This window comes from Cyanobium sp. PCC 7001 (assembly GCF_000155635.1).
Classification (GTDB): Bacteria; Cyanobacteriota; Cyanobacteriia; order PCC-6307; family Cyanobiaceae; genus NIES-981.
This window is the reverse complement of record NZ_DS990556.1, coordinates 554,780-610,075: the sequence shown is the minus strand read 5'-3', so window position 1 is coordinate 610,075 and position 55,296 is coordinate 554,780. Positions and strand designations below refer to the sequence as shown.

The 55,296-nt window shown below is 68.8% G+C and carries 55 protein-coding genes; 35 read left to right on the top strand and 20 right to left on the bottom strand.

Annotated elements, in window-relative coordinates; all coding sequences use genetic code 11:
• Nucleotides 1-33: 33 nt before the first annotated feature.
• From CPCC7001_RS02980 to psb28, 3 genes are read right to left on the bottom strand one after another with little or no spacing between them, the layout of a single operon-like run.
• On the bottom strand, nt 34-1,038 hold the full coding sequence (locus tag CPCC7001_RS02980) for an AI-2E family transporter (RefSeq protein ID WP_043369425.1): 1,005 nt from the start codon (nt 1,036-1,038) through the stop codon (nt 34-36).
• A 57-nt stretch (nt 1,039-1,095) separates the two neighbouring features.
• Nucleotides 1,096-2,157 (bottom strand): AI-2E family transporter, encoded by a 1,062-nt coding sequence (locus CPCC7001_RS02975; protein ID WP_006911600.1) that lies wholly within the window; start codon nt 2,155-2,157, stop codon nt 1,096-1,098.
• A 4-nt stretch (nt 2,158-2,161) separates the two neighbouring features.
• Nucleotides 2,162-2,536 carry a photosystem II reaction center protein Psb28 gene (gene psb28, locus CPCC7001_RS02970; protein ID WP_006910072.1) on the bottom strand — a complete coding sequence of 125 codons (375 nt, stop codon included), beginning with the start codon at nt 2,534-2,536 and terminating at the stop codon, nt 2,162-2,164.
• A gap of 110 nt (nt 2,537-2,646) precedes the next feature.
• On the opposite strand from psb28, the gene CPCC7001_RS02965 reads away from it, so the two are divergent.
• Nucleotides 2,647-3,378 carry a GUN4 domain-containing protein gene (locus CPCC7001_RS02965; RefSeq protein WP_006909234.1) on the top strand — a complete coding sequence of 244 codons (732 nt, stop codon included), beginning with the start codon at nt 2,647-2,649 and terminating at the stop codon, nt 3,376-3,378.
• 56 nt (nt 3,379-3,434) lie between these two features.
• Entirely contained in the window at nt 3,435-3,872 is a 438-nt protein-coding gene (locus CPCC7001_RS02960) for an ATP-binding protein (protein ID WP_043368539.1), read from the top strand.
• Here the strand turns inward: CPCC7001_RS02960 and CPCC7001_RS02955 are convergent.
• The gene (locus CPCC7001_RS02955; RefSeq protein ID WP_198006445.1) at nt 3,838-4,062 is read right to left on the bottom strand and encodes a DUF6439 family protein; all 225 of its coding nucleotides are present in this window, start codon (nt 4,060-4,062) and stop codon (nt 3,838-3,840) included. The genes CPCC7001_RS02960 and CPCC7001_RS02955 overlap by 35 nt on opposite strands.
• A 176-nt stretch (nt 4,063-4,238) precedes the next feature.
• Between CPCC7001_RS02955 and CPCC7001_RS02950 the strand changes: the two genes are divergently transcribed.
• The 3 genes from CPCC7001_RS02950 to CPCC7001_RS02940 all read left to right on the top strand — a co-directional run bounded on the left by CPCC7001_RS02950 (nt 4,239) and on the right by CPCC7001_RS02940 (nt 5,962).
• On the top strand, nt 4,239-4,520 hold the full coding sequence (locus CPCC7001_RS02950) for a hypothetical protein (RefSeq protein WP_043368534.1): 282 nt from the start codon (nt 4,239-4,241) through the stop codon (nt 4,518-4,520).
• A 102-nt stretch (nt 4,521-4,622) separates the two neighbouring features.
• Nucleotides 4,623-5,621, top strand: coding sequence for an FkbM family methyltransferase (locus CPCC7001_RS02945; RefSeq protein WP_006909516.1), 999 nt, complete (start codon nt 4,623-4,625; stop codon nt 5,619-5,621).
• Nucleotides 5,622-5,722: 101 nt separating this feature from the next.
• Complete coding sequence (locus CPCC7001_RS02940; protein WP_043368532.1) at nt 5,723-5,962, top strand: hypothetical protein; 240 nt, start codon at nt 5,723-5,725, stop codon at nt 5,960-5,962.
• Here CPCC7001_RS02940 and CPCC7001_RS02935 read toward each other — a convergent pair.
• Both CPCC7001_RS02935 and glnA read right to left on the bottom strand, forming a co-directional pair.
• Nucleotides 5,950-6,792 (bottom strand): hypothetical protein, encoded by an 843-nt coding sequence (locus tag CPCC7001_RS02935; protein WP_006911323.1) that lies wholly within the window; start codon nt 6,790-6,792, stop codon nt 5,950-5,952. The two genes, CPCC7001_RS02940 and CPCC7001_RS02935, sit on opposite strands and share 13 nt — an antisense overlap.
• Nucleotides 6,793-6,887: 95 nt before the next feature.
• Nucleotides 6,888-8,306, bottom strand: coding sequence for a type I glutamate--ammonia ligase (gene glnA / locus CPCC7001_RS02930; protein WP_006911158.1), 1,419 nt, complete (start codon nt 8,304-8,306; stop codon nt 6,888-6,890).
• Nucleotides 8,307-8,514: 208 nt separating this feature from the next.
• Between glnA and CPCC7001_RS02925 the strand changes: the two genes are divergently transcribed.
• Entirely contained in the window at nt 8,515-9,045 is a 531-nt protein-coding gene (locus CPCC7001_RS02925) for an allophycocyanin subunit beta-18 (RefSeq protein ID WP_006910537.1), read from the top strand.
• Nucleotides 9,046-9,172: 127 nt separating this feature from the next.
• Nucleotides 9,173-10,366, top strand: a complete 1,194-nt coding sequence (locus tag CPCC7001_RS02920; RefSeq protein ID WP_006909927.1) for an alanine--glyoxylate aminotransferase family protein — start codon at nt 9,173-9,175, stop codon at nt 10,364-10,366.
• Here the strand turns inward: CPCC7001_RS02920 and tadA are convergent.
• Entirely contained in the window at nt 10,320-10,907 is a 588-nt protein-coding gene (gene tadA, locus CPCC7001_RS02915; RefSeq protein ID WP_156796656.1) for a tRNA adenosine(34) deaminase TadA, read from the bottom strand. The two genes, CPCC7001_RS02920 and tadA, sit on opposite strands and share 47 nt — an antisense overlap.
• A gap of 14 nt (nt 10,908-10,921) precedes the next feature.
• On the opposite strand from tadA, the gene CPCC7001_RS02910 reads away from it, so the two are divergent.
• A complete protein-coding gene (locus CPCC7001_RS02910; RefSeq protein ID WP_050757047.1) occupies nt 10,922-12,376 on the top strand; it encodes a pyridoxal-dependent decarboxylase in 1,455 nt (484 codons plus the stop codon).
• A 141-nt stretch (nt 12,377-12,517) separates the two neighbouring features.
• Here CPCC7001_RS02910 and CPCC7001_RS02905 read toward each other — a convergent pair whose 3' ends face one another.
• Genes CPCC7001_RS02905 through CPCC7001_RS14945 form a run of 4 tightly spaced genes read right to left on the bottom strand, consistent with a single transcriptional unit; the run spans nt 12,518 to nt 17,266 of the window.
• The gene (locus CPCC7001_RS02905; RefSeq protein ID WP_006910333.1) at nt 12,518-14,071 is read right to left on the bottom strand and encodes a YcjF family protein; all 1,554 of its coding nucleotides are present in this window, start codon (nt 14,069-14,071) and stop codon (nt 12,518-12,520) included.
• Nucleotides 14,072-14,074: 3 nt separating this feature from the next.
• A complete protein-coding gene (locus tag CPCC7001_RS02900; RefSeq protein WP_006910166.1) occupies nt 14,075-16,246 on the bottom strand; it encodes a transglycosylase domain-containing protein in 2,172 nt (723 codons plus the stop codon).
• A complete protein-coding gene (lspA, locus tag CPCC7001_RS14950) occupies nt 16,227-16,694 on the bottom strand; it encodes a signal peptidase II (RefSeq protein WP_006909235.1) in 468 nt (155 codons plus the stop codon). Before lspA ends, CPCC7001_RS02900 begins: the two co-directional genes overlap by 20 nt.
• The gene (locus CPCC7001_RS14945; RefSeq protein WP_006909959.1) at nt 16,691-17,266 is read right to left on the bottom strand and encodes a biotin transporter BioY; all 576 of its coding nucleotides are present in this window, start codon (nt 17,264-17,266) and stop codon (nt 16,691-16,693) included. The genes lspA and CPCC7001_RS14945 overlap by 4 nt, the downstream gene beginning before the upstream one ends.
• A gap of 86 nt (nt 17,267-17,352) precedes the next feature.
• Between CPCC7001_RS14945 and CPCC7001_RS02885 the strand changes: the two genes are divergently transcribed.
• Complete coding sequence (locus tag CPCC7001_RS02885; RefSeq protein WP_369699339.1) at nt 17,353-17,718, top strand: NAD(P)H dehydrogenase assembly family protein; 366 nt, start codon at nt 17,353-17,355, stop codon at nt 17,716-17,718.
• 66 nt (nt 17,719-17,784) lie between these two features.
• Here the strand turns inward: CPCC7001_RS02885 and CPCC7001_RS02880 are convergent, their stop codons facing one another.
• From CPCC7001_RS02880 to CPCC7001_RS02870, 3 genes are read right to left on the bottom strand one after another with little or no spacing between them, the layout of a single operon-like run.
• Entirely contained in the window at nt 17,785-18,672 is an 888-nt protein-coding gene (locus CPCC7001_RS02880; protein WP_006910204.1) for a ferritin-like domain-containing protein, read from the bottom strand.
• Nucleotides 18,673-18,697: 25 nt separating this feature from the next.
• On the bottom strand, nt 18,698-20,005 hold the full coding sequence (locus CPCC7001_RS02875) for a pitrilysin family protein (RefSeq protein ID WP_006911763.1): 1,308 nt from the start codon (nt 20,003-20,005) through the stop codon (nt 18,698-18,700).
• The gene (locus tag CPCC7001_RS02870; protein WP_050757046.1) at nt 20,002-21,288 is read right to left on the bottom strand and encodes a pitrilysin family protein; all 1,287 of its coding nucleotides are present in this window, start codon (nt 21,286-21,288) and stop codon (nt 20,002-20,004) included. The genes CPCC7001_RS02875 and CPCC7001_RS02870 overlap by 4 nt, the downstream gene beginning before the upstream one ends.
• A gap of 74 nt (nt 21,289-21,362) precedes the next feature.
• Here CPCC7001_RS02870 and CPCC7001_RS02865 point away from each other — a divergent pair, with 74 nt between their 5' ends.
• The 11 genes from CPCC7001_RS02865 (at nt 21,363) to CPCC7001_RS02820 (ending at nt 32,348) form a co-directional block, all read left to right on the top strand.
• Nucleotides 21,363-22,130: a phycocyanobilin:ferredoxin oxidoreductase gene (locus CPCC7001_RS02865; RefSeq protein ID WP_050757045.1), complete on the top strand. Its 768-nt coding sequence runs from the start codon at nt 21,363-21,365 to the stop codon at nt 22,128-22,130.
• Complete coding sequence (locus CPCC7001_RS02860; RefSeq protein ID WP_006911050.1) at nt 22,127-23,053, top strand: HlyD family efflux transporter periplasmic adaptor subunit; 927 nt, start codon at nt 22,127-22,129, stop codon at nt 23,051-23,053. The genes CPCC7001_RS02865 and CPCC7001_RS02860 overlap by 4 nt, the downstream gene beginning before the upstream one ends.
• A complete protein-coding gene (gene devC / locus CPCC7001_RS02855; RefSeq protein WP_006909249.1) occupies nt 23,053-24,225 on the top strand; it encodes an ABC transporter permease DevC in 1,173 nt (390 codons plus the stop codon). The genes CPCC7001_RS02860 and devC overlap by 1 nt, the downstream gene beginning before the upstream one ends.
• Complete coding sequence (locus CPCC7001_RS02850; RefSeq protein WP_006911782.1) at nt 24,225-25,010, top strand: DevA family ABC transporter ATP-binding protein; 786 nt, start codon at nt 24,225-24,227, stop codon at nt 25,008-25,010. Before devC ends, CPCC7001_RS02850 begins: the two co-directional genes overlap by 1 nt.
• 38 nt (nt 25,011-25,048) lie before the next feature.
• Nucleotides 25,049-25,204, top strand: a complete 156-nt coding sequence (locus tag CPCC7001_RS14940; protein ID WP_006910943.1) for a hypothetical protein — start codon at nt 25,049-25,051, stop codon at nt 25,202-25,204.
• Between the two features lie 90 nt (nt 25,205-25,294).
• Nucleotides 25,295-26,227: a glycosyltransferase family 2 protein gene (locus CPCC7001_RS02845; protein WP_006909466.1), complete on the top strand. Its 933-nt coding sequence runs from the start codon at nt 25,295-25,297 to the stop codon at nt 26,225-26,227.
• Nucleotides 26,228-26,485: 258 nt separating this feature from the next.
• The gene (rpsB, locus tag CPCC7001_RS02840; RefSeq protein ID WP_043368530.1) at nt 26,486-27,199 is read left to right on the top strand and encodes a 30S ribosomal protein S2; all 714 of its coding nucleotides are present in this window, start codon (nt 26,486-26,488) and stop codon (nt 27,197-27,199) included.
• Between the two features lie 71 nt (nt 27,200-27,270).
• Nucleotides 27,271-27,927, top strand: a complete 657-nt coding sequence (tsf, locus tag CPCC7001_RS02835; protein WP_006910642.1) for a translation elongation factor Ts — start codon at nt 27,271-27,273, stop codon at nt 27,925-27,927.
• Nucleotides 27,928-27,959: 32 nt separating this feature from the next.
• Nucleotides 27,960-29,081: a hypothetical protein gene (locus CPCC7001_RS02830; protein ID WP_006910060.1), complete on the top strand. Its 1,122-nt coding sequence runs from the start codon at nt 27,960-27,962 to the stop codon at nt 29,079-29,081.
• Nucleotides 29,078-31,564: an ATP-dependent DNA helicase RecG gene (recG, locus tag CPCC7001_RS02825; protein WP_071778338.1), complete on the top strand. Its 2,487-nt coding sequence runs from the start codon at nt 29,078-29,080 to the stop codon at nt 31,562-31,564. The genes CPCC7001_RS02830 and recG overlap by 4 nt, the downstream gene beginning before the upstream one ends.
• 64 nt (nt 31,565-31,628) lie before the next feature.
• On the top strand, nt 31,629-32,348 hold the full coding sequence (locus CPCC7001_RS02820; RefSeq protein ID WP_006910283.1) for a M15 family metallopeptidase: 720 nt from the start codon (nt 31,629-31,631) through the stop codon (nt 32,346-32,348).
• Here CPCC7001_RS02820 and CPCC7001_RS02815 read toward each other — a convergent pair.
• Together CPCC7001_RS02815 and sir are read right to left on the bottom strand one after the other, a co-directional pair.
• Entirely contained in the window at nt 32,327-32,743 is a 417-nt protein-coding gene (locus CPCC7001_RS02815; RefSeq protein WP_043368528.1) for a hypothetical protein, read from the bottom strand. The two genes, CPCC7001_RS02820 and CPCC7001_RS02815, sit on opposite strands and share 22 nt — an antisense overlap.
• Before the next feature lie 2 nt (nt 32,744-32,745).
• Entirely contained in the window at nt 32,746-34,482 is a 1,737-nt protein-coding gene (gene sir, locus CPCC7001_RS02810) for a sulfite reductase, ferredoxin dependent (RefSeq protein WP_006910618.1), read from the bottom strand.
• A 94-nt stretch (nt 34,483-34,576) separates the two neighbouring features.
• On the opposite strand from sir, the gene glyS reads away from it, so the two are divergent.
• Nucleotides 34,577-36,742, top strand: coding sequence for a glycine--tRNA ligase subunit beta (gene glyS, locus CPCC7001_RS02805; RefSeq protein ID WP_043369413.1), 2,166 nt, complete (start codon nt 34,577-34,579; stop codon nt 36,740-36,742).
• Between the two features lie 34 nt (nt 36,743-36,776).
• Here glyS and chlP read toward each other — a convergent pair whose 3' ends face one another.
• The gene (chlP, locus tag CPCC7001_RS02800) at nt 36,777-38,204 is read right to left on the bottom strand and encodes a geranylgeranyl reductase (RefSeq protein ID WP_006910972.1); all 1,428 of its coding nucleotides are present in this window, start codon (nt 38,202-38,204) and stop codon (nt 36,777-36,779) included.
• A 426-nt stretch (nt 38,205-38,630) separates the two neighbouring features.
• On the opposite strand from chlP, the gene CPCC7001_RS02795 reads away from it, so the two are divergent.
• The 7 genes from CPCC7001_RS02795 (at nt 38,631) to ccsB (ending at nt 45,112) form a co-directional block, all read left to right on the top strand.
• Nucleotides 38,631-39,308: a M15 family metallopeptidase gene (locus CPCC7001_RS02795; protein WP_156796832.1), complete on the top strand. Its 678-nt coding sequence runs from the start codon at nt 38,631-38,633 to the stop codon at nt 39,306-39,308.
• Nucleotides 39,309-39,488: 180 nt separating this feature from the next.
• Nucleotides 39,489-41,297 carry a translational GTPase TypA gene (typA, locus tag CPCC7001_RS02790; RefSeq protein ID WP_006910772.1) on the top strand — a complete coding sequence of 603 codons (1,809 nt, stop codon included), beginning with the start codon at nt 39,489-39,491 and terminating at the stop codon, nt 41,295-41,297.
• Nucleotides 41,298-41,702, top strand: coding sequence for a DUF309 domain-containing protein (locus CPCC7001_RS02785; protein WP_225867155.1), 405 nt, complete (start codon nt 41,298-41,300; stop codon nt 41,700-41,702).
• 31 nt (nt 41,703-41,733) lie between these two features.
• The gene (locus CPCC7001_RS02780; RefSeq protein WP_006910325.1) at nt 41,734-42,213 is read left to right on the top strand and encodes a hypothetical protein; all 480 of its coding nucleotides are present in this window, start codon (nt 41,734-41,736) and stop codon (nt 42,211-42,213) included.
• Nucleotides 42,210-42,938 carry an LPS export ABC transporter ATP-binding protein gene (gene lptB, locus CPCC7001_RS02775; protein WP_006909584.1) on the top strand — a complete coding sequence of 243 codons (729 nt, stop codon included), beginning with the start codon at nt 42,210-42,212 and terminating at the stop codon, nt 42,936-42,938. The genes CPCC7001_RS02780 and lptB overlap by 4 nt, the downstream gene beginning before the upstream one ends.
• Nucleotides 42,935-44,125 (top strand): LptF/LptG family permease, encoded by a 1,191-nt coding sequence (locus tag CPCC7001_RS02770; protein ID WP_050757043.1) that lies wholly within the window; start codon nt 42,935-42,937, stop codon nt 44,123-44,125. Before lptB ends, CPCC7001_RS02770 begins: the two co-directional genes overlap by 4 nt.
• 51 nt (nt 44,126-44,176) lie before the next feature.
• Complete coding sequence (gene ccsB / locus CPCC7001_RS02765) at nt 44,177-45,112, top strand: c-type cytochrome biogenesis protein CcsB (protein WP_006911112.1); 936 nt, start codon at nt 44,177-44,179, stop codon at nt 45,110-45,112.
• A 79-nt stretch (nt 45,113-45,191) separates the two neighbouring features.
• On the opposite strand, the gene rpe is transcribed toward ccsB, so the two are convergent.
• Nucleotides 45,192-45,875 (bottom strand): ribulose-phosphate 3-epimerase, encoded by a 684-nt coding sequence (rpe, locus tag CPCC7001_RS02760; RefSeq protein ID WP_043368526.1) that lies wholly within the window; start codon nt 45,873-45,875, stop codon nt 45,192-45,194.
• Between the two features lie 170 nt (nt 45,876-46,045).
• Here rpe and glpX point away from each other — a divergent pair, with 170 nt between their 5' ends.
• The 7 genes from glpX (at nt 46,046) to CPCC7001_RS02725 (ending at nt 53,180) form a co-directional block, all read left to right on the top strand.
• Nucleotides 46,046-47,050 (top strand): class II fructose-bisphosphatase, encoded by a 1,005-nt coding sequence (gene glpX / locus CPCC7001_RS02755; protein WP_006911716.1) that lies wholly within the window; start codon nt 46,046-46,048, stop codon nt 47,048-47,050.
• A 35-nt stretch (nt 47,051-47,085) separates the two neighbouring features.
• Entirely contained in the window at nt 47,086-48,405 is a 1,320-nt protein-coding gene (locus tag CPCC7001_RS02750; RefSeq protein ID WP_006911592.1) for a glutamyl-tRNA reductase, read from the top strand.
• 126 nt (nt 48,406-48,531) lie between these two features.
• Nucleotides 48,532-49,827, top strand: a complete 1,296-nt coding sequence (locus tag CPCC7001_RS02745) for a glucose-1-phosphate adenylyltransferase (protein WP_006911020.1) — start codon at nt 48,532-48,534, stop codon at nt 49,825-49,827.
• A gap of 211 nt (nt 49,828-50,038) precedes the next feature.
• Complete coding sequence (gndA, locus tag CPCC7001_RS02740; RefSeq protein ID WP_006910316.1) at nt 50,039-51,457, top strand: NADP-dependent phosphogluconate dehydrogenase; 1,419 nt, start codon at nt 50,039-50,041, stop codon at nt 51,455-51,457.
• Nucleotides 51,458-51,461: 4 nt separating this feature from the next.
• On the top strand, nt 51,462-52,199 hold the full coding sequence (gene pgl, locus CPCC7001_RS02735; RefSeq protein WP_006909854.1) for a 6-phosphogluconolactonase: 738 nt from the start codon (nt 51,462-51,464) through the stop codon (nt 52,197-52,199).
• Nucleotides 52,196-52,738: a CIA30 family protein gene (locus CPCC7001_RS02730; protein WP_006909776.1), complete on the top strand. Its 543-nt coding sequence runs from the start codon at nt 52,196-52,198 to the stop codon at nt 52,736-52,738. The genes pgl and CPCC7001_RS02730 overlap by 4 nt, the downstream gene beginning before the upstream one ends.
• Nucleotides 52,725-53,180: a hypothetical protein gene (locus CPCC7001_RS02725; RefSeq protein ID WP_006910875.1), complete on the top strand. Its 456-nt coding sequence runs from the start codon at nt 52,725-52,727 to the stop codon at nt 53,178-53,180. Before CPCC7001_RS02730 ends, CPCC7001_RS02725 begins: the two co-directional genes overlap by 14 nt.
• 15 nt (nt 53,181-53,195) lie before the next feature.
• On the opposite strand, the gene ilvD is transcribed toward CPCC7001_RS02725, so the two are convergent.
• The gene (ilvD, locus tag CPCC7001_RS02720) at nt 53,196-54,866 is read right to left on the bottom strand and encodes a dihydroxy-acid dehydratase (protein WP_006909747.1); all 1,671 of its coding nucleotides are present in this window, start codon (nt 54,864-54,866) and stop codon (nt 53,196-53,198) included.
• 30 nt (nt 54,867-54,896) lie between these two features.
• Nucleotides 54,897-55,296: hypothetical protein (locus CPCC7001_RS15460; protein ID WP_225867154.1), on the bottom strand; the 400-nt coding region annotated here is incomplete at its 5' end.

Below are 55,296 nucleotides of genomic sequence, written 5' to 3'. Positions count from 1 at the left end.
GCGCCAGAGATCCCGGATGGCCAGGAGCCTGGATCAGGAGGTCCAGCGGTCCATCACGCCGTGCACCACCACCTCACGGCAGAGCACCTGCAGCACCACCACCAGCGGCAGCGCCAGCAGCACCCCGGGCAGACCCAGCAGGGTGCCCAGGCTGAGCTGGGCCATCAACGCCACGGTGGGCAGGAGGTTCACGGTGCGGCTGAGCAGCATCGGCGTGAGCAGGAAGGCCTCGCCGTTCTGGAGCACCAGCCGCAGCACCAGCACCTGCACCACCTTGGTGGGGGACACCAGCAGCGCCACGGCCAGCGGCAGCAACGTGGCGGCGGTGGGTCCGATGGTGGGCACGAAGGTGAGCAGCCCACACACCAGGGCACTGAGCAGGGCCAGGGGAACCTGCAGCAGCACCAGCCCGGCCCAGGTGAGCAGGAACACCGTCACCGCCGAGAGGGTCATCCCCGCCAGCCAGCCGCCCAGCGCCTCGCGACACTCATCCAGCAGGCCCGCCATGGGCTGGCGCCACTTGCGCGGGGTGAGAGCGATCACCAGGCGGCGATGGGTCGCAGGATCGAAGGCCAGCAGGATGGCCAGCAATCCCATGAGCAGCATCTGCACCGTGGTGTTGGCGGCACCGCCGGCCATGCCCAGCAGCTGGGCGCCCAGGGGCTGCAGACCATCCCAGCTGGCGAGGCGTTCCAGGCTCTGGTCCAGTCGCGGCAGCCACGCCACCCGCCCGGCCATGCTGGCCAGGCGGGCTGCCACCTCCGGAATCAGCTGCCCCAGCTGGCTGATCTGCTGCAGCAGCTCGGGCAGCAGCTGCTGACTCAACCACCCGCCCACCAACAGCAGCACCAGCAGCACCAGGGCCAGGGCGGTCGGACGCCTAAGCCGCAGCCGCCGCATCAGCAGGGTGATGGGCACATCCAGCGCCACCCCGAGCACCACGGCGCCGAAGAACACCAGCAGCACCCAGCGCAGCTCCCAGGTGAGCAACCCGAGAACGATCAGGGCGAGGAGCCCGAGCACGGTGCGCCCCTCGATCACTGGTCCGGATCTGTCCTGGCCCGTCACGAGAGGAAGCGCATCGGATCGACGGGGTCAGGCACGCCCGAGTGGCGGCCGTTTCCAGCCATCCAGCACGTCGTGGATCAGCACCTCGCGCACGATCACCTGCAGACAGACGGCCAGCGGCAGGGCCAGCAGCAGACCCAGAGGGCCGAACAGCACGGTGAACAGAAGCTGGGCGGTGAGGGTGAGCCCGGGCAGCAGATCCAGCTGGTGCTGCATCACCGATGGGGTGATGAGGTAGCTCTCCAGGTTCTGAACGCCCACATACAGCAGCAGCACAGCCAGTGCCTTCAGCGGCGAATCGAGCAGGGCGACCGACATTGGGAAGATCGTGCTCAGGGTGGGGCCGATGTTGGGAATGATGTTGAGCAGGCCGGCCAGGACGGCATTGGCGGCCACCAGCTTCACGTCCAGCAGGGAAAGGCCGATGGCGGCGAGCACCCCCACGCAGAGGGAACTGATCAACACCCCTCCCATCCAGGCGCTCAGGGCCTCGCCGCAGTGGATCAGAACCCTGCGGAAGCGGCGCCGGTAGAAGGACGGGATCAACAGCACGGCGATTTCGCGGTAGGCCACCGGTTGCACCGTGATCATCAGGGCCACGGCCACCACGAACAGCAGCTGCACCAGCCCGGAGCCGATGCCGCCGGCCAGACCGAGCAGTTGCAGGGCCCCGCCCCGGAGGTTCTCCGTGGTTCCACTGCTGAACAGGCCTTCCCTGAGCCAGTCGAGGCTGCCGTCGCTGCGGCCGTAGAGCATCTGGCTGGCGCCGGCGATCCAGCCCCGCATCAGGCTCAGCAGCGTGGCCGCCGCCGCCGGCAGCTTGGCCACCAGCTCGGCGAACTGGTCGATGAACGGGGGGATGACGGCCGTGGCGAGGATGGCCGCCACCACCGAGACCAGGCCCAGGCTCAGCAGCACCGCCAGGGGACGGCCGCAGCCGAGCCGCTGACGCACCCAGCCCACGAGGGTGCACAGCGCCATGGCCAGCACCACCGCCGCGAACAGGGTCATCAGGCTCTGGCGCAGGCTCCAGAGCAGCAGCAGCGATGCCGCCAGGGCCAGCAGCCCCAGCCATTGGCCGAATCGCAAGACCTCAGCCCTCGCTCGTGGCCTCGCTGGCGTCGCCATCGTTCTGGCCGGAGAAGCCAAGGTCGTGGCTGTCGGCGTAGCGCTGGGCGAAGCGCATGAAGCGTTCGAAATCGGCCGTGCTCTTCCATGTGTAGGTGGCCTCGATGGCGCTGGCCTTGCCGTTCACAAACCGTGCCTTCACCTCGCGGGTCACCAGCTCGCCTTCCTCATCCACCAGGAACATGCCGGTGATGTCCCCCATGCTTTCGGGCGCGAGGGCATCGGGCTCCTCGAACACGAACATGGCCTGACCGGTGCGTCCATCGCGGGAGCGGGTGAGGCGAATGTCGGGTACGACCGGTTCGTCCACACCACGGAAGAACTGAATGGCAGCACCCATGGGTGAGAGGCAAACGTCGATCCTAGGCAGAGGCCTCCGGAACGTCTCTCGCCGGGGCCTGTGGTGCCTGACATAGTGGGCCCCTGCGGGCTCAGCACAGACACGGTTTCATGCTCTCCGGTCCACCGGTCTCCGCCAATGCCAGTCCTGAAGCGCTGCTCGAACGCTTTCAGACGGCCAGCCCCCGCCAGCGTCGCTCCCTGCTGAAGCCGCTGCAGGAGCGGGCCGCGGACCTGCGCCCGCTGATCCTCGACCACCTGGCCGGCCTCGACGCCACAGGGGATGACTGGGCCGCGGGGGCCCTGATCCAGCTGCTCCTGGCCGCAGACGGACCGGAGGCCGAAGCCTTCCTGCAGCGCTACCCCGATGGCTGGCTGGCCACCACCAGCGCCTGTGGTCTCGCCTACGCCCCGCTGCAGCAGCACCTGGCCCGGCAGCAGTTCGAGGACGCCGACCGGCTCACCAGCGCCCTGCTGCGGGAGCTGGCAGGAGCGGACGCCGTGCGGCGCGGCTACGTGTACTACAGCGAGGTGGCGGCGATGCCGGCGGCCGATCTCGATGCCCTCGACCGCCTGTGGGTCTGCTACTCGCGCGGTCGGTTCGGCTTTTCCGTGCAGGGCAGGCTGCTGAAGGCCTGCAATGGCCGATGGGAGCAGCTCTGGCCCCGGCTCGCCTGGAAGGAAGGAGGGCGCTGGACCCGCTACCCCGGTTCCTTCCAGTGGTCGATCGAGGCGCCGGAAGGTCACATGCCATTGGTGAACCAGCTGCGGGGGGTTCGGTTGATGGACGCTCTGCTGCAGCACCCCGCACTGCAACAACGCATCAACGCCCCCGGCCCCTGATCGCCACCCGGCCGGCGTCGGCGTAGGGTCGACGTGGGACCTGAAGATTGCGGCTGATGGCCCTGCGCTGGTCAGATTTCATCACCCCGTCCACTCTGCAGCTGGCGCCACTGGTGGAACTGCTGCTCGAGCCGATCCGCTGCCTGAGGCAGCAGGCCCAGGTGCAGCTGGGTCTGCAGGAAGCCCTGGTCAACGCCGTACGCCACGGCAACGGCTGCGATCCGGGCAAGTGCCTCCGGATCCGCCGCATCGAGACGCCGCGCTGGGTGGTGTGGCAGGTGCAGGACGAAGGCTGCGGCGTGCCCGCCACCGCGCGCCGGGCCCGGCTGCCCGAAGCCCTCGATGCCCCCGATGGCCGCGGGCTGTTCCTGATCCACCACTGCTTCGACGACGTGCGCTGGAGTGCCAGAGGCAATCGGCTGCAGCTGGCCGTGAAGCGCCAGCGCCTGGCCTCTCCCCTCAGCGCCCGTGGCTGGGGCAGCCCGGATCGCTGATCTCGGCCCGCAGCCAGGCCAGGGCGTGCTCCACCAGCTCGGCGGCTTCCTGACGTGCCGGTCCGATCCCACTCTGCCGGGGGTCATCGGCAGCGAGAAGCTGCACCAGGGCGGCGGCCAGTTGTTCGGCGCCGCGTCGGGCCCGCTGGGTCTTGAGGGCATGCCAGTCGCGGTCGTTGATGACGAGCAACCGGTGGAGCTGCCTGGCCTGGTCGGCGGCTCCCTCCGGCCAGGCCCTCGTTGACGTCTGGGTCGGCTGTGTTCGCGGGGTTGGCTGGGTCGGCGATGTCGGCAGCTGCGGCACTGGACGAATTGCCCCGGAGAGGTCCATCCTGACGGTTCCTGCGCCGCCATGGGCCCCGTGCCGTGAAGCGGGTCACCTCCAAGTCCTCCCGCGTCGGCGCCGCGTCGCGGCGTCCCGTCGGCGTGCTGCATCACCTCGACGGGCTGCTGACCCTGGCCTCGCTGGCCTCCCACAGCAGCGGTGCCCCGGGGCGACGTCAGAAGCAGCGCCTGGCCCTGGCCCAACGCCTGCTCGACCCGCTGCCAAAGGAGCTGGCTCCAGCGCTGCGGATCGAGACGGTGTTCTGGCGCATGCTGCGCTGGGGCACCCTCGGCCTGGTGCTGGCCTGGTGGCTCAGGCCTTGAGCGGTTCCCCCTGCCGGAAGGCCCGGTGCCTCGGGGCTGCGGTGCCTCAGGGCTGCGGTGTCTCAGTGCTAGCTTCTGCGCTGCGGAAGCGGCTGGATCGCCATGGGGCTGTTCGATTCCAGAGACCGCTTTCTGGCCTTCTGTGAGGTGTTCCAGAGCCTCACCAATTCCCAGTGCCTGCAGGACCTGTTTGCCCTCTATTGCCACGGGCCGAAGCCGGGATACTTTCTTGAATTCGGACTCGCAAACGGCACCCAGCTCTCCAATACGCTGCTGCTGGAACTGATGGGTTGGAAGGGGCTGGGTGGAGAGCCCAACCCCCTGCTGCGCAAGGCAGCTGAGGCGCGGCGCTCCATCCCCGTTGTGGGGGAAGCGCTCTATTCCCGTACGGGTGAGACCCTGCAATTCGCCTGCAATGGGCTTTACGGAGGGCTGGACGAGACGTCCGAGCTGCGGATCAGCGAAGCCCGCTCCGGATTCACCGAAACCCTCGACGTTCCCACGATCACGCTGGGGGATCTCCTGCAGCGCGAGGGCGCACCCAAGGTGATTGATTATTTCTCCCTCGATGTCGAAGGAGCGGAGATGCTGGTGCTGAGCCATCTTCCCCTCGATGCCTTCACATTTCGCTGTTTCACGGTGGAACACAATTTCTCGGCCGAGCGGCCGAAGATTCACCGGCTGATGGTGGAGCAGGGGTTCCGCCGCGTGTTCAGGGAGCTGAGCGGCCATGACGACTGGTACGTGAACACGGCCGTCCGGTTCCGGGGATGGCCAGCCCGGCTGCTGCGACGCCTCGATGACGAGCGCGGCCGCCTGCACCTGGCTCGCCTGCAGCACAAGGTGATGGCCGATCCCGATCGGGCGATTGCGGGCCTCTACGCCACCCTGTTCTCACGGGCCCGCCCCCACCCGCGCGGTTTCCTCGAGCTCTCGGCCCTGCTGCGCTCGGCGGGCCGGCTGGATGAGGCCCGCGCCATCCTGCTGAGGGGCACGGCACTCCATCCCACCAATGCCCGCCTCCAGCGCCAGCTGGGCGAGCTGGGCCCGCCTGGAACGGCCGGCACCGCCCAGGCGGCCGCCGTGGGTCAAGAGGTGTAACGCTCCAGCAGCTCCGGTATCAACGGCTACAGAGTGGCAGGAGACTGAAGAGAGATCCAGGAGCCCTGCCATGGCTGCCTCCAAGCTCCACCTGCCCGCCAATGCCGCCCGCCAATGCCGCCCGCCAGGCCGGTCCAGGGCGGGAGTTTCTGGCCTGGGCCGTTCATCATCAGCGTGACCAGCGCCGCCATGGCGCCGAGCTCGCCCAGATCACCGAGCACCACGACCTGAACCCCGCGGGTGATGCCACGCATCAGCTCCAGGCCTGGGCCGTGCGCCAGGCCCATCACAAACACCTCCACGACAGCGCCATCGCCCAGGTTCGCCATCACTCCGGCTGAGCTGACCAACGCTCCAGCCCCTGCCGGTGGATGGGCTGCAGCATGCTGAGCAGCACGGCGCGCTCGGCGCCGGGCTGCTGGGGCAACCCCCGGTGCACACCGTGCTGCATGGCGATCACCAGATCGCCGGTGGCGCAGAGCACCGGCACGGCGATCTGGCCCGGCAGCAGAGCGCAGTCATCGGGGCGCCGTCCGTGGGCGCGGCTGTGCCAGCGGTTGAGCCAGCGCCGCCAGAACCAGCGATGGGAGCCGGGCACGTAGCAGAACGGTCCCTGAGCCAGGCTGCCCACATCGCTGAGATACAGGAAGGCCTTGGCCTTCATGCCGCCGCCGTCGGTGTGGAAGCCACGGGTGTTGAGCACACCCCGGTTCACGTAGAGGTTGCGGGCCTGCACCTGGAAGGGTCGACCGAAGGCCTGATCGAGCAGCCTGATCACCAGCCCTTCGGCCAGGGCGTTGACGACCTGCGCGGAGGCCTCGGGGATGAGCTTCTCGGGATGGAACACATCCAGCATCCCCGCATCCTCATTGGCGCGGATGCTGATCACGGCCTTGCTGGCCCCCACGAGGGCGCGATACCCGCGAATCGCACGACGCTTGCCGCGGTTGATCAGCACCGAGGCGGCGGGATCCCCCGCCTTCCCATGCCGGGCCAGATGCCAGGCGCTGTCCACGACCCGGCCGAGGTTCTGAAGCTGCCCACGATCAGCTGCGGAGCGCAGGATCAGCAGCCCATGGCGCCGGAGCTGCAGGGCCGCCCGCCGCTGCAGCTCCGGCTTGCCCGCGAGTGCGGCGGCGTCGAAGCTGAGGGGGGCGAGAAGCCCATCCAAGCGAGTACCCTCCAGCATCCGCGGGGGTGCCGGAGGGAGTGGCGCGAGCAGTGGAGCCAGGAGGGGACGGCGAGCCAGGGTCTGTCCCCCAACGATCATGCGTCGTAGTACATCACGAATTCATGCGGATGGGGACGCTGGCGCAGCTGCTGCACCTCTTCGTACTTGAGAGCGATCCAGTTGTTGATGAAGTCCTCCGAGAACACCCCACCTTCCATCAGGTAGTGCTTGTCGGCATCGAGTGCTTCGAGCGCACCGTTGAGGGAGGCGGGCACGGTGGAGATCTTGGCCAGCTCCTCGGCGCTGAGCTCGAACAGGTCGACGTCGGTGCCATCGCCCGGATCGATCTGGTTCTTGATGCCGTCGATGCCGGCCATCAGCATGGCCGCGAAGCCCAGGTAGGGGTTGGAGAGAGCATCGCCGGAGCGGAACTCGAGGCGCTTGGCCTTCGGGCTCGGACCCGTGAGCGGAATGCGCACGGCGGCTGAGCGGTTGCCCTGGGAGTACACCAGGTTCACCGGAGCTTCGAAGCCGGGCACCAGCCGCTTGTAGCTGTTGGTGGTGGGGTTGGTGAAGGCCAGGAAGCTGGGGGCGTGCCTGAGCAGACCGCCGATGTACCAGCGGGCGGTCTGGGAGAGGTTGGCGTAGGTGCCCTCACCGAAGAACAGGGGGTTGCCGGCTTTCCACAGGCTCTGGTGCACGTGCATGCCGGTGCCGTTGTCGGCGAACACGGGCTTGGGCATGAACGTGGCCGTCTTGCCGTACTTCTTGGCGACGTTGCGGACGACGTACTTGTAGATCATCACGTTGTCCGCGGCGCTGATCAGCTCGGCGAACTTCATGCCCAGCTCGTGCTGGGCCGTGGCCACCTCGTGGTGGTGCTTCTCGATCGGCACCCCAAGGGAGGCCATGGTGAGGATCATCTCGGTCCTCATGTCCTGCAGGGTGTCGTTCGGCGACACCGGGAAGTAGCCCTCCTTCAGCTGGATCTTGTAGGCGAGGTTGCCTCCCTCCTCAAGGCGGGCGGTGTTCCAGGGGGCCTCGATCGAATCGACGCTGTAGAAACTGCTGCCACTCCCGGAGGTGTAGCGCACGTCGTCGAAGACGAAGAATTCAGGCTCGGGGCCGAAAAACGCCGTATCGGCGATACCCGTGGAGGCCAGATACTCCAGGGCCTTCTGGGCCAGGGCCCGGGGGCAGCGGCCGTAGGGCTGGCCGCTGCGGGGCTCCTGGATCGAACAGATCAGGCTGAGGGTCTTGTGGCTGTAGAAGGGGTCGATCCAGGCGGTCTTCGGATCGGGCACCATGGCCATGTCCGACTCGTTGATCGCCTTCCAGCCGCGGATGGAGGAGCCGTCGAACGCCACACCGCTGGTGAAGGCGTCTTCATCGATCAGTTCCTTGCAGACCGTGAGGTGCTGCCATTTGCCGTGCAGGTCGACGAACTTGAGGTCAATCAGCTCGATGCCCTCGTCCTGGATCTGACGGAGGACGTCCTGGGCTGTGTGGGCCATGACGAGAATGGATTGGGTGCCGCCCCGAAGTCGGCGTGAGCGGACGGTACGGAGACCCCTGGGGAGCGCCGTGTAGCGGTTGTGACCGAACAGCCGCGGAGGTTTGCGTAACTGTTTCTCTCAAATCCGCCAGATCGCACCGCCAGCCTGGGATCTGGCCGGTCGCAAGTGCTAGCTTCCGCGCCAGGTGCGTCGAATTCTTCCAGCCATGCGCGATGCCATCACCGGTCTGATCGGCCGCTACGACCAGCTGGGCCGTTATCTCGACCGTGAAGCCATCGATCGCATCACGGCGTACTACGCCGAGGCGGAGCTGCGGCTGAAGGCCGTGGAACTGATCAACCGGGAAGCCGCCGCCATCGTGCGCGAGGCCTCCCAGCGCCTGTGGCTGGGTGATCCCGAGCTGATCCTTCCCGGTGGCAACGCCTACACCACCCGCCGGCTGTCCGCCTGTCTGCGGGACATGGACTACTTCCTCCGCTACGCCAGCTATGCCTTGATGGCCGCGGACGCGACCATCCTCAACGAGCGGGTGCTGAACGGGCTCGATGACACCTACAAGAGTCTGGGAGTGCCCACCGGCCCCACGGTGCGCAGCATCGCCCTGCTGGCCGATGTGGTCTGCGAGCTGCTCAGCGCCGAGGGCATGAACGATCCCGCGGCTCTGGCCTCCGTGGTGCGTCCGCCCTTCGAGCACCTCTGTCGGGGTCTGGCCGCCAGTGATGTGCGCGCCCGCTGAACAGCGCGGCCGCCGCTCCGGTCCGTAGGCTGCCGGCCAGCGGAGTTGAGTCCGACACCCATGCCTCCGCCGCCGATTGCGCGGCACCGGGCTCCCCTCCCCCTTTCCCCTCCACGTCCTCAGGCTTTTGTCCGCGCCGCACCCCGTCAACAACGCCCACCGCCGCGCCCTTGGGCCCATCGCCACCCCCGATCGGCTGCTGCTGGGTCCCGGGCCCTCCAATGCCCATCCCACGGTGCTGCAGGCGTTGGCCCGCAACCCGATCGGCCATCTCGATCCGCTCTACGTGGAGCTGATGGGGGAGGTGCAGGAGCTGCTCCGCTACGCCTGGCAGACGGACAACCGCCTCACGATTCCCATGAGCGGCACGGGCAGTGCCGCCATGGAGGCCACCCTGGCCAACACCATCGAACCCGGCGACAAGGTGCTGGTGGCGGTGAAGGGCTATTTCGGCCTGCGTCTGGCGGACATGGCGGGCCGCTACCGCGCCGAGGTGGTGACGATTGAACGTCCCTGGGGCGAGGCCTTCACCCTCGAGGAGATCGAGGCGGCCGTGAAGCAGCATCGACCGACGGTGCTGGCCCTGGTGCATGCCGAAACCTCCACCGGCATCCGCCAGCCCATGGAGGGCATCGGTGAGGTGTGCAGGACGCACGGCTGCCTGCTGCTGCTGGACACGGTGACCTCCCTCGGGGCCGTGCCGGTGCATCTCGATGCCTGGCAGGTGGATCTGGCCTACAGCTGCAGCCAGAAGGGCCTGAGCTGCCCGCCCGGACTCGGTCCGTTCACGATGGGTCCCCGCGCCGAGGAGAAGATGCGGCGGCGCGAGGGCAAGGTGCCCAACTGGTATCTCGACGTGACCCTGCTCAACCAGTACTGGGGCAGCGATCGGGTGTACCACCACACCGCGCCGGTGAACATGAACTTCGGCATGCGGGAGGCCCTTCGCCTCCTTGCCGAGGAGGGCCTCGAGAACGCCTGGGCCCGGCATCAGAGCAATGCCGAACGGCTGTGGGCGGGCCTGGAGGATCTTGGCCTGGAACTCCATGCGCCTGAGCACCTGCGGCTTCCCACGCTCACCACGGTGCGCATACCGGAGGGTGTCGACGGCAAGGCCTTCTCCCTCCACCTGCTCAACCGGCACGGCATCGAGGTGGGAGGCGGTCTGGGGGCCCTGGCCGGCAAGGTCTGGCGGATCGGCCTGATGGGCTTCAACAGCCGTCCGGAGAACGTGGACCGCCTGCTCGAGCTGTTCCGAACCGAGCTGCCGGCCTTCAGGCCTGGGGCTGGCTCCCGCCAGGCGGCTGCCGTCGCTGTCTGAACCAGGCCTTCAGCAGCTCTCCGGCCTGCTCGCCTGCCAGCCCGCCCACCACCCGCATGTGGTGATGGGCACTGGGGTGGCGCACCAGATCCAGGCAGCTGCCCACGGCGCCGCGCTTCGGATCGGGGGCGCCGTACACCAGGGTGCCGATCCTGGCCTGCACGAGGGCACCCGCGCACATCGGACAGGGCTCCAGCGTCACCAGCAGGGTGCAGCTGTTGAGGCGCCAGTCGCCGAGCAGCTGGCTGGCCTGGCGCAGCGCCACCAGCTCGGCATGGCCCAGGGGATCCTGTTGCCGCTCGCGGCGGTTGCAGCCCCAGCCGATGCAGCGCCCGTGCTGATCGAGAACCGCTGCAGCCACAGGAATCTCACCGTCCTCTCCCACCCGTTGCGCACAGCGCAGCAGCCGCTCCATCCAGCGGGCCTGCACCGCCTGGAGCGCGGCTGGCTCCGGCCCTTGCGGCCTGTCGATCCCCTGCCCCACGGCCACCCCGGCGATGCTGGAAGCCCGGTTCGGGCTCACAAGGGAGAATGGTGCCATTCGATCGTCCGTCGTTGGCAACCGCGCCACCATCCCCGTGGGACGCCCCACCTCTGCCGTTTGCCAGCCCGCACCATCCCGATGCTCGCCTGAGGCAGTTTCTGGAGCAGGCCAGCGAGCGGCTCTGCGCCTGGCTGGGTTCGGCGGCAAGCCGTTCGCCGCTGCCTGGCCTGAGTGTGCTGCCGGAGGTGGAGCCCCAGCGGCAGGGTCTGGATCCAGGCGGCCTGCTCGCCGATCTGCAACTGGTGATGGATGGGGCCTACAACCCCAGCCATCCCGGTGCGCTGGCCCATCTCGATCCACCCCCACTGCCCGCCTCCATCGCCGCGGATCTGATCTGCGCCGGACTCAACAACAACCTGCTGGCGGAGGAGCTCTCCCCCAGCCTCTCGCGTCTGGAGCGCAACCTGGCGGCCTGGCTGGCCCGGCAACTGGGCCTGGGGGACAGTTGCGGCGGCGTGGCGGCGAGCGGCGGCACCCTCGCCAACCTGATGGCGCTGGTCACGGCGCGCATCCACGCCGGTCTCGGCAGCTGCCCGGAGGCGGTGGTGGTGGCCAGCGCCGACGCCCACGTGTCCCTGCGCAAGGCCGTGACGGTGATGGGCCTGCCGCCCACCGCCCTGCGCCCCATCCCCACCGCGGCGGATGGCGGCATGGATGGGGCCCTGCTGGAGCGGGAGCTGGAGCAGCTGGGCGCCGCTGGCGTTCCCGTGGTCGCGGTGGTGGCCACGGCCGGCACCACGGTGCGTGGGGCGGTGGACCCCCTGGCCCCGGTGGCCGAGCTGTGCCGGCGCCATGGCCACTGGATGCATGTGGATGGGGCCATCGGCGCGGTGTTCGCCCTCAGCTCCCGCCACCGCCACCGGGTGGCGGGCCTGGAGCTGGCCGACTCGGTGACCATCAACCCACAGAAGCTGCTGGGGATCACCAAGACCTCCTCGCTGCTGCTGCTGCGCCAACCCAGGCACCTCGAGCGGGCCTTCGGCACGGGCCTGCCGTACATGGAACCCAGCTGGGGTGGGGGCCACGGCGGTGAATGGGGGCTGCAGGGCACGCGGCCCGCTGACATCCTCAAGCTCTGGCTCGGGCTGCGTCAGCTCGGGCTCGATGGCATCGAGGCGGTGCTCGATGGGGCGATCCAGCGGCGCCGGATGCTGGAGACCCTCCTCTCCTCCCTGCCTGAACTCGAGCTCAGGGGGGGGCGTTGTCATCTGCTCGCCTTCACGCCCCGCGGTCTCGCCAGCGAGGAGGCCGATCGCTGGAGCCAGGCCACGCGCCAGCAGCTGCTGAACCACCAGCTGATGCTGTCGCGGCCCCTGCATGGAGGGCGCCATCACCTCAAGGCGGTTCTGGGCAATCCCCACACCACGGCCACGGAACTGGAACAGCTGCAGGTGGTGGTGGCAGGCTCTCTGAGGGATCTCCCCCGCCCCATTCAGCCCTCTGTCCGCCGCTCTGTACGCCGATGACGCCCGAAGCGAACCGCCGTGGCCGCCTGGTGGCCATCGTCACCGGAACCATCTCGATCCTGGTGGGCGTGCTCTACCTGGGCCTCATCCTCGTGCTCGACAGCCGGGGGCCGCTCCAACCGCCGCCGCCGGAAGCCCTGCTCAGTTCTGGGGGCGGGGCGGCAGCTGCCGTTCCTTCCTCTGCAGCGGTTCCACCACCCGTCTGAAGGCCACCGCCAGGAACTGCTGCAGCGCGCCCTCCCTTCGGCCCAGGTCGTAGTGCTGCTGCACCACATCCTGGATGCCGCCGTCGCCCCAGTCCTGGTCGCGCTCGAAGTAGGTGATGAAGCTCTGGCCAGCCACCCGGGTGAGCCAGGCCGCACTCACCGCCTGAATCGCCCGGCCCACCACCAGGGCCGGCAGTGAAAGGCTGAGCGCCGCACTGAGCAGTCCCACCCCTCCCTTCACCAGACCCAGACCGGCCAGGGTGCGCCCCACCGAGAGGGCCAGGTCCTGGGCCGTGGCGCGGCTGAGGGTGACGCCATAGACACGGCCGATCTCCACCACCATCTGGGCGTTGACGGCCGCCGCCCCCAGCAGATCGATGCCGGGCAGGGGAGTGACCGCCAGCACGCCGGCGCCGATCCACATGTAGCGGTCCACGATCCGGGCGGCATCGCCTCGCCGCTGCTCCCCCAGCAGCTGGCGGCTCGCCTCCCCCAGCTGCCGGCACTGCAGCAGCAGGTTGTCGGCGATCAGGTCCTCGCCTTCGGCATGGAGCACGGCGGCGATGCGCAGCAGGAGCCGCTCCACCTCCGGCTCCGGCTGGTGGGGCTGGCCACCCGGCATCGGTACGCTCTGGGGGGAAGCGCTGGCAGGGATGACATCCTCTGGCGCCAGCCTGGAGCCACAGCGGCGCCGCAGCAAGGCCAGCAGCCGCTGCTCCTCCTGCTCCCCCCGCAGATCACACTTGTTGAGCACCAGCAGCAGCCGCTTGCCGAGGGCCGCGAGCGCTTCGAACACCTGGTACTCCGCGGCCCGCAGATCACCGTCCACCACCAGGAGCAGCAGATCCGCGCGGCTGGCCTGGGCCCGGGCCAGCCGTTCGCGCTCCGCCCCATCCACGCCGGCCTCGAGGATTCCGGGGGTGTCCACCAGCCACACCGCCCGCTGCAGCCCCTGCAGGCGCAGCCGGTAACGGCTGCTGCGTCCGGTGGCCCCCATGGGCGCCCCCACACGGCCCACGAGCCTGCGCAGCAGGGCGCGGATCAGGGAGGTCTTGCCGGCTGAGCCCGTGCCGAACACCACGATCACCAGATCGCCCCGCTCCAGTTCCGCGGCCATCCGCTGCTGCTGCTGGCGCAGGGCCTCCCGCTCCACCGCATCCCGGACCCGTTCGAGGGTCTGGTCGATGCCCTCAAGCTGGCGCGCCGCCGCCTCCCGGCGGTTGTCCGGCGGCGCCGGCGGCTGGGCCGGGAGGCGACCGCCGGGACGGTTCCCGGGCCGAAGACTGCGCAGCCAGGGCCAGGCCAGCTGGGCCAGCAGCAGGGCTGCCCCGGCCATGAGCAGGAACACCACAGGCCCCACCAGGCCGTAGGGAAGGATGGCGCTGAGCTGCCACACCAGCTGGTTGACGGCCTGCAGCACCAGGCCCACCACCATCAGGGCCAGCAGCAGGGCAGCAGCGGCGATCCAGAGGCGGGTGCGGGTGTTCACCGCTCAGGAACCCGTGGCCCGCATGATGTCGCCCCAGAGCCCCGCGGCCACGGCGCTGGACCCCTTCGTCGGGCTGTTGTCGTCGTTGCCGAGCCAGACGCCCATCACCCAGTGGCGCTGCGGCGCATAGCCGATGAACACGAGATCGCGGTTGTCATTGCTGGTGCCGGTCTTGCCCCCCTCGCGGCCACCCAGGCGGGCGGCCCGGCCGGTGCCGCTGGTCACCACGGCTCTCAGCAACTGCTGCATGGCCTCAGCCGTCTTGGCGGTCACCACCCGGCGGCCGGGGCTGACCGTGGACGGACTGGCGGCCTCCTCCTGCCGGCATTGGGCACTCTCCTTGCCGCGGCAGGTCTCGGCATCCACCAGCCGCCGGATGGTGGTGGGTGGATGCCAGACCCCATCGTTCGCCACGGCGCCATAGGCGGCGGTGAGCTCCAGCAGGGTGGTTTCGCTCTGGCCGAGCACGAGGCCGGGCACCGCCGCCAACGGGCTGGTGATGCCCAGATCCCGGGCCTGTTGCACCACCGCATCGAGGCCCACCTTCTGGGCCGTGCGCAGGGCGGCGGTGTTGCTGCTGGTGGCGAAGGCCGACACGAGCGAGAGGTTGCCGCTGCAGTCGCTGCTGAAGGTCTGCCCCCGCCAGCGCAGCTGGGCGCAGCTCACCGGATCAGCGGGCCTGGCACCGCGGCCCAGGGCCGCCAGGTAGGGGAAGAGCTTGAAGGCGCTGCCCAGCGAACGCACGGCCATGGTGGCCCGGTTGAACTGGCTCTGCTGGTAATCGCGGCCGCCGGCGATCGCCACGATGCCGCCGTTGCGCACATCCAGGATCACCACCGCCCCCTCGGTGATGTTGAGGCCCCGGCTGCTGTTCAGCCGCTGCCGCAGCAGCCGCTCCACCTGGGCCTGCACGCGGGGGTCGAAATAGGTGTCGATCAGAAAGTTGCCCTCCGCCGCCACGGCCGGCCCCACCTGGGCGGCCAGATCGCGGCGCACCTGATCGGTGTAGAAGGGAGCGCCGCGCAGCTCGGCGGCGCGCTTGCAGGCCTCGGGAGCCAGCTTGATCGGACTGCGCCGGGCGGTGCGGCCCGCATCGGCGTTGAGGCGGCCGGTGTCCACCATCTTCAGCAGCACGGCGTTGCGCGAATCCAGGGCCGCCTGGGGATCGAAGCAAGGGTCGTAGCCATTGGGGGAGGGCAGCAGACCCACCAGCAGGGCCGCCTCCTGCAGTTCCAGCTTGGCCGCGGGCTTGCCGAAGTAGTGGCGGGCAGCGTCCTCGAAGCCCCAGCCCACCCCCAGGTACACCCGGTTGAGGTAGCTGAGCAGCAGGTCGTGCTTGCTGAAGCGGGCCTCCAGCTGCAGGGCCACCAGCAGTTCCCGCCACTTGCGGGCGAGGGTCTCCCCCTGGCCCACCTGGTCGGGATAGAGGCTGCGGGCGAGCTGCTGGGTGAGGGTGCTGCCACCCTCGAGCACCCGCCCGCCCAGCAGGTTGGTCACCAGGGCCCGGGCGGTGCCCACCGGGTCCACTCCGGGATGCCACCAGAAGCGGGCATCCTCACTGGAGAGCAGGGCATCGACGAGCACGGCCGGGTAGTCGTTCAACCCCGCCAGTTCCCGGTGCTCCAGGCCCTGCACCGAGTTGATCGGCTTGCCCTGGCGGTCGTAGAGGGCCAGGGGGCCCCGCACGGTTGCCAGGCTGCCGCGGATGGGGCTCTGCAGCACCGAGAGGGCCAGCAGAGCCACGCCGCCGGCGCTGAGGCCGGCCAGGGCCAGGGACGCGCCGCGCACGATCCTCTCCAGTTGCGGCCGTGGCCGCTGCTGGAACTCCAGTTCCGGCAGCCCCGGCTGGTGGCTGGGACCGAAGCGCACGGTGTCGCCGTCGCGCAGCATCAGCTGCTGCACCCTGCGGCCACGCCACCAGAGCCCATTGGTGGAACCGCGGTCGCTGAGCAGCCAACCCGTGGCCCGCCGTTCCAGCAACGCGTGCTGACGGCTCACGGCGGGATGGTTGATCGGAATCTGCACATCCCCCTCCCGCCCGATGCGGTAGGCCCCGCTGTGGATCGCCACGGACCGGCTGCCCTGGCCCGGCAGATGGAGCAGCAGCTGGGCCTGGCCCGGTTGGCGCCAGCGTCGCCAGCGCTGACGCAGCAGCTCAAGCGCGACGGGGGCCATGGTTTCCGAACAGATCGATCACGAAGCAGAGCACGGCCAGGTTGATGGCCACATCGGCGAGGTTGAACACGGGAAAGCTCAACGGCACGAAGGAGAGGAAGTCCACCACAGCCCCGAGCCGCCAGCGGTCGATGCCATTGCCCACCGCGCCCCCCAGCAGGAAGCCGAGCGCCAGGCTCCGGGCCAGGCTCAGCGCCCGCTGGCGCCCGATCCACACCGCAACCCCGAGGCCCACAACCAGGCTCACCACCCCCAGCACCTCGGTGTGGCCGGTCAGGAGGCTGAAGGCCGCACCGGTGTTCCAGGTGAGCAGCAGCTCGAGGAGTCCGGGCAGCAGGGGTCGGGGCACGCCGGGTGGCAGGGCCTGCACGGCCCAGGCCTTGCTGACCTGATCCAGCAGCACCACCAGGGCGGCCAGCAGATAGCTGCGCCTGCGGCCGGCACTCACGAGGGCACCAGCAGCAGACGCCGCAGCACCAGGGCCGTTGTCGCCACGGCGCAGCAGAGCAGCAGCTGGGGCAGCAATGGCCCCACGGAATAGCTCATCAGCAGCGGCAGAACGCCGCCAGGCCAGCGGCCGGCCAGGGCACCGAGCAGGAGGTTGAGGGCCCCACACACCTGAATCACCACCAGGCCGGTCACGCTCGCGAGGGTGAGGTTGAGCACATCGTTCATGCCGCGTTGACGGGCGAGCCTGCCCGTGAGCCAGGCGGCGGGAAGAAAGCCCGCCAGGTAGCCGAAGCCCGGGTCCAGCAGGTAGGCCGCTCCTCCGCCACCATGGAACACCGGAAGCTGGAACAGGCCCAGGCTGAGGTAGGCCACCGCCGCCAGGATGGCGCTGCGGGGGCCGCAGACCAGGGCGGTGAGCAGCAGAGCCGGCACCTGCAGCGTGATCGGCAGGGGCGTGAGGGCCCAGCCACCGGAGGCCTGGGGAAGGGGGAGGGCAGCCTGGATCAGGCCACCCACCAGGATCAGCAGCAGGCCGGCAACCGCTCCACTCCAGTTCGCTAGAGCCCGCAAAGCGTCCGTGCCGGTCAGGGGCCAGTTTGCCGCGCCGCCGTCCCCGGCCGCCACCGTTGGGTTGAATGGGGCTGCTGCCTCTGCCCATGCCACCCGTTCCATCACCCACCGGCCCTTCGGAGCCGAGCCCGACCAGCGGCGAAGACGGCTCCCCCAGCCCCGAGCAGGCCGGCATGGCACCGCAGGAGGCGGTGAGGGCCTGGCGCGTCGGTGATCAGGTGAGCCTCCAGCGCACACCGCGCTATCTCAAGACAGCCGATCCGATGCCCATGCTGCGGCCGCCCGATCTGGTGGGGATCGATGAGGTGGGCACGGTGGTGGGCCTGCGGGCCCTGGGCCAGCTGGCCGTGCGATTCCGGCGCGGCACCTTTCTGGTGGAAGCGGAAGCCGTGAGCGCTGCGTCCGGATCCGAAGGGTCCGATTCCGAAGGGAAGGATGGGGCCCAGGGTTGAGCCGAGCAGCTGAACAGCCTGAGCCGAGCTGCCTTGGCGGATCTGGAATCTGCCTTGACCCTGGCCTCAGGCCCGGCTGGAGCTGGGCCGCAGCCCCTTGAGGCCGCTGAGGAACATCGGCACGAAGGTCTCGAAGAACTGGGCCGGTTCCTGCTCCCACACCCGGCGCGCCGCCAGGAAGCGGGATTTCTGCAGATCCGGTGCCAGCAGCGTCTGGGGCAGACGCTCCAGCAGGTAGGCCGGACGCTGCCAGGCGGGAATGGTGTTGGCGATGTCCACCAGGCTCGCCAGCCTTCGCAGCTCTGCCCCGGCGGTGATGTCCATGCCGGCGGCATAGGCCGCGTGCTCGATCAGGGAATAGCGGTGCTTGGCCTCATCCACCCGGGCGCGGTCGGCGGCACTGCGGCTGGCGATCCGGCAGAGCCAGCGGTTGCCCCAGCGCACGTGGGCGGCCTCCTCGGGCAGGATCTTCTCGAGGGTGGCCTGGATCCTGGCGTTCTCTTCGCTGGCCGGGGCCGTCTTGAGGGCGTGGATGTGGGCCGAGAAGGTCTGGCAGCCGCGCTTTTCGGTGGCGTTGATCGAGGCCAGGGCCGCCACCACGGCCTCATCCTTGCGGGCACCGGCGGCGGAGCTGTCCAGCAGGCGGTTGAGCTCGTCGATGTAGGAAGACGTGGCCGGGTTGCCGATCGGTTCGCCCAGCTCGTAGAGGAGGTCGGTGAGCCACACGGCATGGCGGGCCTCATCACTCACGTGGTGGGAGAGATCACGCACCAGTTCCGCTGGTTCGCCGTCGAGCAACTCGATCAGGCTGGTGAGTTCGAGGCAGGAGCGCTGTTCGTTGAAGCGATAACTGTTCAGAAAGAGAATCTGCAATTCCCGCTTTTTCACCACCTGCTGCATCACCTGCCGGGCGCTGAGGTTGTTGGAGAGCTTGCGGGGATAGGTGACAGGCATGGAACGCCAGGATCGTGCTTCGACGTTAACGAGTGTCCGGCGGCCCATGGGGCTGGCGCCGTCGCCACACCTCGGCCGCAGCCTCCAGGGCGGGGCCCGGTCCGCAGAGGCTGAGCCTGGGCTGCTCCAGCTGGCGTTGCGCTGCGGCCTGCAGGCTGATGGCCGCGAGCCCTTCCGCCTCGGCGAGGGCATCGTGCACATAGGTGGCGGGAAGGCCGTGGCCGAGCACGAGGGCCTGGCGGTCGGCCACCTGGCCGCAGGTCTGACGGCCCATCGCTTCCTGGCCGCGGAATTTGGCCTTGGCCAGGACGAGCTCGTCTTCGTTGAGGGGCGAGCGGCCCAGCTCCATCCACTCGTCCAGCAGGCAGTCCAGGGCCTCGGCGGCCCGATCGGCGGAGGTGGACATGTGCCACACGAAGGGGCTGGGGCCGCAGCGTCCCGGCATGTGCACCCCCACGTCGTAGGCCAGTCCCCGCTCCTCCCGCATCACCACGAACAACCGGCTGGACATCCCTACGCCGGCATGGGCCTGCAGCAACCGCAGGCAGAGGGCATCGGGGTTGCCCAGGGGCACCGTGGCCGACCCCAGCATCAGCACCAGTTGTTCGGTGTCCTGGGGCACCAGCGCCAGGTCCGCGCCGGCGGAGCCGGGACGTAGGGGCGCCGGCTGGGGTGCCGGCTGGGGGGCAGCCGTCGGCCAGGGCGTCAGGGCCAGCTGGGCATTGAGGCACTGCCGCACGGCATCGGGATCCGGCAGGTCACCGCAGAGCACCAGCACGGCGCCATGGCGCCCGAGGTCCGCAAGCTGGGGGCGGATCTCGCCGGGGCCCAGCCGGGAGAGCTCATCGGGAACCCCCAGAGGATCGTGGCCGTAGGGGCCGTCGTCGTAGAGCAAGCGACGCAGGTGGTCATGGGCGAGCTGAAAGGGATCCTCCTGCTGCCGCTGCAGGTTCTGGAGGTTCAGGTCGCGCTCGAGGGTCACCTGGTCGTCCTCCAGGGCTGGATCGCGGGCCATGGCGATCAGCAGGGGCAGCAGCTCGAGCAGATCGCTGCTGGCGCACTTGAGGCTGATCACCAGGGCGTCCTCATGGGCTTCGCTGCGCAGGGCGGCGCCGCGTCCTTCCACCAGATCGGCGAGCTGCTCGGCGTCAAGCTCGCCGCAGCCACGGGTCATGACCCCGGCCAGCAGCTGCATGGCCCCTCGCATCCCGGGCCCTTCCACGCTGCTGCCGCCACGGATCCAGAGGCGCGCCGCCACCAGGCCGACGCCGGGGCGGTGCTGGCTCACCAGGGGAAGGCCGCCAGCGAGGCGGCTGGAGGTCCAGCGACTCATGCGGGCACCGCCTCGAGCCGGCAGGCCAGGGCCGGATCCAGCAGCGGCACCAGGCTGGTCTGCAGGCGATCGGGCGACCAGTGGCCCAGCTCCTCCAGCGGCCGGGCCAGGGGATGGCTGCGGCCCCAGAGCAGGTTGTTGCCCACCGTGCCCGCCACGCCACCGGCCGACTCGAGGCCGAAGCGGTAGCCATTGCCCACCAGATGGCAGGCCCGATCCCACTCCTGGGCGCCGAGCGGGCGTTCGCCGAGCTCGTGCCAGGCCTGTTCGATCGCGGCCGCCACCGTCTCCAGATCGGAGGCGTCGCAGATGGCCTCCAGCAGGGCGAAGCTGCCGCACTCCATCACGTGGAGGTCGAGGTCGATGCTCTCCACCAACCGCAGCTCTTCCCGCAGCAGCGCCACCAGGCGGCTGCGGCGGCCTTCCGCCAGCACCGTGGTGAGCAGATCCGCTCCCATCACGGCATGCAGATCCTCGGCGGCGGGGAGCTGCCAGAGCATCAGCAGGCGGGCGGACTCCAGCCGCGGCAGGGCGATGCGGTGCTGACCCGGTTGCACCGCCAGCGCCGGCGGTGGCGGTGGCGACGGGATCGGTGCCAGCCGGGCCAGGGCACCGTTCTGGATGCGGCTGTCCAGGGACGCAGCCACGGAGTCCAGAGCGCCGGCCAGGGCCAGCACGCAACCATTGGCGCCGTACAGCCGGCGCTGGAACCCCGCCATGGCGGCGGGCGTGTGGTGCAGCAGGGCCTGGCGCTCCCCCAGGATCGCGGCTCCGTAGGGATGGTCGCCGCAGCCGAGCCGCAGCAGCCGCTGCAGGGCGACGTCCTCGGGCTGATCCTCACTCTGGGCCAGCTCCTCGAGCACCACCTGCCGCTCCAGCTGGAAGGCTTCGCGCTCCAGGCGAGGTTCGAGCACCAGCTCCAGCAACAGGTCGAGGGCTTCGGGAGCCGCGGCCGGGGGGATCAGCACGTGGTAGTGCACATCGTCATAGCCGGTGGCGGCGTTGCTGCTGCCGCCCATGGCTTCGATCCGCCAGTCGAACTCACCCGGTTCGAGATGGGCGCTGCCCTTGAACACCATGTGCTCGAGGAAGTGGGCCAGACCGCTCTCACCGGGCTGCTCGAAGGCACTGCCTGCCCGGCACCAGAAATCCACGCACACCAGCGGGGCCTCAGGGAGAGGCATCCGGGCGATGCGGGCACCGTTGGGCAGGGTGTCCAGCTGGGGGTCGGCCAGGCCTGGCAGGGGAATGGAAGCGGGAGCCAGGGGCAAGGCACAACGCATGGCAGGATCAGCATTCTGCTGGCTGGGGGCGTCCTCCGGGCCCTGCAGACAGGCGTGTGCTGAGGAGCCGAGCCATGGCGAGCAGTTCCGATCAGGACCGGGCCAGGGTGGCTGCGAGCAGGGCGGCGGGGGGAGTGCATCCGCTGGTGGATGCCCTGGCCGAGCGCATCCGCAGCTGCTGGCAGGCGATGCCGGATCTGGCCCCCCTGGCGATCGATCCCGAACTGGAGGCCATCTGCGGCAGCCTGGACGGCGAGGCCCTGTTCATCCGCAACGAGCTGAAGCAGTGCCGGGGCCTGCGCAAGCTGCACCTGGAAACGGCCCGCCTCGGCGCCGGCCTGCAGATCCTGCACTGCGTGCTGTTCCCGGATCCCCGCTACGACCTGCCGGTGTTCGGGGCCGACATCGTGGCCGGACCGGCCGGCGTGTCCGCTGCAATCGTGGATCTCTCGCCGGTGACGGGCGTGCTGCCCGCGGGCATCGAGCAGGCCCTGGCCCGGCGGCAGAAGCGCGTGTACCAGCAGGAGCGGGAGCTGCCCGCCTGGGGCTCGATCTTCTCCCCCCATGTGCGGTTCATCCGGCCGGTGTCGGAAGCCGAGGAGCAGGCCTTCATCGGGGAGGTGGCCGACGTGCTCGACGTGCTCGCCGCAGCGATCAGAGTCAGCGAAGCGCAGCCCAGCGACGCTCCGGCTACTGTTGCGCGATGGAACGGCCAGCTCCGGTACTGCAAGCAGCAGAAACAAAACGACAAGACCCGTCGGGTGCTGGAGAAGGCGTTCAACCCGGCCTGGGCCGACCGCTACATCGAAGAGCTCCTTTTCGACGACCCACCGGCACCGTGACGATCCTGGGCCGGGAGTTCCGCTCCGGCACGCTTCTGCTGGTGCTCAGCGGCTCGGTGGTGCTGGCCCTGGCCGTGATCGCCGGCCAACGCCTGATGAGCCGCCAGCCCGCGGCAGCCCCCGCCGGCAGCGTGGCCCAACCGGCTCGTCCCGAGGCGGTGGCGGCCCTCGGCCGCCTCGATCCCCGGGGGGAGATCCGGTCCCTGGCCGCCCCGATCACGGGCATCGGCGGCAGTCCCCGCATCACCAGACTGCTGGTGCAGGAAGGCGAACGGGTGGCCCCAGGCCAGCTGCTGGCCGTGTTCGACACCGCCGACCCGCTGCAGGCCCAGCGTCGCCTGGTGGAGGCCAGGATCGCCAACCTGCGCAGCCGGGTCAGCGTTCAGGAACGGGACATCGCCCGCTACCGCTCCCTCAGCCGAAGCGGCGCCATCCCCAGCGGCGAGCTCGACACCCGGGAGACCAATCTCCTCGAGCTCAAGGGCCAGCTGCAGGAGGCCCTGGCGGAGCGCGACCGCATCGATGCGGACCTCAAGCTCACCGAGCTGCGAGCTCCGATCGGCGGCACCGTGCTGCGGCTGCACGCCCGGGTGGGCGAGCGTCCCACGGACGACGGCGTGCTGGATCTGGGGGCCAGCGATCGCATGGAGGCCCTGATCGAGGTCTACGAGAGCGACATCGACCGGGTGCGGGTGGGTCAGACGGTCACCTTGACGAGTGAGAACGGCGGCTTCGAGGGTACGCTCAGCGGCCGGGTGCTCCGGATCAGCCCCCAGGTGCGGCAGCGGGACGTCCTCGAGACCGACCCCACCGGTGATGTGGATGCCCGGATCGTGGAGGTGCGGGTGGAGCTGGATCCGGCTGACGCCCAGCGGGTGCGCCAGCGCACCGGCCTCAAGGTGATCGCCCGCTTCACCCCCTGATGCTGCAGCGCCTCTGGCAAGCCCGCAGGATCCCTCTGGCCTGGCTGTTGCTGTCCCGCCAGCCGCTGCGGCTGGCGGTGGCCCTGGCCGGCATCGCCTTCGCCGGCATCCTGATGTTCATGCAGCTCGGCTTCCGCGACGGGCTGTTCGATGCCAGTGTCACGGTGCACCGGCTGTTCGACGCCGATCTGGTGCTGATCAGCCCCCGCACGATGAGTTCCATCGGCATGGCTGGCTTCCCGCGCCGCCGGCTGATTCAGGCCATGGCCGATCCGGCCGTGCAGGGCACCACGCCCGTGCACTGGAACCTGCTGCTCTGGCGCAACCCGGAGACCAGCCGCAACCGCTCGATTCTGGCCCTCGGCTTCGAACCGAACGACCCCCTGTTCACCGATCCCGAGCTGGCGGAGAAGGCCAAAACCCTCACGCAGAAGGGGCGCGTGCTGTTTGACCAGGCCTCCCGACCCGAGTTCGGCCCCATCGCCGAATGGTTCAAGCAGGGCCGCACCGTGGAAACGGAAGTGGCCGGCACCCGGGTGCGGGTCACCGGGCTGGTCAGCCTGGGCCCCTCCTTCGGCGCCGACGGCAACATCCTCACCAGCCGCGAAACTTTCCTGCAGCTGGTGCCCGGCACTCCAGCGGGGAGCATCGAGCTGGGGCTGATCCGGCTCAAGCCCGGCAGCGACCCCCAGGCGGTGCTGGAGCGGCTGGAGCGCAGCCTTCCCAGTGACGTGCGCGTGTTCACCAAGGAGGGCTTCGAGGAGTTCGAGAAGACCTACTGGCGCACCAGCACGTCGATCGGCTTCATCTTCACCCTCGGGGCCGCGATGGGCTTCATCGTGGGCTGCGTGATCGTGTACCAGATCCTCTACTCCGACGTGAGCGATCACCTCCCCGAGTACGCCACGTTGATGGCCATGGGCTACCGCCTGCCGTCCCTGCTTGGCGTGGTGGCCCGCGAAGGACTGATCCTGGCGATGCTCGGCTACGTGCCGGCCTACGGGGTAGGCCAGGGCCTCTACGCCCTGGTGCGCAGCGGCACCAATCTCCCGGTGGAGATGTCCACACCCCGTGCGGTGATCGTGTTCAGCATGATTCTGGTGATGTGCATGGGATCGGCGGCGCTGGCCATGCGCCGGCTGGCGGATGCCGATCCGGCGGAGATCTTCTGATGGGCTCCTCCACCCACACCTCTGGCCAGGCGGTGCTCGATCCCGCATCCGAGGCCGCCGGCCGCCTCGGCCGTGACCCCCTGGTGAGGATTCAGGGCCTGAGCCACTGGTTCGGCTCCGGCGACATGCGCCGCCAGGTGCTGCAGAGCATCAACCTCCAGATCGCCCCGGGGGAGGTGGTGCTGCTCACGGGTCCATCCGGCTGCGGCAAGACCACCCTGCTCACCCTGGTGGGAGCCCTGCGCCAGGTGCAGGAGGGTTCGGTGGTGCTGTTCGGCGAGGAACTGCACGGGGCCGGCCGGGGCGTGCGCCAGCGGCTGCGGCGGCACATCGGCATGATCTTCCAGGGCCACAACCTGCTGCGCTGCCTCAGCGCTGAACAGAACGTGCAGATGGGCTCCGACCTGATCGGGGGTCTGGGTTACCGGGCCCGCCGTGACCAGGCCCGCGAATGGCTCCGCGCCGTGGGCCTGGGGGACCATCTGCACAAACTTCCCCATGACCTCTCGGGAGGCCAGAAGCAGCGGGTGGCGATCGCCAGGGCACTGGCGGCCCATCCGCGGCTGCTGCTGGCGGATGAGCCCACCGCCGCCCTCGATCGCCGCAGCGGCCGCGAGGTGGTGGATCTGCTCAAGGGTCTGGCACGGGAACAGGGGTGCGGCGTGCTGATGGTGACCCACGACCCCCGCATCCTGGACGTGGCGGACCGGCTGGTGCAGATGGAGGACGGACGCCTCAGCGAAGCCAGCGTGGCGGCCGTGGTGCAGGGCCAGGAGGTTGGTTGAGTAGGGTGGGTTTTCCTCTGACCTGAAGTACCGACCCTATGGCCAAGCGCAGAAATCTGAAGAAGGAAAAGCAGGAACGGAACCGCGCCTATGCGCGCAAGTTCAAGAAACGCAAGCTGCGCAACGACGGCCGGGGTGAAGGTGTGGGCAACGGCGTGACCGGCACGGCCAACAACGGCGGCGCCGCCGACTGAACCGTCTGCCGTTCACTTTCCTGCAGTGGGGATCCGGGCGGATCCCCTTTTTTTGACCCTGCCCGCTTCCGCATCACAGCCGGACGACCCATGTTTCTCAGTGTCGTCATTCCCACCTACAACCGGTTGCCGATCCTGCGCCAGTGTCTGCTGGCCCTCGAGCAGCAGGAGCTCGCGGACCAGGCCGATGGCTACGAGGTGGTGGTGGTGGACGACGGTTCCACTGACGACACGGTGGCCTGGCTGGAGGCCCACCGGCACCAGCTGCCCCACGTGCGGCTGGTGCTGCAGGACCATGGCGGCCCAGCCGAAGGAAGGAACCGGGGGGTGGATCATTCCCGCGGCGATGTGATCGTGTTCATCGACAGCGATCTGGTGGTCACCCCCAGCTTTCTGCGCAGCCATGCGGCCGGTCTGCGTGGTGCCTGGCAGCGGCTGGGCCACCGGCGCTGCTTCACCTATGGCGCCGTGATCAACACGGCCGATTTCGAGGATCCCACCGGCGAACGTCACAAGCTGCGGGATCACTCCTGGGCCTACTTCGCCACGGGCAATGTGGCCATCGCCCGGGATCTGCTGGAGCAGGCCGGGCTGTTCGACACCAGCTTCCGGCTCTATGGCTGGGAGGATCTGGAACTGGGGGAGCGGTTGCGCCAGTTGGGCGTGCTCCTGATCCGTTGCCCCGAAGCCGTGGGCTACCACTGGCATCCCGCCTTCAGCCTGGAGCAGATTCCAGCCCTGATCCGGCTGGAGCAGGAGCGGGCCAGGATGGCGCTGGTGTTCTTCCGCAAGCATCCCAGCAGACGGGTGCGGATGATCATCCAGTTCACCTGGTTCCACCGTCTGCTCTGGGAGCTCCTCACCCTGGGTGGATGGCTCAATGAGCGCACTCTGCGTCCCGTGCTGGGCTGGCTGATCCGCCGGGGACAGGCGGCCCTGGCGCTGGAGCTGCTGCGGCTGCCGCTCAACCGCCTCGGTGTGCGGGCCCTCCGGGCCCAGGCGCGGCGCGAAGGACTGGCCTGATCCCTGCCGCCGAAAGAACCGGGAGAACAGACCAGCAGGGCGATTTGGTAAGGTTCCAGGGTCAACTTTCACTCCGCACACCTGCGTGTTTCGGGTGATCGAGGACTCAGCCCTGGCCCCGGCCTGCTGCCCTGCAGCCTTGCCTGGTCGGCGTCGGGTGGTGCAAGGACCGATTGGGAGCTCCGCTTCCCTGCTGGCCTGAACCCTGAGCCCCCTGATCCCTAGGCAGGTGGAGGCAAACCCGAAACCCCAACCACCATGGCTGTCGTCACTCTCGCCGAAATGATGGAGGCGGGTGCCCACTTCGGGCACCAGACCCGTCGCTGGAACCCCAAGATGTCGCGCTACATCTACTGCGCGCGCAACGGAGTTCACATCATCGATCTCGTGCAGACCGCCGTCTGCATGAACAACGCCTACAAGTGGGTGCGCAGCGCCGCCCGCAGCGGCAAGCGTTTTCTGTTCGTGGGCACCAAGAAACAGGCCTCCGAGGTGATCGCCCTGGAGGCGACCCGCTGCGGCGCCGCCTACGTGAACCAGCGTTGGCTCGGTGGCATGCTCACCAACTGGACCACCATGCGTGCGCGGATCGAGCGGCTGAAGGATCTGGAGCGCATGGAGTCGTCCGGCGCGATCGCCATGCGGCCGAAGAAGGAAGCGGCCGTGCTGCGGCGCGAGCTGGACCGGCTTCAGAAGTATCTGGGTGGCCTGAAGAACATGCGGCGTCTGCCCGATGTGGTGGTGCTGGTGGATCAGCGCCGGGAGACCAACGCCGTTCTGGAAGCCCGCAAGCTGGACATCCCGCTCGTGTCGATGCTGGACACGAACTGCGATCCCGATCTCTGCGACGTGCCGATCCCCTGCAACGACGATGCCGTGCGCTCCGTGCAGCTGGTGCTGGGCCGCCTGGCTGACGCCATCAACGAAGGCCGCCACGGCAGCAGTGACCAGGCCCAGGCCGACGACGCCTGAGTTGGCGATCAACCTGAATCCCTGAGTCGGATTCTCTGTTTTCAACAACCCATCCCGTAATTTCCATACCCATGGCTGACATTTCGGCGAAGCTGGTGAAAGAGCTGCGCGACAAGACTGGCGCGGGCATGATGGACTGCAAGAAGGCACTCACCGAAACCAAGGGTGATGCCGACAAGGCTGTCGAGTGGCTGCGTCAGAAGGGGATCGCCTCCGCAGAGAAGAAGGCCGGACGCACCGCTGCAGAAGGAGCCATCGGCTCCTACATCCACACCGGTGCCCGGGTCGGTGTGCTGGTGGAGGTGAATTGCGAGACCGATTTCGTGGCCCGCGGCGAGATCTTCCAGGAGCTCATCCGCAATGTGGCCATGCAGATTGCAGCCTGCCCCTCCGTGGACTATGTGAGCACCGAGGACATTCCTGCCGCCGTGTCCGAGCGGGAGAAGCAGATCGAGATGGGCCGGGACGATCTCGCCGGCAAGAAGGAGGAGATGAAGGAGAAGATCGTGGCCGGACGGATCGGCAAGCGTCTCAAGGAAATGGCGCTGATGGACCAGCCCTACATCAAGGACAGCACCATCACCGTGGCTGAACTGGTGAAGCAGGTGGCCGGCAAGGTGGGGGAGAACATCCAGGTGCGGCGGTTCGTGCGCTTCAACCTCGGTGAGGGTATCGAGGTGGAGAAGATGGACTTCGCCGCCGAAGTGGCCGCCATGCAGGCCTCCTGAGCGCCATCGGGCCGCCCGTTCCCACCGCTCCTGTGGACGCCTTCCAGGAGGCCCAGCGCCAGCTGGCCGCCATCCGTGCCGACGTGGCACGCGGCAACCCCGAGCTCTACCGCCATCTGGCCCTGTACCTCCAGGTGCTGAGACAGGGCCTGCTGCCCGCCATGCAGCAGGCCTGTTTCCATCTGGCCACCCAGCTCCGCCCCGACCGCTACTGCCGGTTGCCCGCTGCCCGGCGCCATGAGCTGCATCGGCGGATGGAGGATCTGGCCCGGCGTGCCTGCACCCTGCTGACGGTGGAGCAGGTGACGGCCATGGCCGCCCAGATCGCCCGGGTGGATCAGCGGGAGCGGCACCAGGACCAGGCCCGCATGCTGGAGCACCTGCGGACACCGGAACCCGGAGAGGAGGAACGGCCGTCCCCGGAGGCGAGCGACTGGCCCCGGGCCCCGGGCTCCATTCACCTGGCCATGGCACCGCCGATCGATCCGCGTCACCTGCCGCAGGCCACCCCCCCAGCGGCGTCCGATGACGTTGGCGATGCCGGGGCCGCCGCCCAGGAGCACCCGGGGACCGAACCGGCAGGCGGCGCCATGGAGGCCATGGTGCAGGCCTTCTCGGAGGCCTTGGCACCGGAAACGCTCGAGGACGCGGAAGGTCCGGAGGGTGGAGTTCCCTGGAGCGATGCAGGCCTCCCCACGGATCCCACACGGCTGCTCACCTGGTTGACCGGCTATGAGCGAGCTCTGACGCGCCGGCTGCGCAACCTCTCCCATGCGCTGAACATGGACTGCCTGCGCCTCGGGCTCACCCAGGGGTTGTTGCCGGTGGGGCTGCTCGACGCCGCCCTGCAGGGCCAGGTGGAGATGCTGCCCGCTCCTGCCAACCTGCTGCGGCTCCAGGTTCCTGCGGAGGCGGCGGGCAGCGGCGCCCCGCTTGCCCTGGTGGCGGTGCTGCTGCGGCTGGTGGATCTGGAGCTGGAGGATCCCCGGCTGCGAACCTGCCGCCAGCGGCTGCAGCAGCACACCCAGGAGGTGCGCAGAATGGCCCAGACCTACCGCCGGGTGCAGCGGCGGCTGCGAACGCTGGAGGCCGAACGGCTGTGGCTGGAGGACAACCGCACGCCAGCCCCTCCGCGGGACCCAGCCGAGAGCTGAGCGCCAGCCCTGAGCTCGAACCTTGGCTTCGGACCCTGCAACAGGCCCTGCAGCTGGAGGTGGATCGGGGCTTCGGAGACCTGCAGGGGCGTCAGGAACGCTTCAGCACGTTTCTCGAGAGAAGCCTGCGGCACCCTCCCGCCGCCGGTCTGCCGGGAGCGGAGCGCCGGCAGGCCCTGGTGGCAGGCTTCGCCCGCTATGGGGAGCTCACGGCCGCCCGGCGGCAGGGCCTCGTCAGGGACTGTCGCCAGTACCTCCATGAACTGCGCCAGTGGTGGCAGCCCCCCGCGCCGATCGGCCCGCCCAGGTTGCGGCTGGCGCCACAGCCAGTCGCCAGCCCCGCCCAGGCAGCGGGGGGACTGGCGACCAGAGGCGCGCTGGACCCCGAGGCTCCCCTGGGCACGATCCGCGGCGTCGGCCCCCGCACGGCGGCCCGTCTGGCCCAGCTTGGACTGTTCGTGGTGCGGGATCTGGTGCACTACTACCCCCGCGACTACCTCGACTACGCCCATCGGGTGCGGATCGCGGGCCTGGAGGTGGGCCGCACGGCCACCATCGTGGCCACGGTGCGCCGCTGCCAGGCCTTCACCAGTCCTCGCAACCCCAACCTGGGCATCCTGGAGCTGCAGCTCAGTGATCCCACCGGTCGGTTGCGGGTCAGCCGTTTCTTCGCCGGCCGGCGGTTTGCCAGTCCGGCCTGGCTGAAGGCACAACAGCGCCAGTACCCCCCCGGCGCCAGCGTGGCCGTGAGCGGTCTGGTGAAGGAGACCCCCTACGGCCCGGCCTTCCAGGATCCGCTGATCGAGGTGCTGGAGAGCCCGCAGGCCACCGTGCGCTCCCCCGTGATCGGCCGCCTGCTGCCGGTGTACGGCCTCACCGAGGGGCTGGGCGCCGACCGCCTGCGGCAGGCCATCGCGGCGGTGCTGCCCCAGGTGCGTCAGTGGGACGACCCCCTGCCCCAGGCCCTGCGCCACGCCCATGGTCTGGTGGGGCGCGCCGAGGCCCTGGAGCAGATCCATGCCCCCGCCGACCAGGAGCAGCTGCAGGCCGGCCGCCATCGGCTGGTGTTCGATGAATTCCTGCTGCTGCAGCTCGGACTGCTGCAACGGCGGCGGGAGCTCACCCGCAGCCCGTCGCCGCCGCTGCAGAGCCCGGTCCATGACAGCCTGATGGCCCGCTTTCTGGAGCTCCTCCCCTTCCAGCTCACCCCGGCGCAGCAGAGGGTGATCGCGGAGATCCGCGCCGACCTCGCCCGGGAGCAGCCGATGGCGCGGTTGGTGCAGGGGGATGTGGGCAGCGGCAAGACCGTGGTGGCCATTGCGGCCCTGCTCACCGCCATCGACGCCGGCTGCCAGGGTGCCCTGATGGCGCCCACCGAGGTGCTGGCGGAGCAGCACTACCAGAAGCTCTGCGCCTGGCTTCCCCAGCTGCACGTGAGCTGCGCCCTGCTCACCGGATCCACACCGGCGCGGCGGCGACGGCGGTTGCTGGAGGATCTGGCCAACGGCCAGCTGCAGATGCTCGTGGGCACCCACGCCCTGCTCGAGGATCCGGTGGCCTTCGCCCGGCTGGGACTGGTGGTGGTGGACGAACAGCACCGCTTCGGCGTGGCCCAGCGCGATCGTCTGCTCGCCAAGGGGCTCCAGCCCCATCTGCTCACCATGACCGCCACCCCGATCCCGCGCACCCTGGCCCTCTCGGTCCACGGTGATCTGGACGTGAGTCAGATCGATGGCCTGCCACCGGGCCGTACGCCGATCCAGACGCGCCTGCTCCGCGCCGGCGAGCGGGATGAGGCCTACCAGCTGATCCGGAAGGAAGTGTCGCGGGGGCAGCGGGCCTATGTGGTGCTGCCGCTGGTGGAGGAGTCGGAAAAGCTCGATCTGCGTTCCGCGGTGGAGGTGCACCAGCAGCTGAGCGAGGCGATCTTCCCCGATCTGTGCGTGGGGCTGCTGCATGGGCGCATGGCCAGTGCCGACAAGCAGGCGGCCCTGGCCGCCTTCGCCGCCGGGGAGAGCCAGGTGCTGGTGAGCACCACGGTGGTGGAGGTGGGTGTGGATGTGCCGGAGGCCAGCGTGATGGTGGTGGAGCATGCGGAGCGGTTCGGACTGGCCCAGCTGCACCAGTTGCGCGGCCGGGTCGGCCGGGGAGCCGCCGCGTCCCACTGCCTGCTGGTGAACCACAGCCGCAACGCCCTGGCCCGGCAGCGGCTGGATGTGCTGGTGCGCTCCAGCGACGGTTTCGAGATCGCCGAGATGGACCTGCGCCTGCGGGGGCCCGGTCAGGTGCTGGGCACGCGGCAGTCGGGGCTGCCCGATCTCGCCCTGGCCAGCCTCACCGACGACGGCAGCGTGCTGGAGCAGGCGCGCGCGGTGGCCCAGGAGATCCTGGCCGCCGATCCGGAGCTGCAGCACCATCCGAAGCTGGCCGCCATGCTGGCTCTCCAGCGGCAGCGGCTCAGCGGTGGGGTTCGGCTCAACTGAGGCCATCGGGTGAGGCAATCTGGCCAGGATCAACACAGTCCGGTCAGCCCAGCCCGGTGAGCAGATGGAGCGGCGTCCGTGGAATGCGATTCCGATCGATCCCAGCCCGGACGCCCTGGTGCCCCTGCCGGCGGCGCTGTGGCGGCTGGAACCCCATCCCTACGTCGCCCTGGGCGCTCCCTACGGTGAGGGGGGATCGCCGTTCCAGCTGCGGCAAGGCGTGGTGGAGCGGCTGCTGGCGGCCCAGCGGGCGCTGCAGAGCCAGCAGCCCGAATGGCGGCTGGCCATCTTCGACGGATGGCGGCCCCTGGCGGTTCAGGCGTTCATGGTGCGGCACGCCACAGCGGAACTCTGCCGCGACCGGGGGGTCGATCCCCTCGCCGCCGGGCCGGCACTGGCGGAGGTGAGCCGCGAGGTGGGTCGTTTCTGGGCGCCACCGAACCCGGACCCAGGCGCCCCGCCGCCCCACAGCACCGGAGCAGCGGTGGATCTCACCCTGGCGGACCGGCACGGCGCCCCGATCGACATGGGTTCGCCCATCGATGCCATCGGTGCTGTGTCGGCACCCGACCACTTTCTCGGGGTGGCTGCGGCGAGCCGCGATGCGGGTGAGCGTGAGCGGGCCCTGGCGGTTCATGGCCATCGCCGCCTGCTGCAGAAGGTGATGGCGGCAGCGGGCTTTGCCCAGCACCCGGGGGAGTGGTGGCATTTCAGCTGGGGCGATCAGCTCTGGGCCTGGCGCTGCGGCCAGCCCGCGGCGATCTATGGCCGCGTGGGAGTCTGAGCCGCGAGCTCCTGGCGCAGGGCGGCAGCGGCTTCCGGCTCCATCAGCCCCTTGGCCACGCAGCGCCGCAGGCTGGAGTCCGTCATCTCCAGCTGCACCTCACGCAGCCGGGCCAGCACCGCCGGGCTCTGGTCGGCAAAGGGGGCCAGATGCCGCGCGAAGGCCTGGCGGATGGTGTCCGGCTGACAACTCACAGGATCGGGGTCGTAGATCACCACTTTCGGTGTCGGTGGCGGTGGACCCCGGCGGCCCTGGGCCTGGGCCGGCAGCGCGGCTGTGGCAGCCAGGGCGGCAGCGGCGGCGAGCTGCAATGCCCTCCAGGGCCAGGGCCGGCCAGAGCCTGCCCGACCACCACCGCTCCGCTCGTCCAGGCCCTGGACCACCACCACCGCCATGGTCAGGCCGCCGTTAGCAGGGCTTCCACGGCCGGTCGACCCTGGCGGACCACGAAGTCACCGAAGCTCACCCGCCCTCCGGCCACCTGCCAGGCCCGCAGCAACGGCTCCAGGGTGGGCTCCAGCTCGCCCAGGGGCATCTTCTCGAGGTAGGGCTCGGCCAGACGGCTGAGGTTGGGGGTGCCACCCAGCCAGAGCTGATAGAGGTCGGGGCCGCTGCCCACCAGGCCGATCTCCGCCATGTAAGGCCGGGCACAGCCGTTGGGGCAGCCGGTCATGCGCACCAGCACGGGCTTGCTGATCCCCAGCTGGTGCAGCAGCCCGTCGAGGCGATCCAGCACGTCGGGCAGCACCCGCTCGGCTTCGGTCACCGCCAGGCCGCACAGCGGCAGGGCCGGGCAGGCCAGGGCATGGCGGGCCAGCGGTGCCGGTGCCTCAGGGCTCTCGATGCCCATGGCAGCCAGCTCCGCCCGAATGCTGCTGCGCTGGGCCGTGCCGATGTTGCACAGCAGCACGTCCTGGTTGGGAGTCAGCCGCAGCTCCAGCTTGTAGGTGTCCACCAGGCGGCGCAGCCCCGCCTTGAAGCTGCCGCTGATGCGGCCGCAGAGCACGGGCAGACCCACGAACCACAGTCCCCGGTCCTGACGATGCCAGCCCAGGTAGTCCTCCAGCCGGATCGTCGGCTCCTGACGCATCCCCTTGATCGGATGGGAGAAGTAGGAGGACTGAAGTTCGGAGCGGAACCAGTCCACACCACGATCGTGGATCAGGTATTTCATGCGGGCGTGGCGGCGCTGCTGGCGGTCGCCGTGATCACGCTGCAGGGCCACGATGGCCTGAACCAGATCCAGCAGATGGCCATAGGCCACATAGCCGAGCGGATCGGCCGTGCGGGCGAAGGTTTCCTCCTTGTTGTGGGTCCGGCCCATGCCACCGCCCACATAGACATTGGCGCCCTGGGGTCGGCCCTGCGGATCGCAGAACAGCACCAGGCCGATGTCCTGGGTGAGGAGATCCACCGAATTGTCACCGGGCACGGTGACCGCCACCTTGAACTTCCTCGGCAGATAGGTGGAGCCGTAGAGAGGCTCCTGGCCGTCACCGCTGAACACACCGCCTTCGCTCTGGCGCGCCTTCACCTTGCGCACCGGAGCACTGGGCTTGATGCGGTAGCTCAGCTCCCCGTCCACCCAGAGGTCGAGGTAGGAGCCCTCCGCCGCCTGGGGGGCGAGCAGATCGGCGATGTCGTCGGCCAGCTGGCGGGCGGCTGGATAGCCCGCCTTGGAGAAGGGGGCGGCGGGCGCCATCACGTTGCGGTTGATGTCTCCACAGGCCGCCAGGGTGGACCCCAGTGACCGCACGATCGTGCCGATCACCTCCTTGAGGTGCTCCTTGCGCACGCCATGCATCTGGAACGCCTGGCGGGTGGTGACCCGCAGGGTGCCGTTGCCATAGCGCTCGGCCAGCTCATCGATGGCCAGGTAGAGCTGGGCTGGCACCCGGCCGGCGGGATTGCGCAACCGGAGCATCATCTGCCAGTCCTTGGTCTGGCCTTTCTGACGCTTGTCGCGGTTGTCCTGTTGGTAGCTCCCGTGGAACTTGAGGATCTGAACGGCGTTCTCGGTGAAGTTCGGCGCCGTGTTGCCCAGCTCGCTCAGGAGCGGCTCCCGCAGATGACCACTGTTGGCCTTCAGTTGCTCGAACTTTGTCGGCCCAGACGTCACGATGTCGGCAACCACCCGATAGCCCAACGACCGTAGCGAATGGGGCCGGCTTCCAGCCTGCCGCGTTGCGCGTCGCTCCATAAAGTTGGCGGTTGCCGTGGCTGCCTGCGTGTCGACGTTTCTGCTCGAGATCGGAACCGAGGAACTGCCGGCCGACTTCGCGCGCCTCGCCCTCCCCCAGCTGGAGGCGCTGGTGGCCGCCAGCCTGGCGGAGCAGCGGCTGGAGCACGGCGATCTGGACTGCACCAGCACGCCGCGGCGGCTGGCCGTGACCGTGCCGGGACTGCCGTCACGCCAGCAGGACAGGGAGGAGGAGCGCAAGGGCCCGCCCGCCGCACAGGCCTTTCGCGACGGCACTCCCACCGGTGCCGCCCTGGGCTTTGCCAAGCGCTGCGGCGTGGCTGTTGACCAGCTGGAGATCCGTGACACGCCCAAGGGGCCGTTCGTGTACGCGGTGCTGCGGGAGCCGGGCCGTGGCGCCGCCGAGGTGCTGGCCTCCCTGATCCCCGGCTGGATCCAGCAGCTGCAGGGCCGCCGCTTCATGCGCTGGGGAGAGGGGGAGTGCCGCTTTTCCAGGCCCGTGCGCTGGTTGGTGGCCCTGCTGGATGAGGCGGTGGTGCCGGTGGTGCTGCCGGGCACCGATCCGGTGGTGGCCTCGGGACGTCACAGCAGGGGACACCGGCTGGAAACCCGGCCGGTGGTGATCCCCAGCGCCGCGCAGTATGCCGACACGCTCGAGGCCGCCGGGGTGACCGTGAGCCGCCGCCGCCGCCGCGACAGGATTCAGACCTCCATCGCTGCAGCGGCAGAGGCCCGCGACGCCCGACCGGATCTGCCCGAGGCGCTGCTGGAGGAGCTCACGGATCTGGTGGAGCAGCCCCTGTTGATCGAGGGCGCGATGGAGCACACCTATCTGGACCTGCCGGCCGAGGTGCTGGGCACGGTGATGCGGTCACACCAGCGCTACGTGCCGCTCTATCAGAGCGACGCCCAGGTGGATCCCCTGGCCCCGGCCGCCCGGGGCGTGTTGCAGCCTGGTTTTCTGTGCATCAGCAATGGCCGGGAGCAGGCCTGGGAGACGGTGCGCAGAGGCAACGAACGGGTGCTGCGGGCCCGGCTGGCCGATGCCCGCTTCTTCGTCACGGCCGACCGGGCCGTGGCGAGCATCGACCGGCGCGACCAGCTGGCCCGGGTCACCTTCGCCGAGGGTCTCGGTTCCCTGCGGGATCGCGTCGAGCGGATGGAGTGGTGCACGGACGTGCTGCTCGAGGTGCTGCCTCTGCCGGAAGAGGCGGCAGGGCATGCCCGCCGGGCCACCCATCTCTGCAAGCACGACCTGGTGAGCCAGATGGTGGGGGAATTCCCCGAGCTGCAGGGGGTGATGGGGGCCAAATACCTGCTGGCTGAAGGGGAGCCGAGGCACGTGGCCCTGGCGGTGCTGGAGCACTACCTGCCCCGGGGCGCAGGGGATGCCCTGCCGGAGTCGGAGGCCGGCGCCGTGGTGGCCCTGGCCGAACGGCTGGAATTGCTGCTCAGCATCTTTGCCAAGGGGGAACGGCCGAGCGGCTCCTCCGATCCCTACGCCCTGCGCCGTGCCGGCAATGGTCTGCTGCAGATCCTCTGGGCCAGGGAATGGCGGCTCGACCTCGACGCCCTGCTGCAGCGCTGCAGCCTCCACTGGGCGACGCTGCTGCCCGACCTGGAGGTTTCCGCTGGCCTGCTGCGCGGCGATCTGGCCGAATTCCTGTGCCAGAGGCTGGCCAGCCTGCTGGAGGAGGAGGGACTGGAGCCCGATCTGGTGGCCGCGGTGGCCGGGCCCTCCCTGCCCAGGGCCCGCCTCCTGCGGGATCCCGGCGATGTGCGACAGCGCGGCCTGTTGCTCGCGGCTCTGCGGCGCGAGGGGCGGCTCGCCGCCGTGCAGGCGGTGGTGACGCGGGCCGCACGACTGGCCGAGAAAGGCGCGTTGTCCCCCGACGTGCTCAGCCCGGATGCCGTGGTGGATGCCAGGTTGTTCGAGAAAGGATCGGAGGCCGGCATGCTGGCCGTGCTTGAGCGTCTCACTCCGCTGGCCGCCAGCTGCAGCAGCGAGGGCTACAACGCGTTGGCCTCGGCTCTGGAAGACAGTGCCGAGGCGCTGGGAGCGTTCTTCGATGGAGACGGCAGCGTGATGGTGATGGCGGAGGATGCGGCTGTGCGCACAAACCGCCTCGCCATGCTCGGAGTGCTGCGCAACCAGGCCGCCGTGCTGGCGGACTTCCGTCAGCTGCAGAACTGATCGGCGGCAGGGGCCTGGTCAGGGCCCCGGCGTCTCACTTCGCGGCCAGAGCGGGTTCCCGCTCCGCCGCCTCCCCCTCGGCAGCGATGACCTCAGCCGTGGCCCCCGTGGTTGCCGGGGCTGCCACAGGGGCTGGAGACGACTGGTCGCCGCGAACCCGGATGCCCCCTTTGATGGTGCTCACCGCCAGCATCGCGTTGACTTCATCGTCGTCCCGTACGGCGCTGTCCACAGGCTTGTAACCCTGGGGTGCCAGGGCGTTGCCCCGCAGCACGGCCCCAAGGGTGAGCAGCGTGAGCTTGAGCTGCTGCCAGGGGTTCATCGCCACCACCCGCTTGTACAGGTAGCTGTCGAAGGTGAGCCGCTGCACGTCCTTGTCATCGCACATCTCCACGAACGCCTCGCGGGCCGCATCGTTGCGGTAGAAGATGTTCTGAAGCAGTTCCAGCACTTTGTAGGTGGCGCCGTACTGGCGGTCCCACTTGCGCAGGTAGACCTTGAGGTCGGCCTCGGATGGAATGCTCTGGCCAGCCTGGCTGGCGGCCACGATCTGCTCGGCGCACATCCGCCCGCTCTTGGCGGCGAAGTAGATGCCCTCGCCGGAGCTCTTGGTCACGTAGCCGGCGGCATCCCCCACCAGAGCCATGCGGCCCACCACCCGGCGGGGGCGGGGGTGTTCCGGAATCGGGTGGGCCTCCACCTTGATCACTTCGCCGTTCACCAGCCTCTTGCGGGCCCTGAGGCGGATCCCCTCCTGCAGACCCTTGATCAGGGCCTGGTTGTTCTGCATGGTGCCGGTGCCCACGGCCACATGGTCGTACTTGGGGAACACCCAGGCGTAGAAGTCGGGGGACACATCGGTGCCGACATACATCTCGGCCAGGTCCTCGTAGTAGCTCATCTCCTTGGCCGGGAGCTTGATCCGCTCCTGGAAGGCGATCGCCACGTTGTAGTCCCCTGCATCCATGGCCTTGGCCACGCGGCTGTTGGCGCCATCAGCGCCCACGATCAGGTCCACCTCGAGGGTTCTGGTCTCCCCGGTGGCCTCGCCGGAGCCGTAGTCCGAATAGGTGAGGGTGTAGGGCCCCTGGCGGTTCTTGCCGGTGTCGATCTTGGTGACGAGTCCGTTGATCAGATGGGCGCCGAGATCGGCCGCCCGGTTGCGCAGGAAGGCGTCAAGAATTTCGCGCCGGCACATGCCGATGTATTCATTCTGATCATCGAGGTGGATATCCACTTCCCGATTGGAAGGGGAGATCATCCGCATGTTGCGCACCTTGCGGTCGATGATCTCTTCCGGCAGATCAAATTCAGACACCATGCACAGGGGAATGGCACCCCCGCAGGGCTTGGCGTTGTCGAGCTTGCGCTCGAAGATCCAGGTCTGGATGCCGGCCTTGGCGAGCACCTCAGCGGCACAGGAACCACTCGGGCCGCCGCCCACCACCGCGACACGCAACATCGGGAAAACGCTCCGCCAGAAAAGGTTCTGGCCCGGAAGCTAACACCGTTGCCGGGCGTTTCGGGGTGGAATTCGGCCTTCGCAACTAGGATCGTCACCAGCCGACTCAAGGCCTCCCAGAGCCGCGAAACCGGGGTCGTTGCACCGGCCCAGAGCCGCCCCGCTGCCTCCATCACCACAGTCCATGCCGGCTTGTAACAAACTCGTCACATCACTGTTCGCCCAGCTGGTGACATCCACCGCGTTTTGTATGGGTGGCAGCGGGGGCTGGGGGATGGAGGGCATGACGGATCACCCCTTCGCTGTGCTGCCGCTTGCCCACCCCTGGGCTCCATCCGCCGGAGCCGGCAGGTGGTCCTGAAGTCCAGGCGCACGGGCCAGGTGCTTCCGGCCGACGACATCCCGGTGGCCGAGCGGCTCAGCCCCATGCCGTCGGTGCCGAAAGGCCACGGGCTGCGCGGGATCCTGCTGGTGGTGGGGGGAGCGCTGGTGGCGGTGATCGGAGCCCTGCAGCTGCCCATGGTGCGCACCTGGCTGGCTCCCCAACTGGCGCCGGGCCCCGTGGCCGGGCTGGATGCCCGCCAGAGCCCGGATGGACGGCTGCTGGGCCATTTCCCTTACCCGGAGGCCGATCCTGAGCTGTTGGTGAGCGTGGAACCCGGGCTGCAGCTGCACCGGGATGCGGCCACGGCCCTGACGTCCATGCTGCGGGCCGCGGAGGACGACGGCGTGAGCCTGAGCCTGCTGAGCGCCTTCCGCTCGAAGGAACTCCAGAAGGACATCTTCTTCGGGGTGAAGGCGGAGCGGAACCAGAACGCCCGGGAACGGGCCGAAGTGAGCGCGCCACCGGGCTTCTCCGAGCACAGCACCGGCTATGCCGTCGATCTCGGCGACGGTCGGCTGCCCCAGACCAACCTCTCCCCCCGCTTCGAGGAGACCCCGGCCTTTCGGTGGCTGGAGCAGAACGCCGCCCGCTACCACTTCACCCTCTCCTTTCCCAGGGACAACCCTCAGGGGGTGAGCTACGAGCCGTGGCACTGGCGCTTTGAAGGAACCGCGGAGGCCCTGCAGGTGTTCGAGCCGGCCCAGCAGCTCAGTCGCTGATCCAAGGGCCGCATCCAAAGGCCGGTCAAACGGCTGAGCTCAAGGGAGAAGCCGCCCGCGCCTGGCCATGCCCCCTGCTACGACACCAGGCCTTGGAAGGGAGCTCGTCAGGCTTGAGTTTCAGAGGATGGGATAGGATGGTCGCTTGGCTACAACCGTAAAAGTAGGAAATCTCAATCTATGAGCGGCGCACATCCAGGCACGCCGATTCGCAACATTGCGATCATTGCCCACGTCGACCACGGAAAAACCACCCTCGTCGACGCGCTGCTCGCTCAGTCAGGCATCTTCCGCGACAACGAGGCGGTTCCCACCTGCGTGATGGACTCCAACGACCTGGAGCGCGAGCGCGGCATCACCATTCTCAGCAAGAATACGGCGGTCGATTACGACGGCATCCGCATCAACATCGTGGACACCCCCGGCCACGCCGATTTCGGTGGCGAGGTGGAGCGGGTGCTGGGCATGGTCGATGGCTGCCTGCTGATCGTGGATGCCAACGAGGGCCCGATGCCGCAGACGCGCTTTGTGCTCAAGAAGGCCCTTGAAAAAGGCCTGCGGCCTATCGTCTTCGTGAACAAGATCGACCGGGCCCGCGTGGATCCCGAGATTGCCGTGGACAAGGTGCTGGATCTGTTCCTGGAACTCGGCGCCGACGACGACCAGTGCGATTTCCCGTATCTGTTCGGCAGCGGCATGGGCGGCTACGCCAAGCCGGACATGAAGACCGAGAGCGACACGATGCGGCCGCTCTTCGATGCCATCCTCCGGCATGTGCCGCCGCCGGTGGGCGATCCCAACAAGCCCCTGCAGCTGCAGGTCACCACCCTCGACTACAGCGACTTTCTCGGCCGGATCATGATCGGCCGGATCCACAACGGCACCATCAAGGCTGGCCAGCCCGCCGCTCTCCTGCGCGATGACGGCAGCGTCAAGCGTGGCCGCATCAGCAAGTTGCTCGGCTTCCAGGGCCTGCAGCGGGTGGAGATCGAGCAGGCCAGCGCCGGTGACCTGGTGGCCGTGGCCGGTTTCGACGAGGTGAACATCGGCGAGACCATCGCCTGCCCGGACAACCCGGAGGCACTCCCCCTGATCAAGGTGGACGAGCCCACCCTGCAGATGACCTTCGTGGTCAACGATTCCCCCTTCGCCGGCAAGGAGGGCAAATTCGTCACCAGCCGCCAGATCCGCGATCGTCTGCAGAAGGAACTGCTCACCAACGTGGCCCTGCGGGTGGAGGACACCGATTCGCCCGATCGCTGGTCCGTGAGCGGACGCGGCGAACTGCACCTCGGCATCCTGATCGAGACGATGCGGCGTGAGGGCTACGAGTTTCAGGTGAGCCAACCCCAGGTGATCTTCCGCACCATCGATGGCACCCCCAACGAGCCCTACGAAACCCTTGTGCTCGATGTGCCCGAGGCTGCGGTGGGAGCCTGCATCGAGAAGCTGGGAATCCGCAAGGCGGAGATGCAGAACATGGAGAACACCAACGACGGCCGCACCCAGCTGGAATTCGTGGTGCCTTCCCGCGGGCTGATCGGCTTCCGCGGCGAGTTCATCCGTGCCACCCGTGGGGAAGGCATCATGAGCCACTCCTTCCTGGATTACCGGCCGATGCAAGGGGATTTCGATGCGCGCCGCAACGGCGTGCTGATTGCCTTCGAGGAGGGAACGGCCACCTTCTACGCCCTCAAGAACGCCGAAGATCGGGGCCAGTTCTTCATCACACCCGGCACCAAGGTGTACAAGGGCATGATCATCGGAGAGAACAACAGGCCCCAGGACCTGGAGATCAACGTCTGCAAGGCCAAGCAGCTCACCAACATGCGTTCCGCCGGCGCCGAAGAGCTCGACACTCTCCAGGCCCCGGTGCAGATGACCCTCGAGCGGGCTCTGGAGTACATCGGTCCAGACGAGATGCTCGAGGTCACCCCCGAATCGATCCGGCTGCGCAAGCTGCCCTCGAAGAAGGCGGCCAAGCGCTGATTGGCGGCCCTGCCTCCCCCTGACCACGAGGAAGCCAGCCTGATCCGGGACCCTCGGCTGGCCGAGGCCATCGCCCGCTTCAACGCGGGCGACTGGTACGCCTGCCATGACGGATTCGAGGAGCTCTGGCACGAAACGGCGGGGCCGCTTCGCCCGGTGCTGCAGGGAATCCTGCAGATCGCCGTCGGTCAGTTGCACCTGGAGCGCGGCAACCGCCGCGGTGCCACCATCCTCACAGGAGAAGGCCTGGGCAGGCTGCGCAGCTGTGGCGATCAGGCCCTGGGGCTCGATCTGGAGCAGCTCAGAGGCCATGCGGCCGCGTGGCTGCAGGCCCTGCAGAACGCGGCGGATGCTCCTGTTCTCGACCCCCCCCGGCTGAACCGGGCCCAGGGCCATGCTCTGTAGATTGTGGCCTCAGCATCACTGGCACCGCTTCTTGGCCCTGCCTGCTCCCCGCGTCGCCAGCACCCTGCTGGGCCTGTGCCTCGGCGGCCTCGTCAGCCTGACGGCCACCGCCCAGGGGGCTCCTGATTCGACGACGGCCGCAGGATCGGCTCCAGCCCCCTCGCCGGCCAGAGCTGCCGTCACCGGCGTCGTGACGATCGAATCCGATCTCCAGAAGGCCGACAACGCCACAGGCATCCTCACGGCCAGTGGCAACGTGCGCATTGTCTACGCCGACCAGGGCGTGGTGGCCACCGCGCGGCAGGCCCAGTACTTCAGCCGCGAAGGCCGTGTGGTGCTCAGCGGCGATGTGGATGTGGTGCAGGATGAGGGCAACAGCATCCGGGCGGAGCGGCTGGTGTACCTGGTGGAGGGAGAGCGCCTCGTGGCCGAGCCAGCGCCGGGCCAGCAGGTGCTGACCCTCTACCGGTTCAGGGCCATCCAGCCCCCCGTGCCCTCGACCCAGCCATGACGCTGGCAATGAAGGAGGTGGTCCTGGCCATCGGGGGCCGGGTGCTGGTGGACCACGTCTCCCTGCAGCTGGAGCGCGGAGAGGTGGTGGGCCTGCTCGGCCCCAACGGCGCCGGCAAGACCACCACCTTCGGTCTGGTGACCGGCCTGATCCGGCCGGACGAGGGCGAGGTGCTGCTGGATGGCCGCGAGATCGCCCACCTGCCCATGCCCCAGCGGGCCCGTCTCGGCATCGGCTACCTGCCCCAGGAGCCCAGCGTGTTCCGCCAGCTCACGGTTCGCGACAACCTGCGCCTGGCACTGGAGTCCAGCCGCACCCCGGGTCACCTGCGCCGACAGCGGCTGAACGCCCTGATCGAGGATTTCCACCTCAGCGCCTTCCAGCATCGCCAGGGGTTTCAGCTCTCGGGCGGTGAACGGCGCCGCTGCGAGGTGGCCAGGGCCCTGGCCGTCGGCGCCGAGGGGCCCCGCTACCTGCTGCTGGATGAACCCTTCGCCGGCGTCGATCCGATCGCCGTCGCCGACCTGCAGCAACTGATCGAGGACCTGCGCAACCGGGGCATGGGACTGCTCATCACGGATCACAACGTGCGGGAAACCCTGGCGATCACCGACCGGGCCTACATCCTCTCCGAGGGCGCCATCCTGGCCTCGGGCAGCTCCACCGAAGTGGGGAACGATCCTCTGGTGCGCCGCCACTACCTCGGCGAGGGATTCCGGCTATGACCACGCTCAACCCACGGAGGATCGTCTTGCCGTCAGGGCTGCTGGGGTCGTGGCGCCGCCTGCCGCTGCTGGACCGCTGGATGCTGGGGGAGCTGATCGGTCCCCTGGTGTTCGGGGTGGCGGCCTTCACGGCCGTGTCCCTCTCGGTGGGCGCCGTGTTCGAGCTGGTGCGGCGGGTGGCGGAGTCGGGGCTGCCGCTCGATGTGGCGCTTCAGGTGCTGCTTCTGGAGTTGCCCTCCTTCCTGGTGCTCTCCTTCCCGATGGCCACCCTGATGGCCACCCTGCTCACCTACAGCAAGCTCTCGGGCAACAGTGAGCTCACGGCCCTGCGCAGCGTGGGCGTGCCCACCTGGCGCATGCTGGTGCCCGCCGTGGTGCTGGCCGTGGCGATGACCATGCTCACCTTCGGCTTCAACGAAGCGGTCGTGCCGAGCACCCTCAGCCAGGCCGAAGCGACCCTCAGCCGCGCCATCGGCCGTGCCGTGGCCGGCGAGCAGAGGGACAACGTGGTGTACTCCAAATACGGCCGGGTGGAGCTGCCCGATGGGAGCACCGAACGGGGTCTGACCCACATCTTCTACGCCCAGCGCTTCAACAAGGGCGTGATGGAGGACGTGACCCTGCTGGACCTGAGCCGCTCGGCCCACCGGGTGATGCTCACGGCCGATCGGGCCCGCTGGAGCTCCAGGGACGCCCAGTGGGAATTTCTGGATGGCCAGGTGGTGGGCATCGGCAGTAGTGGCTCGGAGGCCATCACCTCGGCCCGGTTCGATCGCTACCTCTATCCGCTTGGCAACCAGCCGCTGAAGGTGGCCAAACTGCCGAAGGACGCCAATGAGATGAGCATCGGCCAGGCCCGCACCGCCGAACGGCTCCTGCGGGAATCGGGCGACCTGCGGGCCGCCCGCAAGCTGCGGGTGCGCATCCAGGAGAAGTTCTCCTTCCCGGCGGTCTGCCTGGTGTTCGGCCTGATCGGCAGCAGCTTGGGGGCCCGTCCGCACTCCCGCCGCAGCCGCAGCCAGGGCTTCGGCCTCACCGTGCTGCTGATCTTCGGCTATTACCTGGTGGCCTTCAGCTTCAGTTCCCTGGGGGTCAAGGGCACCCTCACCCCGCTGCTGTCGGCATGGATGCCGGTGCTGATCGGCCTGGGAACCGGCCTGGTGCTGGTGCGGCAGGCCAGCCGCTGAGCGCCCCTGCCGGCGACCCGCCAGACTGGCCACTGGTTGTGCGTTGAAACCTTGCCCGATCTGCTCCACGATCCGGTTCTGGGCCTCGGCCTGGCAGCCTTCGCCCTGTTGCTGCTCGTGCTGCCCCTGGCGTTCTGGGCCCTGAGCGGCGGCGGCACCAGCTCGGTGGTGCGGCTGCTGGTGGCCAGCGCCAATCTCTGCCTCACCGCCCAGCTCGTGCTGCGCTGGATCGATTCCGGTCACTTCCCGATCAGCAACCTCTACGAGTCGCTCTGCTTCCTGGCCTGGGGCTGCACCCTCACCCAGCTGCTGGTGGAGCGCTCCTGGCCGTCTCCGCTGGTGCCCGCTGCCGCCACCCCGATGGCCCTGGGCTGCGTGGCCTTCGCCAGCTTTGCCCTGCCGGATCGTCTCCAGGAGGCCTCCCCGCTGGTGCCGGCCCTGCGCTCCAGCTGGCTGGTGATGCACGTGAGCGTGATCATGCTCAGCTACGCCGCCCTGCTGGTGGGATCCCTGCTGTCGGTGGCGGTGCTGTTCACCGACCGCGGCAAGGCTCTGGAACTGCGCAGCAGTTCCATCGGCAGCGGCGGCTTCCGCCAGGCCCAGTTGGCCACCGAGGGGCCCGGGGCGATGGCAGCTCCACTCAAGCTCACCAGTGGCGCCCTCTCGATGGCGGAACAGCTCGACTCGCTCAGTTACCGCACGATCACGGTGGGATTCCTGCTGCTGTCGGTGGGGCTGGTGAGCGGGGCGGTGTGGGCCAATGAGGCCTGGGGCAGCTGGTGGAGCTGGGATCCCAAGGAAACCTGGGCGCTGATCTGCTGGCTGGTGTATGCGGCCTATCTGCACACCCGCCTGATCCGGGGATGGCAGGGGCGCCGACCGGCGGTGGTGGCCTCCCTGGGTCTGGTGGTGATCGTCGTCTGCTACATCGGCGTGAACCTGCTGGGCATCGGTCTGCACAGCTATGGCTGGTTCTTCGAGAGCTGAGGCTCCAGCAGTCTGAATGCATGCGGCAGGCTCCCAGCTGATCGGTGGGAGCCTGCCGCCGGGAGCCTGGCGGACCCCTTCAGACCGCCACGGGGGCAGGACGGCGGCTCTGGCGGATGCCGGTGATGGCCTCGGCGTAGCTGGGCTGGTTGAACACCCCGGAGCCGCTCACAATCGCGTTGGCGCCGGCTTCGATCACCTTCCATGCGTTCTCCGCCTTGATGCCACCGTCCACCTCGATCCAGGGGTCGAGCCCCTTGGCGTCGCACATGCGGCGCAGATCACGAATCTTGTCCACCTGGCTCTCGATGAAGCTCTGGCCGCCGAAGCCGGGGTTCACGCTCATGACCAGCACCAGGTCGCAGAGCTCGAGGCAGTACTCCAGCGTGTCGATCGGGGTGCTGGGGTTGAGCACTGCGCCGGCCATCTTGCCGAGGTCCTTGATCTGGGCGAGGTTGCGGTGCAGGTGGGGGCATGCCTCGACCTGCACCGAGATGATGTCGGCGCCGGCCTTGGCAAAGTCGGCCACGTACTTCTCGGGCTCCACGATCATCAGGTGAACGTCGAGCGGCTTGGTCGTGACCGGGCGCAGGGCCTGCACGATCAGGGGACCGATCGTGATGTTGGGCACGAAGCGGCCATCCATCACATCCACGTGGATCCAGTCGGCACCAGCGGCATCGACCGCCCGCACGTCATCCCCGAGCCGGGAGAAATCGGCCGAGAGAATCGACGGTGACACCACCAGGGACTTGGTGCTCATGCTGGGATCGGTGGGTAGGGAAGAGCGATTGTAGGAAAGCCCCCTGCCCCCTCCAGCGGCAGGAGCGGGGAACGGCGCTGATACACTGATCGCCGCTTCCTGCCTGAAATGCCCCGCAGCAGCTGGCATCTCAGGCCTCAGCCCGAAGCCTCCACCCTTGCCGGACCACTGTGGATCGCACCCTCATCCAGGAAATTCTCGAGGTCGTTGAACAGGCCGCCATCGCCTCGGCCGAACTCACGGGTCTCGGCAAGAAGGACGAGGCGGACGCCGCAGCCGTCGAGGCGATGCGCAAGCGCATGGGCCAGATCCAGATGCAGGGCCGCATCGTGATCGGAGAGGGCGAGCGGGACGAGGCCCCGATGCTCTACATCGGCGAGGAGGTCGGCAGCGGCAGTGGCCCTGGCGTCGACTTCGCCGTCGACCCCTGCGAAGGCACCAACCTCTGCGCCAACAACCAGCGCGGCTCGATGGCCGTGCTGGCGGCCTCCGACCGGGGCGGCCTGTTCAACGCCCCCGACTTCTACATGAAGAAGCTGGCGGCGCCGCCGGCCGCCAAGGGCAAGGTGGACATCCGCAAGAGCGCCACCGAGAACATCCAGATCCTCAGCCAGTGCCTGGGCCTGGCCACGAGCGAGCTAGTGATCGTGGTGATGGACCGGGCCCGGCACAAGGACCTGATCGCCGAGATCCGCTCGACCGGTGCCCGGGTGCAGCCGATCTCGGACGGTGACGTGCAGGCGGCCATCGCCTGTGGCTTCGCCGGCACCGGCACCCACTGCCTGATGGGCATCGGCGCGGCCCCGGAGGGTGTGATCTCGGCTGCTGCCATGCGCGCCCTCGGCGGCCACTTCCAGGGCCAGCTGGTGTATGACCCCGCCGTGGCCCAGACCAAGGAGTGGGAAGGGCTCACCCGCGAAGGCAACCTGGCCCGCCTGGCCGAGATGGGCATCAGCGATCCCGACAAGATCTATGAAGCCGAGGAACTGGCCTCCGGTGAGAACGTGGTGTTCGCCGGCAGCGGCATCACCGATGGCCTGCTGTTCCACGGCGTGAAGTTCGAGAAGGACTGCACCCGTACCAGCTCCCTGGTGATCAGCACCCTGGACAACACCGCCCGCTTCACCGACACGGTGCACATCAAGCCTGGTGCCCAGAGCATCGCGTTGCGCTGATCGGCCCACCGATCAGCCCACACCTCCCTGCCACCATGCACATCGCCGTTGTCGGACTGAGCCACCGCACAGCTCCGGTTGAGATCCGGGAGCGGCTCAGCATCCCGGAGCAGGCCATGGATGCCTCCCTCCAGCAGCTCCGGGAGGACGACCAGGTGCTGGAGGCCTCGATCCTCAGCACCTGCAACCGGCTCGAGATCTACACCCTGCTGCGCCATCCCGAGCAGGGGATCTCCTCGGTGGGCGCCTTTCTCAGCCAGCACTCCGGCCTGGCGGTGGATGAGCTCACGCCCCACCTGTTCACCTACCACCACGAGGACGCGGTGGCCCATCTGCTGCGGGTGGCGGCCGGCCTCGATTCCCTGGTGCTGGGCGAGGGCCAGATCCTCTCCCAGGTGAAGAAGATGGTGCGGCTCGGCCAGGAGCACCACTCCGTCGGGCCGATCCTGAACCGCCTGCTCAACCAGGCCGTGAGCACCGGCAAGCGGGTGCGCACCGAGACCAACCTGGGCACCGGCGCCGTGTCGATCAGCTCGGCTGCCGTCGAGCTGGCCCAGCTCAAGGTGGGCCAGGCCCGGGGACAGGATGAGCTGGTGCCGCTCGACCAGGAGCAGGTGGCGGTGGTGGGGGCCGGGCGCATGGCCCGCCTGCTGCTGCAGCATCTGCAGGCCAAGGGCTGCCGCGCTGTGGTGCTGCTCAACCGCACCGTGGAGCGGGCCGAGCAACTGGCCGCCGACTTCCCCGCCCTGCCGGTGCAGTGCCGTCCGCTGGACGATCTGGACCACTGCCTGAGCACCTGCTCCCTCGTGTTCACCAGCACCGCGGCCGAGGAGCCGATCATCACGGCCCAGCGGCTGGCGGGCCTGAACCGGCGCAGTTCCCTGATGCTGGTGGACATCGGCGTTCCCCGCAACATCGCAGCCGACACCGCCACGGTCACCGGGGTGCAGGCGTTCGACGTGGACGATCTGCAGGAGGTGGTGACCCGCAACCAGGAGGCCAGGCGCGAGATCGCCGCCGAGGCGGAGGGCCTGTTGCGGGAGGAGGCCCGTCTGTTCCTGGAGTGGTGGGATGGCCTCGAGGCGGTGCCGGTGGTGAACCGTCTGCGCAGACGCCTGGAGGAGATCCGGGAGCAGGAGCTGCAGAAGGCCCTCAGCCGCATGGGCCCCGACCTCTCGGCCCGGGAACGGAAAGTGGTGGAGGCCTTGAGCAAGGGCATCATCAACAAGGTGCTCCACACCCCCATGACCAACCTGCGGGCCCCCCAGCCCCGCCAGCAGCGGCACACCTCCATGCGTGTGATCGAGGAGCTCTTCGAGCTCCAGGACGACGGATCCCTGAGCTCCGGTCCCTAGGACGTCAACGGGGGCACCCGGCCCGGTGCTCCCCGCCACCAACAGCGCCGCGCGGTACAGCCCGCACTCGCCCGCAGGAGCTCTGGTCCTGTACGGTCCCCCCAACAAGAGAAGGAATCAGGAGACATGAAACGCGTTCTCGCCATCATTCTGGGAGGAGGTGCAGGAACCCGCCTCTATCCGCTCACCAAGATGCGCGCCAAGCCCGCTGTGCCTCTGGCGGGAAAATACAGGCTGATTGACATTCCCATCAGCAACTGCATCAACTCGGAGATCAACAAGATCTATGTGCTGACGCAGTTCAACAGCGCCTCGCTCAATCGGCACCTGTCGATGAGCTACAACCTCTCGGCTGGGTTCGGCCAAGGCTTCGTGGAAGTGCTCGCGGCTCAGCAGACGCCCGACAGCCCCAGCTGGTTCGAAGGAACGGCCGACGCCGTGCGCAAATACCAGTGGCTGTTCCAGGAATGGGATGTGGACCACTACCTGATCCTCTCCGGCGACCAGCTCTACCGGATGGATTACAGCCGCTTCGTGCAGCACCACATCGACACCGGCGCCGATCTCTCGGTGGGAGCCCTGCCGGTGGACCCTGTCCAGGCCGAGGCCTTCGGACTGATGCGCACCGATGGGGAGGGGCACATCCAGGAATTCCGCGAGAAGCCCAAGGGCGAGGCGCTCGAGGCGATGCGCGTGGACACCCAGAGCCTGGGGCTCTCGCCCGAAGAAGCCGCCAAGCGTCCCCACCTCGCCTCGATGGGGATCTATGTGTTCAGCCGGGACACCCTGTTCGATCTTCTCAATTCCAATCCCACCGCCACGGATTTCGGCAAGGAGATCATCCCCGCCTCCTTGGCACGCGGGGACCAGCTGCGCAGCTACCTCTTCGACGATTACTGGGAGGACATCGGCACCATCGGCGCCTTCTACGAGGCGAATCTGGCCCTCACCCAGCAGCCGAATCCTCCGTTCTCCTTTTACGACGAGAAGTTTCCGATCTACACCCGCCCCCGTTACCTGCCACCCAGCAAACTGCAGGACGCCCAGGTCACCGAATCGATCATCGGCGAGGGGTCGCTGCTCAAGGCCTGCAGCATCCACCACTGTGTGCTGGGCGTGCGCTCCCGGGTGGAAGACCGGGTGGTGCTGCAGGACACGCTGGTGATGGGATCCGATTATTTCGAATCGTCGGAAGAGCGGGCCACCCTGCGGCAGCGGGGCGGCATTCCTCTCGGCGTGGGCAGCGGCACCACCGTGAGGGGGGCGATTCTGGACAAGAATGTGCGCATCGGCCGCGATGTCACGATCGTGAACAAGGATCGGGTGGAAGAGGCGGATCGACCGGAGCTCAACTTCTACATCCGCAACGGCATCGTGGTGGTGGTGAAGAACGGCACCATCGCCGACGGCACGGTGATCTGAATTTCAGTGATCTGACTTCAGTGATCGGAACCCCGAGATCTGAATCCTCTGATCGGATCAGGGGGCGGGACCGTGCCCTGCCCCTCCATCGCGCGCGGCGGTGATCAGGCCATTAGGCCAGGAGACCCTGACAGAGCGCCGTCAGTTGTGACGGATCGGCCCCGCTTCCGGACGCTCTGGCCACACTGAGCCCAAAGCCTCGAACCAACGGATGGGTACGGCACATTTCGGCCTGATCGGCCTCGGCGTGATGGGGGAGAACCTGGTGCTTAATGCCGAGCGCAACGGGTTCTCCAGCGTCGTCTACAACCGCACGTACGCCAAGACGGAAGCGTTCCTGAAGGGCCGTGGCGCCGGCAAGGACATCGTGGGGGCCAGCACTCTGGAAGAGTTCGTGGGAGCCCTGGAACGCCCCAGACGCATCCTGATGATGGTGAAGGCGGGACAGCCCGTGGACGACACCATCGCCTCGATCTCTCCGCTGCTGGAGGAGGGCGATCTGCTGATCGACGGCGGCAATTCCCTCTACACCGACACCGAGCGTCGCGTGGCCCAGCTGGAGAGCCAGAGTTTCGGCTACATCGGCATGGGCGTGTCCGGCGGGGCCAAGGGAGCCCTGGAGGGGCCCAGCATGATGCCGGGGGGCACCCGCTCGGCCTACGACGCGATCGAGCCCCTCGTGCGCAAGATGGCCGCCCAGGTGGAGGACGGCCCCTGCGTCACCTACATCGGGCCCGGTGGCGCCGGCCACTTCGTCAAGACCGTGCACAACGGCATCGAGTACGGGATCGAGCAGATCCTGGCCGAGGCCTACGACCTGATGAAGCGCTGCGGCGGCATGAACGGCGACCAGATGGCCGACGTGCTGGCCAAGTGGAACGACAGCGAGGAGCTGGCCTCGTTTCTGGTGGAGATCACCGAGGTGTGTCTCCGCACCAAGGACCCGGACAGCGGCAATGACCTGGTGGAGACGATCGTGGATGCGGCCGGCCAGAAAGGTACGGGCCTCTGGACCGTGGTGAGCGCCCTGGAGATGGGGGTGCCGGTGCCCACCATCTACGCAGCGCTCAACGCCCGGGTGCTCAGCTCCCTGCGCCAGGAGCGCCTCGCCGCCGAATCCGTGCTGCACGGCCCCGGCCCCCACCGGGTGGACCTGGGCGATCCGGCCGCGGGGCTGGAGCCGCTGCGGGATGCCTGCATCGCCGCCTGCATCGTGAGCTACGGCCAGGGCATGGCCCTGCTGCAGGAGGCCTCCAAGCTGCACGACTACGGCCTGGACTTCGCCGCCATCGGCCAGATCTGGAAGGGTGGCTGCATCATCCGGGCGCGGCTGCTGCAGCGCATTCAGGATGCCTACACCGCCGCCCCCGGTCTGCCGAACCTGATGCTGGACCCCTGGTTCGCCGAGCAGATCAACCGCCGCCTGCCCGGCCTGCGGCAGATCGTGGCCGGCGCCGCCCTGGCCGGCATTCCGGTTCCCTGCCTCTCCAGCACCCTCGACTACATCGACAGCTACCGCACGGGCCGGCTGCCCCAGAACCTGGTGCAGGCCATGCGGGACTGCTTCGGCTCCCACACCTACGAACGGGTGGACCAGGCCGGAACGTTCCACACCGAGTGGCTGGACTGAGCCGATGAGCGCTGCCCCGTCCCTGGATCCGGCATACAAGCTGGAATGCTGCGAGAGCGGCGAACCGCTGGCCCGACGCGCCGCCGAACTGATGGCCACCAGCATCGATCTGGCCCTGGCGCAGCGGGATCGCTGCCAGATCGCCCTGGCCGGAGGCAGCACACCGGAGGCCAGCTACGTGCATCTGGGGGGGCAGCACCTTCCCTGGGACCGGGTGGATGTGGTGCTGGGCGACGAACGCTGGGTTCCGGCCGAGGATCCCTCCAGCAACGCCCGCATGCTGCGCCAGACCCTGCTGGCCCAGCCGGCGGGGCAGAGCGCCCGCCTCCACCCGGTGCCCACGGATCTGGACACACCGCAGGAGGGGGCCCGGGCCTACGCCCAGCTGCTGCGCCTGCTGTGTCCGGGGGAGCCGCCCATGCTCGATCTGGTGCTGCTCGGCCTCGGCGACGATGGCCACACGGCATCACTGTTCCCCGGCACCTCGGCCACCCGGGTTCGCGATGAACTCGTGACCATCGGCGAGGGCAAGGGACTGCCGCGGGTCACGCTCACGGCGCCGGTGCTCTCGGCTGCCCGCAGGGTGATCTTCCTGGTGAGTGGCGCCGGCAAGGCCGAGGCCCTGCGGCGGCTGCTGGATCCCCAGGAGAGCCCGGAGCGCACGCCGGCCAGGCTGGTGCGGCCCTCCACCCCGATCCTGGTGCTAGCCGACAATGCGGCAGCCGCGCTGCTGCAGCCTTGATCCCGATCGCGTCCGCCGAAGCCTTCAGTGGCTGGCATGCCCTGAACGACACGATCATGGGCGGCCGCAGCCAGGGTGGATGCGCGGTGGGGCCCGCCGGCCTGCGGTTTCAGGGGGAGCTGGTGGAGGAAGGCGGGGGCTTCGTGAGCTGCCGCTCCCCGTTGTTCTCGCCGCCGCTCGATCTCTCCCCTTGTGAGGGGCTGGAGCTGCTGATCGAGGGCGGGGGCCGTCGCTTCAAGCTCGCCGTGGGTTGTGCGGACGGCCTGGCCGGCCTCACGGAGCTGATTCCCGGCGGCCTGCGCTGGGTGGCGGAATTCGCCACCGAGGTCGAGGGCGTCAGCCAGGTGCGGATCCCCTTCGCCGGCCTGCGGCCCTCCGTGCGGGCCCGCCCGGTGGGCCTGCCCCTGCGCTTCGATGCCACCCGGGTGAACAGGCTGCAGGTGCTGCACTCCCGCTTCGGCGATGACGGCTCCCCCAATGCCGGGTTCCGGGCCGGAGCGATCCGTTTCCTGATCCAGGCGATCCGTGCCTACCCCTGACGACGAGACCGCACCGAACACCGACCTGGTGCAGCTGGTGGCCGCCGCCGCCGATCTCTGCCGCAGGCCCCTGCGCCATGCCGTGCTGCCCGCCCGTGTGGAGGAGGACACGGCGGCGGCCCCAGACATGGAGGCAGATGGGGCGGCAGATGGGAAGCCAGATGAGGCGGACGACTGTTGTCTCAGGCTGGAGGTGCGCAGCCCGGACGGCGAACGCCGGCCCCAGGACGACCTGGAACTGGAGCTCTACCGCAGCGGCGATGGGCTGAATCTCACGCTCGCCTGGGCGGATGACCCCGATCGGCCGATGCTCTGGCATGGCCAGCACCCGGTGTGGATGCGGCCGGATACGGGGGAGCGCTGCGAGCGCCCCCAGGATGGTGCCGCCCTGGAGGCGCTGGCCAGGAGGTTGCGGGCGCTGATGGCTCCTGCCCCAGCCTGAGCGGCGGCGGGCCCCTCAGGCCAGATCGGTCACCGCACCGAGGCTGCTGCTGCTCACCAGCCGGGCGTACTTGCCGAGCACACCGGTTCGGTAGCGGGGCTCGGGCTTCACCCAGGCAGCCCGCCGGGCAGCCAGTTCCTCGTCGGGCACGTTCAGCTGGATCAGCAGCTGGTTCGCATCCACGGTGATGCTGTCCCCCTCGTGCACCAGGCCGATCGTTCCCCCCACGGCGGCCTCCGGGGCCACATGGCCCACCACCAGGCCGTAGGAGCCACCGGAGAAGCGACCGTCGGTGATCAGGGCGACGCTCTCGCCCAGCCCCTGGCCGATGATGGCGGCCGTGGGGCTCAGCATCTCGCGCATGCCGGGCCCGCCCACCGGCCCCTCGTTGCGCACCACCACCACGTCGCCGGGCTGGATGCCGCCGGCCAGAATGGCGGCCAGGCAGGACTCCTCGCTCTCGAACACCCGGGCCGGGCCGGTGATCACCGGGGTCTTCACCCCGGAGATCTTGGCCACCGCCCCTTCCTCCGCCAGATTTCCCTTGAGGATGGCCAGGTGCCCCCTGGCATAGAGGGGGTTGCTGAGCGGACGGATCACGTCCTGATCGGCGGGGGGATCACTGGGAACCGAAGCCAGCACCTCCGTGAGGGTCTTACCTTCGATCGTGCGGCAGTCGCCATGCAGCAGACCGGCGTCGAGCAGGAGCTTCATCACCTGGGGAATGCCCCCGGCCCGATGCAGGTCCACCGTCACATAGCGGCCGCTGGGCTTGAGGTCGCAGATCACCGGCACGCGCTGGCGGATCCGCTCGAAGTCGTCGATGCTGAGCTCCACCCCTGCGGTGCGGGCGATGGCCAGCAGGTGCAGCACCGAGTTGGTGGAACCGCCCACGGCCATGATCACGCTGATGGCGTTCTCGAAGGCCTCCCGGGTGAGCAGGTCCCGGGGACGGATGTCGGCGGCGATGGCCTGCACCAGCACCTCGGCGGAACGGGCGGCGCTCTCCGCCTTCTCCGGATCTTCCGCCGCCATGGTGGAGCTGTAGGGAAGGCTGAGGCCCAGCACCTCGAAGGCCGAACTCATCGTGTTGGCGGTGAACATGCCCCCGCAGCTGCCGGCACCAGGACAGGCGTTCTTCTCGATCGCGAGGAGTTCGGACTCATCGATGCGACCGCCGGAGAACTGGCCGACCGCCTCGAAGGCGCTCACCACCGTGAGGTCACAGGGCCCCAGCCTGCCGGGCTTGATGGTGCCCCCGTACACGAAGATAGCCGGGATGTTCATCCGGGCCATGGCCAGCATGGCGCCGGGCATGTTCTTGTCGCAGCCGCCCACAGCCAGCAGGCCGTCCATGCTCTGGGCGTTGCAGGCGGTTTCGATCGAATCGGCGATCACCTCGCGGCTCACCAGGGAGTACTTCATCCCTTCGGTGCCCATCGAGATGCCATCGCTCACCGTGATGGTGCCGAAGGTCTGGGGCATGGCCCCGGCGGCCTGGGCGGCCTGCTCCGCCCGGCGGGTGAGGTCGTTCAGGCCGAGGTTGCAGGGCGTGATCGTGCTGTAGCCGTTGGCGATCCCGATGATCGGCTTGCCGAAGTCGTCATCCCCGAAACCCACGGCCCGCAGCATGGCCCGGTTGGGCGAGCGCTGGACGCCCTGGGTGATCGCATCGGAACGGAGCATGGCCGCAGCGGAGAGTGCCTTCGAGGCAACCTACCGGCCGGTGGCCATCGCCTCGAGCTGGCGACGCACCTCGTCGATGGCTTCATTGAGCTGGTGCACCTTGTCGTGCAGCTCACGGTCGCTGCGCTCGGAAGCTCCGGCGGCGGCGGAGTCGTCGAGCACACCGCCGCTGTCCTGGAAGCGGGAGAGGCGCAGGACCCGCTGCTGGCGGGCTTGGAGACGCCGGTTCTCGGCAGCCGAGAGCAGCCACCAGGCCAGGCCGGCGGCGCCGATCACCGCACCGGCCAGGGCACTGAACAGCAGGGCCGAGGAATCGCCTGCGACACCGGTCGCAGCGGATGTGGCCGCCGTGGATCGGCCCGATCTGCCGCGCCAGGCCCCGGACTCCGCACGCGAACCTGCCATCTCCAGCCTGGAACTGCTGCAAGCC

What these genes read in the sequence shown, in the direction of transcription:
- glnA (WP_006911158.1), bottom strand. Translation starts at nt 8,306, where the DNA reads ATGGCCCACACAGCCCAGGACGTCCTCCGTCAGATCCAGGACGAGGGC.
- CPCC7001_RS02820 (WP_006910283.1), top strand. Translation starts at nt 31,629, where the DNA reads ATGGAGCGGCGTCCGTGGAATGCGATTCCGATCGATCCCAGCCCGGAC.
- CPCC7001_RS14940 (WP_006910943.1), top strand. Translation starts at nt 25,049, where the DNA reads ATGGCCAAGCGCAGAAATCTGAAGAAGGAAAAGCAGGAACGGAACCGC.
- CPCC7001_RS02795 (WP_156796832.1), top strand. Translation starts at nt 38,631, where the DNA reads ATGCCGTCGGTGCCGAAAGGCCACGGGCTGCGCGGGATCCTGCTGGTG.
- CPCC7001_RS02965 (WP_006909234.1), top strand. Translation starts at nt 2,647, where the DNA reads ATGCTCTCCGGTCCACCGGTCTCCGCCAATGCCAGTCCTGAAGCGCTG.
- tsf (WP_006910642.1), top strand. Translation starts at nt 27,271, where the DNA reads ATGGCTGACATTTCGGCGAAGCTGGTGAAAGAGCTGCGCGACAAGACT.
- CPCC7001_RS02880 (WP_006910204.1), bottom strand. Translation starts at nt 18,672, where the DNA reads ATGCCTGTCACCTATCCCCGCAAGCTCTCCAACAACCTCAGCGCCCGG.
- CPCC7001_RS02885 (WP_369699339.1), top strand. Translation starts at nt 17,353, where the DNA reads ATGCCACCCGTTCCATCACCCACCGGCCCTTCGGAGCCGAGCCCGACC.
- devC (WP_006909249.1), top strand. Translation starts at nt 23,053, where the DNA reads ATGCTGCAGCGCCTCTGGCAAGCCCGCAGGATCCCTCTGGCCTGGCTG.
- pgl (WP_006909854.1), top strand. Translation starts at nt 51,462, where the DNA reads ATGAGCGCTGCCCCGTCCCTGGATCCGGCATACAAGCTGGAATGCTGC.
- CPCC7001_RS02745 (WP_006911020.1), top strand. Translation starts at nt 48,532, where the DNA reads ATGAAACGCGTTCTCGCCATCATTCTGGGAGGAGGTGCAGGAACCCGC.
- tadA (WP_156796656.1), bottom strand. Translation starts at nt 10,907, where the DNA reads ATGGCACCATTCTCCCTTGTGAGCCCGAACCGGGCTTCCAGCATCGCC.
- ilvD (WP_006909747.1), bottom strand. Translation starts at nt 54,866, where the DNA reads ATGCTCCGTTCCGATGCGATCACCCAGGGCGTCCAGCGCTCGCCCAAC.
- CPCC7001_RS02770 (WP_050757043.1), top strand. Translation starts at nt 42,935, where the DNA reads ATGACCACGCTCAACCCACGGAGGATCGTCTTGCCGTCAGGGCTGCTG.
- typA (WP_006910772.1), top strand. Translation starts at nt 39,489, where the DNA reads ATGAGCGGCGCACATCCAGGCACGCCGATTCGCAACATTGCGATCATT.
- CPCC7001_RS02900 (WP_006910166.1), bottom strand. Translation starts at nt 16,246, where the DNA reads ATGGCCCCCGTCGCGCTTGAGCTGCTGCGTCAGCGCTGGCGACGCTGG.
- psb28 (WP_006910072.1), bottom strand. Translation starts at nt 2,536, where the DNA reads ATGGGTGCTGCCATTCAGTTCTTCCGTGGTGTGGACGAACCGGTCGTA.
- gndA (WP_006910316.1), top strand. Translation starts at nt 50,039, where the DNA reads ATGGGTACGGCACATTTCGGCCTGATCGGCCTCGGCGTGATGGGGGAG.
- chlP (WP_006910972.1), bottom strand. Translation starts at nt 38,204, where the DNA reads ATGTTGCGTGTCGCGGTGGTGGGCGGCGGCCCGAGTGGTTCCTGTGCC.
- CPCC7001_RS02750 (WP_006911592.1), top strand. Translation starts at nt 47,086, where the DNA reads ATGCACATCGCCGTTGTCGGACTGAGCCACCGCACAGCTCCGGTTGAG.
- CPCC7001_RS02945 (WP_006909516.1), top strand. Translation starts at nt 4,623, where the DNA reads ATGGGGCTGTTCGATTCCAGAGACCGCTTTCTGGCCTTCTGTGAGGTG.
- CPCC7001_RS02850 (WP_006911782.1), top strand. Translation starts at nt 24,225, where the DNA reads ATGGGCTCCTCCACCCACACCTCTGGCCAGGCGGTGCTCGATCCCGCA.
- CPCC7001_RS02960 (WP_043368539.1), top strand. Translation starts at nt 3,435, where the DNA reads ATGGCCCTGCGCTGGTCAGATTTCATCACCCCGTCCACTCTGCAGCTG.
- CPCC7001_RS02925 (WP_006910537.1), top strand. Translation starts at nt 8,515, where the DNA reads ATGCGCGATGCCATCACCGGTCTGATCGGCCGCTACGACCAGCTGGGC.
- CPCC7001_RS02845 (WP_006909466.1), top strand. Translation starts at nt 25,295, where the DNA reads ATGTTTCTCAGTGTCGTCATTCCCACCTACAACCGGTTGCCGATCCTG.
- CPCC7001_RS02815 (WP_043368528.1), bottom strand. Translation starts at nt 32,743, where the DNA reads ATGGCGGTGGTGGTGGTCCAGGGCCTGGACGAGCGGAGCGGTGGTGGT.
- CPCC7001_RS02865 (WP_050757045.1), top strand. Translation starts at nt 21,363, where the DNA reads ATGGCGAGCAGTTCCGATCAGGACCGGGCCAGGGTGGCTGCGAGCAGG.
- lptB (WP_006909584.1), top strand. Translation starts at nt 42,210, where the DNA reads ATGACGCTGGCAATGAAGGAGGTGGTCCTGGCCATCGGGGGCCGGGTG.
- rpsB (WP_043368530.1), top strand. Translation starts at nt 26,486, where the DNA reads ATGGCTGTCGTCACTCTCGCCGAAATGATGGAGGCGGGTGCCCACTTC.
- CPCC7001_RS02875 (WP_006911763.1), bottom strand. Translation starts at nt 20,005, where the DNA reads ATGAGTCGCTGGACCTCCAGCCGCCTCGCTGGCGGCCTTCCCCTGGTG.
- CPCC7001_RS02940 (WP_043368532.1), top strand. Translation starts at nt 5,723, where the DNA reads ATGCCGCCCGCCAATGCCGCCCGCCAGGCCGGTCCAGGGCGGGAGTTT.
- rpe (WP_043368526.1), bottom strand. Translation starts at nt 45,875, where the DNA reads ATGAGCACCAAGTCCCTGGTGGTGTCACCGTCGATTCTCTCGGCCGAT.
- CPCC7001_RS02870 (WP_050757046.1), bottom strand. Translation starts at nt 21,288, where the DNA reads ATGCGTTGTGCCTTGCCCCTGGCTCCCGCTTCCATTCCCCTGCCAGGC.